The sequence below is a fragment of the Achromobacter sp. NPDC008082 genome (assembly GCF_042957345.1).
In the GTDB taxonomy this organism is placed as follows: domain Bacteria; phylum Pseudomonadota; class Gammaproteobacteria; order Burkholderiales; family Burkholderiaceae_B; genus Achromobacter; species Achromobacter kerstersii_A.
In genome coordinates this window covers 689,457-745,880 of record NZ_JBIBIB010000004.1, presented here as the reverse complement: position 1 = coordinate 745,880, position 56,424 = coordinate 689,457, and the positions used below count along the sequence as shown (strand labels likewise).

Genomic DNA, 56,424 nt, shown 5'->3' with positions numbered 1-56,424 from the left:
AACCGATCCATCGCCTACGGCATTGCGCGCGCCTGTCACCAGCAAGGCGCCGAACTGGCGTTCACCTATGTGGGCGACCGCTTCAAAGACCGTGTGAGCGAATTCGCCGCCGAATTCGGCAGCAAGATCGTGCTGCCCTGCGATGTGGCCGAAGACAGCCAGATCGAAGGCGCGTTCACCGAACTGGCCCAGCACTGGGACGGCCTAGACGGCTTGGTGCACTCCATCGGCTTCGCCCCGCGCGAAGCCATCGCCGGCAACTTCCTGGACGGCTTGTCGCGCGAAGGCTTCCGCATCGCCCACGACATCTCGGCCTACAGCTTCGCCGCCATGGCCAAGGCTGCACTGCCGCTGATGGAAGGCCGCAATGGCTCGGTACTGACGCTGACCTATCTGGGCGCCGAGCGCGTCGTCCCCAACTACAACACGATGGGCTTGGCCAAGGCGTCGCTGGAAGCCAGCGTGCGCTACCTGGCCACGGCGCTGGGCCCGCGCGGCATCCGCGCCAACGGCATTTCGGCCGGCCCTATCAAAACGCTGGCCGCCAGCGGCATCAAGGACTTCTCGGCCATCCTGAAGTTCGTGGAATCGCAAGCGCCGCTGCGCCGCAACGTCACGATTGACGATGTGGGCAACGTCGCCGCCTTCATGCTGTCGGATCTGGCCGCCGGCGTGACCGGTGAAATCACCCATGTGGACGCCGGTTTCTCGACCATCGTCCCCGGCATGGAAGACTGATCATCTGCCCAGGCGGGGCGCCAAGCGCACCGCCTGGGCATTCAATCCGGCCGCACGATCAGCGTGGATACCTGCACATCCACCGCCGTCATCAGTTTGTGGATCGGGCATTTCTCCGCAATTCCCAGCAGCTCGTCGATCTGCGCATCCGACAGCTCGCCATGCAGCGTCAGCTTGGCCGTCAGCCGGTAGATGCCCTTGCGTTCTTCGCTGGCGTCTCGCACCACCTCCACCCCCACCGATTCCAGCGGCAGCCCCTTGCGCTGCGCGTAGACCATCAGGGTCATCGCCTTGCAGCCGCCCAGCGCGGTGTCGAAATAATCATGCGGGTCAGGGCCTTCTCCCTGCGGCTGCGGCATCGCCAGCGGCAAGTCGTGGCCTTCGGCCGTCGCCGTGAATTGCAAGGTATTGGGCGCATTCTGACGGACGCGGATGCTCATGGGTCACTCTCCTTGGGTGGACGCCCGGCGCGGGCGCCCCAGCCGTCGTTGTAGCACTCGCCGACGGGTTTGCTTACTGACAGAAACCTGAACTTATCGCGATGATGGGTGTCGGATATCCCTATCCGCATTCATGCACACATAAAGAGGGACTCATGAGCGCCAGACAACTCCTTGATCAATTACTGCAATCGGGCCAAGGCCTGCTTTCCGACGCCACCAACCGCGTGCAAAGCGCAACTGGCGGTGCGGGCAATGGCGGCAAGGGTTCCTTTTTGACGGGCCTGGGCGGCGGCGCATTGGGCGCAGGCGCGCTGGGCCTGTTGATGGGCAGCAAGAAGGCCCGCAAGATCGGCGGCAAAGTCGCCATGTATGGCGGCATGGCCGCCCTCGGCGCGCTGGCGTATCGCGCCTACGGCGACTGGCAGCGCAATCAGGCGGGCGGCGCGCCGGCCACGGCGCCCCAGACGCTGGACCGCCTGCCCGCCCCCGAGGCCGAACAGCACAGCACCGCGGTGCTGACCGCGATGATCGGCGCGGCCAAGGCCGATGGACATATCGGCCCCGAAGAACGCGCCCTGTTGGAAACGGAATTGTCCAAACTGTCGTCCGACGCCCAGGACCAGCGTTGGCTGGAAACGGAACTGTCGCGTCCGCTGGACCCCGCCGCGGTAGCGAAGTCAGCCCGCACCCCGGAAATGGCGGCCGAGATGTACCTGGCCAGCCTGCTGGTGGTGGACGAGGAAAGCTATATGGAACGCGCCTACCTGGACGAACTGGCGCGCCAGCTCAAGCTGGAGCCCGGCCTGAAGGAAAAGCTGGAACAGCACGCCCAGAGGGCCGTGGCCTGACGGGCTTGGGTTTGAGGGGCCGGCCTGAAGTGTCCGGGACTTGCCCCTCGGCCTGCCGGCCGCGCCTGGCCGGCCGCACCTAGCCGGCCACTCCTGCCCCGCCCCCCCCCCCTCAATCCGTCCTCAATCCGCCCGCAATCCAATCGCGTCGGTCAACGCCGTATACCGGTCGATGTCGGCATTGATCATCGACTGGAATTCCCGCGGCGTGCTGCTGGCCGGCGTGAAGCCTTGCTCCCGCAAGGACGCCTGCACGTCCGGCCGACGCACGATTTTCGCCACGGCGGAATTCAGTTTTTCGACCACCGCAGGCGGCGTCGCGGCGGGCGCCAGCAGGCCATGCCACTGATCCAGCGCATATCCCGCAATCCCCTGCTCAGCGACGGTGGGCACAGTCGGCATCAGCGGCGAACGCGCAGGCGACGTCACTGCCAAGGCGCGCAGCTTGCCTGCGGCAATCAGCGGGGCGGCGCTTGATGCCGTCACGATGCCCATCCCCACCTGCCCCGCCGTCACATCGGTCAGCGCCGGCCCGCAGCCTTTGTACGGCACGTGCTGCAACATCGCGCCGCTGGATCTAGCCAACATCTCTCCCGCCAAATGCTGCGGCGTGCCGTTGCCGCAGGAGGCGAAGGGCAAAGGCTTGCCCGGCAGGGCCGCCGCCAGCGCATCATCCAGTTGCAACAGCGGCGACGCCGCAGGCACCACGAAAACAGAAGGCACGAACGCCACGTTGATGACCGCGGTGAAATCCCGCTTGGGTGAAAAGCCCAGGTTCCGGTACACGCCAGGGTTGATCGCAAACGAGCTGTTCACCATCAACAGCGTGTAGCCGTCGGGCGGCGCTTCCGCGACGATGCGCGCTCCGATGTTGCCGCTGGCGCCGGGGCGATTTTCCACCACCACGGGCTGGCCCAACTGCTCTTGCAGCGACGCGCCGATACGCCGCGCCAGCAGATCGGTGCCGCCGCCGGGCGGAAAGGTCACGACGATGGTGATCGGATGCGTGGGGTAAGACGCATCGGCAACCGCCTCACCCGACGGCGAATTGCCGCAAGCGGCCAGGAACAGTACCGGCAGTGCAAGAGACGATCGAAGCAGACGTTTCATGATGGTCAGGCATCCAGGCCGATATCGAGCACCTTGGCGCTGTGGGTCAGCCACCCCACGGCGATCTGATCCACGCCGGTAGCGGCGACAGCAGCGGCTGTGTCCGGCGTGATGCTGCCCGAGGCTTCGGTAATGGCGCGGCCGCGCGACATGGCGACGGCGCGGCGCAGATCGTCCAGGCTCATGTTGTCCAGCAGCACCACATCCACCCCCAGCGACAGCGCCACCTCAAGCTGCGCCAGCGTGTCCACTTCAAGCTCGATCTTGACCATATGGCCAACGCCCGCGCGCGCACGCTGCACGGCCGTGGCGACATCCCCCGCCAGCGCGATGTGGTTGTCCTTGATCAGCACCGCGTCGTCCAGGCCGTAGCGGTGATTGCTGCCGCCGCCCACGCGCACCGCGTACTTCTGCACGGCCCGCAGGCCCGGCATTGTCTTGCGGGTGCAGGTCACGCGCGCACCGTAGCTGGAGATCGCCCGCGCAATCGACGCCGTGGCGCTCGCCACGCCACTCAGGTGGCACAGGAAGTTCAGCGCCACGCGTTCGGCGGTCAGCATGGCGCGGGCGTTGCCGCGGATGCGCGCAATTTCCATCCCGGGCGCCAGGTCAGAGCCATCGCGCTGCAACACGATGAACTCCAGGCTCGGGTCCATCACACGAAACGCCAGCCGTGCCAGATCCAACCCGGCCAGCACGCCTTCCTGCCGCGATACGAGCCGCGTTTGCGCGACCGCGTCCGCGGGCACGATGGCGTCCGTCGTCAGGTCGCCCGCGCGCCCCAGGTCTTCCAGCAGGGCCGCGCGCACCAGCGGCTCCAGCATGACGTCGGGCAAGGGCGGAACAGGCAGACGGGAGGCGGTCAACGACGCTTCGGCTTTAATGCTCATTTTGAGTATTTGTGAGTTAAAAAAAGGCGCGCAAGGATTGCGCACCACTTATGCTAAAGACGAGCATAAGCACTGTCAAGCGTCAAAGCGCACGGGACAGGGGGAGTTTGCTGCCGGCAATGGCGCGCTCGGCCAGCACATCGCGCCGGAATCGAAACAGCTTGGCCGGACGGCCGGTGGTGCCAGTGGCCATCTCCCCCGTCTCTTCGACGAGCGCCTGCTGTTCAATCAAGCGGCGGAAATTCTGCTTGTGCAGGCCGCGCCCGGCCAGCGCCTCGACGGCCAGTTGCAACTGCAGCAAGGTGAATTCGGCCGGCATCAATTCAAACACCACGGGCCGGTATTTGATCTTGGCGCGCAAACGCGCAATGCCGGTTGCAAGAATGCGCCGATGATCATGGCGCATGGGCTCACCCGGAAGCACGGCTTTACCGCCGCCGCGCCGCGCGGCCTCGGGCACCAGGCCGGCCTCGAACAGCAGCTCGTAGCGTTGCAGCACCATGTCCTCGTTCCACGCGGCCCCTTCCAGGCCGAACGTGATTGCCGCGCGCTGATGACGGCGCGTGCGCACCGCCAGGTCGGCGCTGGCCTCGCACCACTGCGCCAACTGCGGCACGATCAGTTCTTCGACCAGCGCGGGCGTACCGGCGCGCCGGTCTTCCCAAGGGAAATAGCGATACCAGTCCTGCCACCCGACTTGCGCCACGCCGGTCTCGCCCGCCTCGCGCGTCAGGCCCAGGTAGCTGACTGACATGACGCGCCCGCCCGACTCATCGGAACGGTCGCCATCGGCAAACGTGTAAAGCTGCTCTACATAGCCCAGCGGATGATGCGTCTGCGTCTCTACCCAGGCGCGCAAGCCGGCCTGCAAAGACCGATGCGACAACTCGAAAGGCCCGGCCGGCAAGGCGCGCGCATCATCCGTCGTCAACACGCGCGGCTCGCCGTTGGTCACGGCGACCAACACGGCGACGAGTTCAGCATGGACGGAGCGTTCGACGGATTCGGTCAAAGTGGGCGAAGAAATAAGGTTGAACAAGCGCAGGGCGTGAAATTATAAGGTTCTGCCCTGCAACAGCCGCTTGCAAACGTGACAGCCGCAACGGCCGCGTCACACGGCGCAAGACCTAAGATAAAAGCGAATATCCAGGCGCGTCGCCATCCTGGGACGCCCGCAAGCGGAGCAAGCGCCATGTTGAAAACGACACCTGATCCCCAAGCCGTGGACAAACCCACGGAAGACAAAGCCCGCGCGCCCGTCGACCCGCGCAAAGGCACGGAAACGCTGCCAATGCCCGACCAAAGCAAAGAGGTGGCGGGCATGCCACGCGATGGACGCGCCATCGCACAACCCGGTGAGCCCGGCGTCATCACACCCGAGGACGATGTGCTGGACACCTCATACGAAAACCGCAAAGGCTAAGCCCGGCGCAAGGGCTTGATAATACTCGAGCCGCCCGCCGCGGCGCGCCAGGGGCGAGGCCGCAAGGCCCGCCCCCGACATTGGACCGGCAAGGTACTGGAAATAGGCCCACGCCTATATCAAGGCCACGAGCCCATCCCTACACTGCTACGCTTCTCAGGCCCATCGGGCCGCTGCCTTAGCGATCTCCAATGTTCAAGAATTCCTTTTTCCGCGGTCTCGCGGCGCTGCTGTTTGCCGCCCTCTTTCCCGTCAGCCAAGCGTATTCCATGGGCATTCAGCCCGAAACTTCCGTCGTGCTCGTGGACGAAGCATCCGGCGAAGGCACCATCGGCATCAAGAACACCGGCGATGAGCCCGTGCTGTTGGTGTCCATGATCGAACACATCCAGGAAGACCAGGACGAATGGGTCACGGTGTCTCCGCCGGCCGCCGTCCTTGCCCCGGGCAAGACGCAATTGGTCCGTTTCCTGTTGACGAACGACAAGCCCTTAAGCGCGCAACGCATGAAGCGCGCCATCTTCGAAGGCATTCCGCAATCGGGCGAGCAGGCCAACAAGCTGCGCCTGACCATACGCCAAGACCTGCCGCTCATCGCGTTGCCCAAGGGCATCGCCGCCGATAACGCCCCCTGGAAAAAGCTGGTCTGGGCCGCTCAAGACGGCAAGCTGACGGTGCGCAACCCCAGCCCCTACGTTGTCCGGATGGACCAGCAAGTTCACGTGCAGCCCTCCAACCAGGCGCTGATTCTGCCCAAGACCTACGTGTTGCCCGGCGAAACGCTGGAACTGCGCGCGGCAGGCGCCGGCATGCAAGGCGAAACGACCGTGCGCCTGTACCCCGCCAGCGTCTACGGCTATCAAGTCTCGTCTTTCGACGCACCGATCAAGCGCTGAAAATGCCACGCCCCCATTTGGGCGTGTCGAGCGTGATGATGGCTGCCTTGTTCCGTCTGCGCGCCCGCGCGGCTTGCAGCGGCGCGTTTGCCGCCGCAAGCCTGATGCTGTGCACGCATGATCCTGCAAGCGCACAGCCGGCGGGCGGCGGATTCGACCTCGAAATCCTGAAGAGCCGCGGCTTGAACCCCGCCATCGCCTCGCACTTTCAGAACGGCGCGCGATTCCTGCAAGGCATGCACACGGTAAGCATCACCGTGAACGGCCGCCCGATGGGCCGCGCTCAAGCCACGTTCGACACGCAAGGCAAACTCTGCCTGACCCACGATCTGCTGACGCTTGCTCAGTTGAAGACCCCCCAGGAACAAGGTGGCGACGCCGCCCCCTGCCCTGATGCGTTCTTGCGTGCGTGGCCCACGACAACCATCGACCTGCAACCCGAACGCATGGCGGTGGAAATCGTGGCCCCGCCCGGCGCGGTGGCCAAGCCCGCAAGCACCGTGTCCTATCAATCGGGCGGGCGCGCCGTCATCCTTAACTATGACGTGCTGTCCAGCCAGACCCGCCATCTGAGCGGCGCGAACCGCTATCTGCAGGCGTACACAGAATTCGGCCTGAACGCGAACGACTGGATTCTTCGCAGCAACAACACTTACTCGAGCGTGGGCGGAAAGTCGAGCTGGAACCATCTCGACGCCTATGCGCAGCGCACGTTCCACTCGAAGGAAACCACCTTTCAAGCGGGGCAAATCAACCTGCAGGGCGCGCTGTTTGGCGGCGTCCCCGTCAACGGCGTGCAGCTGTTCCCCGAATCCGCGCTGCAAAGCCGAACGCAGGAAGGCGCGCCTATTTCTGGCATCGCCCACACCCAGGCGCGAGTGGAAGTTTCGCAAAACGGTATCCCCCTGGCGTCGACCATCGTGCCGCCAGGCCCCTTCACGCTAAGCGATGTGCTGCCGCGTTCACTGACCCAAGATATCCGAGTCGTCATTCACGAAACCTCGGGCGAAGTCCGCGACTTCATCGTTCCTGCGGCGGCGCTGCAAGTCGACCGGCTGGGCGCGCCCGTCGGCTTTAGCGGCGGACTGGGTATGTTGCGCCAGACCGGCTGGTCCAATAGCGGCGCCACCCCTGTGGCCTCGGCCGAGTATGGCGTCTCGCTGGGGGCTCGGGCCAACCTGACCGCGGGCAGCATGCTCAGCCGCGATTACCGCGCGATTGGCGCGCGCGCCGACGTGCTTCTGCCCGCCAGCGCGCAGGCAGCGCTGCAAAGCCAGTGGTCCCACAACACCCATACGGGCCGCAGCGGCGCGCAATTTCTGTTGTCGGGCTCGGCCATGTTGCTGCCCAGCTTGTCCTCGAATGTCTCTTTATTGCGGCGCACGGACGGCTATAGCGATATCCAAAGCGCCAGTGAAACTCGCCCCCGGCCACACGACGATCCCCGGGCGCCACGCTATCTCGACGACCGCGTCAAACAGCAGCTCAGCACCGGACTGGGCTGGAGCCACCCCACGCTGGGCGGCTTCAGCGCGAATTACAGCGAATCGCGCAATACGCAAGGCCATGCATCGCGGCGCGCCATGTTGAACTGGGGAAAGACCTTTCATCGCACCAGCGTCTCTCTGTCGTTTGAGCGCGACGTGGGTTCCAGCCATCGCAATCAAGGCAGCTTCATGTACCTGAACCTTAGCTTTCCGTTGGGCAAGCAAAGCATCAGTGCGTCCATGCAGCGGCAGGACAACGGCGCCAGCTACGGGGTCAATACCAGCGCGGCCATCGATGACCGCGCCACCTATTCGCTCTCGGCCTCCTCCAGCGCCAACGGCCAGGCCAGCTACTCGGGCTCGCTCGGCGTTAACTCCGCCTTCACGCAGCTCAACCTTGCCGCCAGCAGCTTCAGCGGGGGATACAGTCATTCCACCCGCGTGCGCGGTGCGCTCGTCGGCCATGCGCAAGGGCTGAGCTTCTCGCCCTACCGCGTGCAGGACACGTTCGCCATTGCATCGGTCGGCGACTTGTCCGGCGTGCGCCTGCATACCCCCGCCGGCAGCGTCTGGACCGACCCGTGGGGCCGTGCCGTCATTCCGTCGCTGCCCGCGTACCGAAATGGACAAATCCAAGTCGCCACCGCAACGCTTGCGCGCAACGTGGACCTGATCAACGGCCGTTACGGCCTGGAGCCCGCACGTGGCTCCGTATCGGCCATCGATTTCGCGGTGGTGAAAGTACGTCGCACCTTGTTGACTGCGAGCTACGCGGGTGGCGAGGTCGTACCCAAGGGCGCCGCCGTTCTTAGCGCCACCGGTTCGTTCATCACGCTTGTCGGAGGCGGCGGTCAGATATTCCTGCCTGACGTTCAGGCGCTTGCCGCGCCGCTGACCGTGACGACGTCCGACGGCGCCACATGCGAACTGGTATTCGACCTGGCGGCGTCCCCTGACCTGGATGCGCTGTACGAACGCGCGCACGCCACCTGCGAACCCCAGACGAATGCCGGCGCCGCCCTACCCGCCACTGAGGAAAATGTATGACGCCCATTCGCTTGGCACTGTCCACCCCCCGCTTGGCCGGGTTGATCATGACGGCCTTGCTGCTGACAGCTAGCCAGGGGGCCGCGTCGCAACCTGCCCGCTTGTCGCCGGCCACGCCCGCGCCTGCACAAACTGGCTGTCAGATCAGCGTCGGCCAGAGCGTTGGCGACTACGGCAGTTTCACCGCAGGGCAACTGGCCTTGCGCGAGGGCCGCCGCTATGCGCTGCAACCGCGCACGGTGCCGCTGACGATTCACTGCCCCACGCCTCGCCCGCTCTCCTTGCGCATCACGGCGCCCACCCGCCATGATGGCGCAGCACGTTTTGCACAGGCGGGTGAGCTGCGGGTGGTGTTGAGTCATGCACGGATAGACGGCCAAGACACGCGCCTTATCAATCTGGATATGCCTCACCAGGGGCCGCAAACTCAGGTGGCCCTGCGCCCGGGCGATGTCGCCGTCATGGAACATGGCCGCAGCGCACGCACGTTCACGGCGCAGATCGATCTGGCGCCAGAAGTCAGCGACACCGACGTGCGCGTTTCTGACCAGACTGAATGGTCTACCACCCTGTCTGTCGAATTGCTGGATGCCGAGCGCGCCGCGGGGCGTTAAGCGGCGCGGCGCGCCCACAAGCCGCTACAGGATTCCGCGCAGCTTGAACAAGGCGTTGTCCGTCGTCACACCCAGCTTTCGATAGGCCGTGGCCTTCTGCGCGCTGATCGTTTTAGGGCTGCGTCCGAACTTGGCCGCAATCTCCGAAATGGTCATGCCTTCCAACAAGCAGCGGATCACTTCGCGCTCGCGTGCAGACAAGGACGCGCCATCGAACAAGTCGCATTCGGCCGGCTGTAGTTCTTGAGGTGCGGTGCTGGCGCCCGACAGCAGGTAAGTCATCTGGTCGCTGCAGTACGTGCCGCCCGCCGCCACCTTGCGCACGGCGCGCACGATTTCATCCGCGTCGCCCCCCTTGCCCACAAAACCATGTGCGCCCGAGCGCAGGGCAAGCGCCACCGTGGCGGGGTCATAAAGGGCAGAGAGCACCAGAATACGGGCCGCCGGAAACTTGATGCGCAACGTTTTGATCAACGAGATGCCATCCATCTCGGTCGGGCCCAGCGAGTAGTCGATCAGCAGCAAATCGGCCATCTGCGTGCTTGGCGCCAAGATCAGGTCACGGCTGGACTCGTACTCGCCCAAGACGACGATGTCGCGATTCTGCGACAGGTAGGCGGCCAATCCGGCCCGCACTACCGGGTGGTCATCAAGCAGTGCGATACGCAACGGATGCATGGGGGACGCTAACAATATGGAATTCCAAGATAAACCTAAGATTTTCCACGGCGGGTCGCTTGGCGCAAAACCAGCGTGGACAATAGTAGCGCAGCCATTCGCGCGCCCCCAGTAAAGATTAGGCGCACGCCTATATACCGGATGCCGGCCATTTCCTAGAGTGTGTGGTTTACCCCCCCTACATCTGAACTGGATGGCCATGAATCACTCAGCACGAACCCCGCACGCTCTGCGCTACCTCTTAGCCGCGAGCTTTCTGATTACTGCAACGGCCCAAGCGGCCACCTCTGCGGAACTGAAGGTCACCGGCCGCATCACGCCGCCATCATGTGACCTTGCGCTGGATGGCAATGGGCTTCTGGACTTTGGCGAGCGTGCTTTTAACACGCTCAATCTCGATGGCACCAAGTTGACTGAAAAGACCATCAACCTGCAAGTCACCTGCGATGGCGCTACCCGTATCGGGCTGCATGTTGTAGACAACCGCGCCAGCAGCAAGGTTCTCAAAGCCACGCTGAACGCCAACGCGTGGGGCAGCGCTAACGCGGTCATCACTGACGATTTCATCTACGGGCTGGGCTCCGCTACCGGCGCGGGCGACACCCAGGTTCCCATCGGCGGCTACATGTTCGGCTTCAAGGATGCCGACGTTACCGCCAATGGCTCCAAAGGTTACGTTGTCTACAGCGCTGACAAGCGAAACTGGAAATTCGACGTGCCGCAGCGTAATTACCTCAGCCCCAATTTCACGTACTCGTTCGTGATCGGTGCTCCCAGCGCAAGCAACTACACGCCCATCGCCATCAGCGCCCTCACGGGTTTGCTGACCGTCGTCCCAACGATCACCCGCTCTGGCGACTTGCCAACCAGCAGCGCCATTAATTTCGATGGAAGCGCCACCATTTCGCTGATCTACCTGTAAAGACAACGCGGACGGCGCTCTGTAGCGCCCTCCGCGCTAGCTCAGCGAAATCCGTGCGGTGGGTTCTGTGGAACCCGCCGCGGTCATCACCAAACCCCGAGCAGTCCGGCAAAGCGTCTTCCAAGAGCCGCCCGCGCCTCGTCCTGCTTCGCGCTCGCCACGGCCACATCGGATCGTTGCCGCCATGTCCCGACACGCCTGGCAATTAGGAACGTTCATGACAACCCATCTCAAACTCGGCATTGTGCTTGCCGCACTGACCGCTGCTTCCCCTGCGATCAGCAGCAACAATCTCACCATCGCGGGTAAGCTGACGCCGCCTGCGTGCAATGTCCATTTTGGAAGCGACTCAACGTTCGACTTCGGCGCCATTTCCTTTAACGCGCTGGACAGCAACGGCACGAAGCTTGACGGTAAGGACGCCGCGCTGCAGATCGAGTGCGGCAGCCCCACGCGTGTCAGCGTTGCCGCGCATGACAATCGCGCTGGGTCCGGCATCACCCTTCAGGAAGCTCCCGGCCTGAACTGGCCATACCAAAGCCCCGAGAACGGTCCCAAATATTCCTGGGGCCTGGGCTTTGCAGATGGCAATCACACCAAGACGGGCGCCCTGATCGTCCTGATCAGTCCGGCCACCAGCAGCGTCGACGGCACGCCTCTGACCCAGGCAGGCGTGCAAAAGATCCTCGCGCGGCCCTCGGGCAGCAGCAGCTGGTCAATCGCATCCTCGCACTACGCGATCAATCTCAGCCCCAACTATGAATACTCGTTCGGCACGGCGGGGGGGCCCCCCGGGCGCATTACGAACGCCAATGTGATGCTCGCCCTTGCCCCCATGATCGGGAAATCTTCAACCCTGCCTTCGACGGACGAGATCCACTTGGACGGCTCAATCACATTCACGTTGCGCTACCTGTAGCCTGAATCCGCACCTTCTAAAAAAAGGCGCTCAGCGCCTGCTCATATGATGAAAAATCTGCCTCACCTATGCGCCTGCCTCGCCCTGACTGCTGTCAGCGGCGCGCAGGCCAACACTACGCAAACCAGCCTTATCGTGGGTGGACAGATTACTCCGCCCGCTTGCAGCGTCGGCTTCGACGGTGCAAGCGGGGTCGATTTCGGCGCTATCCCGTTTCGAACCCTGGACCCAGACGGCACGCTGCTCGCTGAACAGCACCCGCGCCTGGAAATCGTCTGCGGCGGCCCGACGCTGGTAGCGTTCACCGCACAAGATAACCGCACGAACTCCGCCATTACGCACCAGGAAGCCATCGCAGCGGGCATGAAATGGCCTTATCAACACCCGTCAAACGCGGCGCCTCATGCGTGGGGGCTGGGCCGCATTGATGGCGTCAAGGTCGGCGCAGTGACGCTGCTGATCCGCCCCCAAGCCACGTTGGTCAACGGCAATCCGCTGGCCGGCAACATGCAGATTCTGGCCCGCGCCGCAGGCAGCTCCGCCGCGTGGCCGGTTCATTCGACTCAGGAAAGCATCAACCTGAATTTGGTGGATGAATATTCATTTGGCAGTCCGGCAGCCGCCGCCCCCATCACAACGGCCTCGGTCAGCCTGGGGGTGCTGCCGCTGCTGAACAAACCAGCCGCACTGCCCAGCGCCAAAGAAATTCCGATAGACGGCTCGGTCACCTTCACGCTGCGCTACCTCTGACTTTTCACCCTGGATGCTCATGAATTACCTGGCACGATCCCCGCACGCTCTGCGCTGCCTATTTGCCGCGAGCGTGCTGATGACCGCAACGACCCAAGCGGCCCCCTCGGCAGAACTCAGGCTTACTGGCCGCCTCACACCGCCCTCCTGCGACCTCACGCTGGACGGCAATGGCCGGCTGGATTTTGGCGAGCGCACCTTCAGCTCACTCAATACCGATGGCACCAAAGTGGGCGAAAAGGCGATCGGCCTGCAAGTCACGTGCGACGGCGAAGCTCGAATCGGGCTGCATGTCGTCGATAATCGCGCAAGCAGCAAGATCCTCAAGGCAGACCTGAACCCCAACGCCTGGGCTACCCCAAGTTTCGTCATCAACGACGATTTCATCTTCGGGCTCGGCACCGTTGCTGGCGCGGATGACGCCCAAGTCCCTATCGGCGGCTACATGTTCGGGTTCAAGGATGCCGACATCATGGCGAACGGGTCCAAAGCCTTCGTCATCTATAGCGCCACCCAACAATCCTGGCGCGCCGACGTTCCTTCGCGCAATTACCTCAGCCCCAATTTCACGTACTCATTCGTCATTGGCCCGCCTGGCGGCAACAACAACACCCCAGTCCCGATCACCTCTGTCAATGGTTCGCTGACCGTCGTCCCGACGATCAACCTCAGCAGCGAATTGCCCACTGGCACCGACATTGCTTTCGACGGCAGCGCCACAATTTCACTGATCTACCTGTAAAACCCGTAGCCACGTCCGCATTGGCGCGGCAAACAAAAAGGCCCCCGAATTCGATGAATTCGGGGGCCTTCATATTCTGGCGGACAGAGGGGGATTCGAACCCCCGATACGCTTTTGACGTATACACGCTTTCCAGGCGTGCGCCTTCAACCGCTCGGCCACCTGTCCTTGTCGCTTGCTGATGAACACAACATCAACACTTCACTATGCGTAAACCAGCATTGCGAAATTTGCGAATCCGCGATTCTAGCAGATTCCGGGTGGCGGACACAAGCGAGCCAAAGGGAAAAGAAAAAGGGACGCCACAAGGCGTCCCCACTTCCATCACCGGCCTTTACACCGACGCCGGCGCTTCCTGCTCACGGTAGGAACTGATCGTGCCGTCCGGCTCGGTCTCTTCCAACCTGACCTTGAAGCCCCACAGCCGCGCCAGATGCTTCATCACCTGTTCGGCGTCGTCACCCGCCAGCGGGCGGCCCCGGCTCTTTAAATGCCGCAAGACCAGCGAACGGTCGGAGTCGCGGTTAAAGCGCACCACCTGGATGTCCGGCACCTGATTGTCGCGATTGTGCTGCGCGGCCAGCAGACGGCGGATATCGCGGTAGCCCTCATCGTTATGAATGGCCGCGACTTCCAGCTTCGGATTCGATTGATGATCCGAAATGGCGAAGAAGCGGAATTCGCGGATCAGGCGCGGCGACAGGTACTGCGAGATAAAGGACTCGTCCTTGAAATTGCGCATGGCGAAGTCCAGCGTCTTCAGCCAATCGCCGCCCGCGATATCCGGGAACCAGCGGCGGTCTTCAGGCGTGGGCGCTTCGCAGATGCGGCGTATGTCCGACATCATCGCAAAGCCCAGCGCATAGGGATTGATGCCGCCATAGCCGCGCTCGTCAAAGCCGCGCTGGCTGACCACGTTGGTATGGCTTTGCAGAAACTCCATCATGAAGCCGTCGTTCACCAGACCCTTTTCGTGCAGGCGGTTCAGGATGGTGTAGTGCCAGAACGTGGCCCACCCTTCGTTCATGACCTTGGTCTGCGTTTGCGGATAGAAGTATTGGGCAATCTTGCGCACGATGCGCACCAGCTCCTTCTGCCACGGCGCCAGCTTGGGCGAGTACTTCTCAATGAAGTACAGCAGGTTTTCTTCCGGCTCCGGCGGGAAGACCGATGCATCCACGCGCGTGTCTTTGTCGGCTTCCAGACGCGGCAGCGTGCGCCACAAGTCGTTGTACTGCAGACGCGCGTGTTCCTTGCGTTCGGCCTGGCGCGCGGCCTCTTCCTTGAACGACATCGGCGCCGGCCGCTTGTAGCGGTCAACGCCGTGATGCGACAGCGCGTGGCAGGAATCCAGCAACGCTTCCACCGCATCAATGCCGTAGCGGTCTTCGCACGACATCACGTACTTGCGCGCGAACACCAGATAGTCCAGCACGCCGTCCGCGTCCGTCCATTGGCGGAACAGGTAATTGCCCTTGAAGAACGAGTTGTGCCCATAGCACGCGTGAGCAATCACCAGCGCCTGCATCGTCATGGAGTTCTCTTCCATGAGATACGAGATGCAGGGGTTGGAGTTGATCACGATCTCGTAGGCCAACCCTTGCATGCCGCGGCGATAGTATTGCTCGTTGCGGATGAATTCCTTGCCGTACGACCAGTGCGGATAGCCAATCGGCAAGCCCGCCGACGCGTAGGCGTCGAGCATTTGTTCCGAAGTAATGACTTCGATCTGGTTCGGATACGTGTCCAGCCCATATTCCGCCGCGACCTTGGAGATCGCGTCGTCATAGGACTGGATCAGTTCGAACGTCCATTCGGAACCTTGGGAAATCGGCCGAGCGCCGCCGGCCGATCCCGGCTCCACAAGAGCACCTACGATGGCATTCATGCGGTTTCCTTCTTGAACAGGTCATGGAACACGGGGAAGATTTCGCCGCGGTCGCAGATGCGCCGCATGACGAAATGCGGCTCCAACTTCTGTTCATACTCCGCCCACAAGCTGCTCTTGCGAGCCTCTTGCGAGTCGGGAATTTCGATGTAGGCGAAATACCGTGTCGACGGCAACAGGTGCTCCGCCAGAAAGCGCGCGCTCTTGCCCGCGTCGGCGCCAAATGAATCGCCGTCGCTGGCTTGCGCCGCATACACGTTCCACGCCGAGGGCGGATAGCGCTTTTCCAGAATTTCGCGCATCAGCTCCAGCGCGGACAGCACAATCGTGCCGCCGCTCTTGGGGTCGTAGAAGAACGTCTGCTCGTCCACTTCTTCGGCGTTGTCCGTGTGCCGGATGAAGACCAGGTCCACGTGTTCGTACTTGCGCGACAAGAACAGATAGAGCAGCGTGAAGAAGCGCTTGGCCAGGTCCTTCTTGCCTTCGTCCATGGACCCGGAGACGTCCATCAGGCAGAACATGACCGCGCGCGCCATCGGAATGGCGACCGACACGCGGTTGCGGTAGCGCAGGTCCAGGTCGTCCAGGAACGGCACGCGGGCAAGGCGCTCGCGGCAGTCCTCGACGTCTTGTTCCAGCGTGCGGATCTCGGCGGCGGGCGCACCCGCCGCGCGAGCCTTGGCCAGCGCTTCCTCGGCATCTTCAAGATCGGCGCGCGCCTTCACGTTCAGCGACACCCGCCGCGCCAGCGAAGACTTCAGCGTGCGGCTGATGCTCAACATGCTGGGCGAACCGGTGGTGGTGTAGCCCGCGCGCTGCCATTTCTTCTGGCTGACTTCGCCCAGCTGGTTGCGCGCCAGATGAGGCAGTTCCAGATCCTCGAAGAACAGGTTGAGGAATTCGGCCCGGGACAGGCTGAAGGTGAATTGATCTACCGCTTCACCCTCGCCCGGCTCCGAGCCGCCTTCCCCCTGCCCGCCCTGCGGCCGGTCGATGGTGTCGCCCTTGGCGAATTCACGATTGCCAGGGTGCACCATCTCGCGGTCGCCGCCCGATCCGTGCCGGAAAGTCGGCTCGGAAATATCCCGGGCGGGCAGGTTGATCTCTCCGCCTTGATCCATATCCTGAATCGAGCGGTCACGGATCATCCCGTGCACCGCCTTGCGGATCTGGTCCTTGTAGCGCCGCAAAAAACGCTCGCGGTTGACGGCGCTTTTATTGCGCCCGTTAAGACGGCGATCGATCAGTGAATTCATGATTCACCTCGCTCAGGAAGACTTCCTCACGCGGAGGTACCACTCGCACAGCAGCCTGACCTGCTTTTCCGTGTAGCCCTTTTCCACCATGCGATCCACGAAACTCTGGTGTTTCGACTTGTCCTCGGCCGAAGCCTTGGCGTTGAACGAAATCACCGGCAGCAGATCTTCCGTGTTCGAGAACATCTTCTTCTCGATCACTTCGCGCAGCTTTTCATAGCTGGTCCAGGTCGGGTTACGGCCGTTGTTGTTGGCGCGCGCCCGCAGCACGAAGTTCACGATCTCGTTGCGGAAGTCCTTCGGATTCGCAATACCCGCTGGCTTTTCAATCTTTTCCAGCTCGTCGTTCAACGCGCTGCGATCGAAGCTTTCACCGGTTTCAGGGTCGCGGAATTCCTCGTCCTGAATCCAGCAATCGGCAAACGTCACGTAGCGGTCGAAGATGTTCTGGCCATACTCGGAATACGACTCCAGGTAAGCCGTCTGGATTTCCTTGCCGATGAATTCCGCGTAACGCGGCGCCAGGAAGCCTTTGATGAACTCCAGGTAGCGGCGGCGGATTTCTTCGGGGTAGTCCTCGCGGCCGATCCGTTGCTCAAGCACATACATCAGATGCACGGGGTTGGCGGCCACTTCCGTCTGGTCGTAGTTGAAGACGCTGGACAGGATCTTGTACGCAAAACGCGTCGACACCCCATTCATGCCTTCGTCCGTACCGGCGTAGTCCTTGTATTCCTGCAAGGCCTTGGCCTTCGGGTCCACGTCCTTCAGGCTTTCGCCGTCGTACACGCGCAGCTTGGAATAGATGCTGGAGTTCTCGGGTTCCTTCAGGCGGGTCAGCACCGAAAATTGCGCCATCATGTCCAGCGTTCCCGGCGCGCACGGCGCCTTGGACAGCGAGCTGTGATGCAGCAGCTTTTCGTAGATGCGGACCTCTTCCGACACCTGCAAGCAATACGGCACCTTGACGATATAGATACGATCAAGGAACGCTTCGTTGTGCTTGTTGTTGCGGAAGGTCTGCCATTCGGACTCGTTCGAGTGAGCCAGGATCGCGCCGTTGAACGGAATTGCGGAGAAGCCCTCCGTACCCTTGAAGTTGCCTTCCTGGGTGGCCGTCAACAGCGGATGCAGCATCTTGATCGGGGCCTTGAACATCTCCACGAACTCAAGCAAGCCTTGGTTGGCCAGGCACAGGCCGCCGGAATAGCTGTAGGCGTCCGGATCGTCTTGTGAATGGCGGTCGAGTTTGCGGATGTCGACCTTACCCACCAGCGAAGAGATGTCCTGATTGTTCTCGTCGCCCGGCTCGGTCTTGGCGATGGCGATCTGACGCAGCACCGACGGGTTCAAGCGCACGACACGGAACTGCGAGATGTCGCCGTCAAACTCCTTCAGACGCTTGACCGCCCACGGCGACATGATGCCCGTGAGGTAGCGCCGCGGGATGCCATATTCCTTTTCAAGCGTGTCGCCGAAGCGTTCCGGATGGAACAGACCCAACGGCGATTCGTTGACCGGCGATCCCTTCAAGGCATAGATGGGATAGCTTTCCATCAGCGCCTTCAGCCGTTCCGCGATAGACGACTTACCGCCGCCGACAGGGCCCAACAGATAGAGGATTTGTTTGCGCTCTTCCAGCCCCTGAGCGGCATGTTTGAAGAACGCGACGATCTGACCGATCACGTCCTCCATGCCGTAGAACTCCTGGAACGCGGGATAGCGCCGGATGGTCCGGTTGGAAAACAAGCGGGAAAGACGTGGGTCGTTGCGCGTATCCACGGTTTCGGGTTCGCCGATCGCCGCCAGCATGCGCTCAGCGGGGCTGGCGTACGCCATGGGATCGCGTTTGGCGAGGTTCAGATATTCCTCAAGGGAAAGCTCTGACTCCTGCTCTCTTGCATACTGCGACTTGAAGCCTTCGACGATGTTTTGCACGGAAACCTCCTACAACACGCGAAAAATTCAGCACATCCCTACGTGTCCCCATTGTGCCTCAGTGCTTGCGCTTTACTAGACAAACTCGCGATAAGCATTGTCGGCCAGGTGTTATGTTGCTTTCGCCACACATCATCCATGAAGCACGTTGGGGCCTTTTCCATTTAGGCTGCATCCGGCGGACACAAGTTCCGTCAGGGAATGCAACTTACGTGAATAAGTTAACTCGCACATCTTCAGCTTATTGCTATGGCGCGCACGCATGATGCGGCCGCACATGAAATGGTCAGCAATGAATTGAAGGGATGAGCGATATCCCGGTGGATTCTTATGATTCGGGCGTAAACCCGATGCGCCCGCTATGCGATGGCAGCGGACGGTCTGAACGGCCCCTTGGGATTGCGTTCAGCAGCGTGCCGGTTCGGTTGTGAAATAGCGCCGATATCGCGGCACGGGAATCCGTGGTGACGAGGGCGCGTGGCACTGTGCGGTGATGGCCGTAAGCACGTATCGCCAAGTCATAGCGCTATGCTAAAGCCAATTGACCGTTTTGTGGCAATTCATTTAGCACATCACCCAAAATAGTGATACGGGTTTTCATCATGAAAATTCGCGCGTGTGAATCGCTCGCAAACTTGATGCAATTGCCACGTCGAATACGACACGAAACCTACACAACGCGACATGCAATTGCTGAATTAGCAGCCGAGCAAGCAGAGTGCTAGCATCTCTCGCTTTCCGACTTCACACCGTGATTCGCAGCGCCATGTTGCTTCGTTTGTGGCACGCCTTCGGCTTGACCAGAACCCGCGCATTACCTGCGGACAGACTCTGCGCCGCCGCCGCTTTCGCCATGATTCTGATCGCGCTGACCGCTTGCGGAAAGCCTCTACCAGACCTGCCGAACGATGCGTATGTATGGCAACGAAGCTGGACGCCAGCGGTGCAGGAAGCGCTGACGTCCAGCGCAGACGCCGTGCGAACCTGGCGCGTGCTGATCGCCGAGATGAGCGCTGGCGGCAAGTGGATCGATGCCCGCCCCGACGCGCGTGCGCTGGCTGCATCACGAAAACCGGCCGTGATGGTGTTGCGTTTGGACGGACGCGTAGACGCGCTGAACGTTGACGAAACGGTGGCGCGAATCGCCACAACCACCCTCGCCTGGCGCGCAGCCGGCGTGCCGCTGGCCGGTGTTGAAATCGATTACGACTGCGCAACATCGAAGCTTGCGGCCTATCGCGGCTTTCTGATGGCTTTGAAAACCCGCCTGGAACCCGGCACGCCGCTATCAATTACCGCCTTGCCAACATGGTTAAACAGCCCCGATCTCGACGCCTTGCTGAAGGTGCCCGCTGAGTCGGTGTTGCAGGTTCACGCCGTGCTCAACCCCACACAGGGCTTGTTTGACGCCAAGCGCGCGCATGCGTGGACAAGCGCTTTTACCGGCCGCACGCAGCGCCCTTGGCGCATTGCATTGCCAACGTATGGCAGCCGTGTCTCGTGGGATGACGACGGCAACATCATCGCAATCGAAAGCGAACGGCCCACGTTGACCACCGCAAGCCGCGCCAGCGAACTCGTCGCCGCGCCGGCAGCCATGGCGGCTTTTGCCGAACAGATCCGCCAGGATCGGCCCGCGGGATTGGCCGGCATCGTCTGGTTTCGGCTGCCCACGGCACATGACGAACGCGCTTGGAGCCTTGCAACGTGGCGCGCGGTATTGATGCGCCAAGCCTTGCAGCCGGAGCTTCACGTCTACGCACAACGTACGCCAAGCGCCAGCACGCTCGACTTGATACTGTCCAACACCGGCAATGCCGATGGGACGCTCCCCTTCACCATCCGTTGGGACGGCGCATGCCGCGCCGCTGACGGCATCAATGGTTACACGCTTGAGCAAGACAATGCCGGCTGGTATCTGCGCCGTGCGCGCGACGGCCTGCTGCGCGCCGGCAGCCTGCGCCATATCGGCTGGATACGCTGCGACACGCCACCCACCACCTTCCATGCAAAACCGTAAAACCATCGCCCGAATTGCCCTGTTGACCTGCGCCATCGGCGCTGGAATCGTCGTCGCGTGCGGGCCTGACTTTCCCGCGCAGTTGCTGGACGACCGCGCGGGCACGCTGCGCAGCACGCCTGCGAATTCTTTCAGTTATGAAGCATCGCGCTTGGTCGTGCCGGCTGACGCATTACGCGCCCAGGAATTACGAACGCTGCCTGGCGGCGACGAAAAGCAGGACGCCATTCCCGAAGATTTCGATCCCGCGTTAAGCCCCGCGCAGCGCGCCACGGTGCGCGCCATGCGGCAATTGCCGGATGGCGATCAGGCTTATGCGGCGGGCGCCGCGCTGCCAGAGGCCGTGCGTTTATATACCGCCGCCGCCGTCGATATCCACGCAGCCGCGAATGAAGAGACCGACGTCGCCGTATCGCGCGCCAGAGCACGCCTGCTCGCGATTCTTGCGCTGCCGGGCAATGAAAGCGCTGCGCGCAGCGTCTGGGCCGCTTACATGCTGGCCGAGCTGGAAAATGGGGCGTCAGCCGCCATGCCCGTCGACGCCACGCCGACGGGGTCGGCTTCTGCCGCTTCCGCCGCTTATGCCCGCGTCCGCCAATTGGCGCGAAATGGCGCGCCTGACCCGTGGGGACTCGCCATCGCCAGCTTTGGCCAAGAGGCACGGGGCTTGCTGAGGGGTTCGCAAGGCGACTGCACGTACGAGGATTTTCTGTCGGCCACCTCGTGCGCGGATGCCATTCCTGCCGCCGCATTGAAGCAGGCTATCCGGCTGTATGCCGAGCAGGCCGCGCGGGGTTCCGGCAGCGGGCAGGCATCGTTGCGCCTGATTGCGGGCTGGGCGTTGAACGCGCCCGCGCGCGCCGTCCGGCTGATCGACGACCCGGTCGCGCAACGCTTGCTTGTGGCCTATGCGCTGGCGCGCGTGGGCGACATCGTCGACGGCAACCCCGACAGCGCCTATGACATTTTCGCCACGTATGAAGTGAACGGCCAACGGGGTTATGCCGATGCCGCCGCGTCGGCAGACAGGGGAAATGTGACGCCCAACCCGGCGTTGCAGGTCCTGGCCACCGCGCTGGCCAAGCAGGATGTGAGCAAGATTCAGAACGCAGATCGCGTGGCCGCGTTAGCGTATCGCGTCGGGCGGTATGACTTGGCGCAACCGCTGGCCGAGCGCCTGGACACCCCGCTCGCCTGGTGGATTCGCGCCAAGCTAGCGATCCGCCGGGGAGACATGGCAGGCGCGGCAGAAGCCTATGCGCGCGCCGCAAGCAGCTTTCCAAACACCGAAGCGCACAGCATCGACGCCCCCGGCATCGCCCGGCTCAAGGCCGAGCGTGGCGTATTGGCGCTGTCGCGCGGCCAATATGTTGAAGCGCTGGATTTGCTGTTGCACGCCAACGACTCGGCAGCCAACGCGGATTTCACACAAGAAGGCTGGCCGCAATCCCCCTACTGGAACGACGCCGCATACGTCGCCGAGCGGGTGCTGACCTTGGACGAACTGAAGAACTACGTGGACCAGCGCGTACCCGCTTCCGACGCACCGCCCACCCCACCCGGCTTTCTTCAGTTCGACTACCAGCATTATTACGAGTGGGCCGTGAAGCATCCCATTCCCGATGGCGACCGCTTGCGCCTGCTGCTGGCGCGCCGCCTGATGCGCGAGGGCCGCATGGATCAGGCCTTGGCGTACTTCCCTTCGGACGCCGACGCACGCTTCGCCACGCTGGCCTATACCGACCCCGCCGCCTGGCGCGTGGAGCCGTCCAGCAGCCGCCAGAAGGCGGCGGAGTACGGCGCGGCCATTCAGCGGGCCGGCAACGCGTGGGGCCGGACGACACGGGCCGAAGCCTGGTTTACCGCGGCGCGGCTCGCGCGGCGCAATGGCCTGGAGATCATGGGTTACGAGCAAGACCCCGATTTTGCGGTCTATGACGGCAACTACACCTATGGCGCGGGCCGCAGTCCGGAGCCCTGGCGCCAGACGGCGGACGCCGACGCCGGCCAAACGGCAGCCACGCCCGCCCAACGCGCCGAGGCGGCGTTGCCGGGTCCGCTCGTGACGCCAGACGAACGGCAACGCTTCGCCGCGACCGAAGCGCGCCCCTATGCGCGCTTCCACTATCGTCAGATCGCCGCCGACCACGCGCTGCAAGCGGCCGGTCAATTGCCGAACCGTTCCCAAGCGTTCGCCGCCGTGCTTTGCCAAGGCGCTCGTTACATCATCGACGACTCGCCCGACCGCGCCTCGGCAATCTACCTGCGGTATGTGAATCAAGGCGCCCAGGTGCCGTTTAGCGGCACCTTCGGCCGCGAGTGCGCCGAGCCTGATTTCCGGGCGGCCGCGTGGTTTCACTACACGCAAGCCTGGAAAGCATGGGAACGCTTACGGCGCGATCATGCCGGTTTGCTGCTGGCGGCAGCCGTGTTGGTGATGGCTGCGGGCGCAGGATGCGTATTTGCCTGGCGCACGCCCAAACGCCGGCATGAGAAAAAGCAGGCCTAGGGTGGCGCCGGTAACGCCACGCGCTGCATGAGTTGCTGCCAGGTGCTCTCGACCCTGGCACGCAGGCGCAGGTCCGCCCCCACGCGCGCCGTATCGATGAATTCGTATCGGCGCGCCGCGTCCAGATGCTCAAGCATCGGCAGCCGCACCATGCCGGCGGCATCGCCCAGCAACACCGGCGCCAGATACAGCAGCAGCTCATCCACGCATCCCGAGGCCACCAGCGCGCCACTCAAACCCGCGCCGGCCTCGACATGCACCTCGTTGAACTGCTCTTGCGCGAACCAGCGCATCATGCCGGGCAAGTCCACGCGGCCAGGCTCCTGGCCCGGTAAAACGATGACCCGCGCGTTCTTGCCGGCCAGCCGCGCGGCTTTGGCGGCATCTTCACGGGCCGTAAACAAGAAGACTTCGGCGCCGTCGAACAGGCGAGCGTCCTCGGGAATCTCGAAGCGGCCATCCACGACCGCTTTGCGCGGTTGGCGCGGCGTGTCCACCCCCCGCACGTTGAGTTGCGGATCGTCTTTCAGGACGGTGCCCATGCCGGTCAGCACCACGCAGCTGCGCGCACGCCAGCGGTGGCCGTCCACGCGGGCCTCGGGGCCGGTAATCCACTGGGACATCCCGTTATGCAAGGCGCTGCGGCCATCAAGCGACGCCGCCATCTTCATCCACACCCAGGGCAAGCCGCGGCTCATCCGAGAAATGAAGCCGGCATTGATGGCCAAGGCCTCTTCGGCGCACACACCGGTTGTCACCTCGATGCCGGCGGCGCGCAAGCGGGCCAGCCCCTGCCCGTTGACCAACGGATTCGGGTCGCCAATGGCCACGACGACTCGCGCGGGTTTGGCGGCCAGCACCGCATCCACGCACGGCGGCGTGCGGCCAAAATGGCTGCACGGTTCCAGGGTGACGTACATCGTGGCGCCCAGAACCGATTCCTGGCGGGCCTGAGCGTCCCGCAGGGCGCAAACTTCGGCGTGCGGCCCGCCGGGGGGCTGCGTCGCCCCCTCGCCCAGCACGCGCCCGTCGCGCACGATGACGCATCCCACACGGGGATTGGGCGCGGTGGTGTAGAGCACGCTTTCGGCCAGCGCCAAGGCGCGTCGCATCCAGAAGATATCGTCGGGTTCGCTTGGGGTCGTCATGGCAGGCATTGTATGTCCGCGTCTGGGTGGCGTGGGGCAACCGCGCGTTGCCGGAAGGGGTATGCTCAGCGAATGTCCGTTTTGGGCCGCCAGGTGGCTTGGGACGATCTCGCGCGGGCGGGACTTCCGTTTCAGAATAGCGCTACACCCGTTGATATCCCAGGCCAGGAGGCCGGAACATGAAACAAGCACTGATCGTCATCGACGTACAAGATTCCTTCCGGCAACGTCCGTTTTGGGATGAAACCGAATATCCGGCGTTTGTGGAACAGATCCAGGGGCTGATTGATTCGGCAACGGCCCAAGGCATTCCGGTGCTTCAGGTGTTCCACATCAGCCCATCCTCGGACCCCGCCAACCCGTTCTCGCTGGCTTCAGGCCACGTCAAGACGCTTGAAGAAGTGCGCATTGCGCCCGCCGCCGTGTTCCACAAAACGGTGCATTCGTCGCTGTACGCCAAAGACGCCAACGGCGCGACGTTGCATGACTGGCTGCGCGAACACGGCATCGAAGGCATCATCGTCAGCGGCATACGCACCGAACAGTGCTGCGAAACCACGTCGCGGCACGCCAGCGACGCCGGCTTCAAGGTGGTGTTTCCCACCGACGCCACGCTGACCTTCGCCATGCAAAGCCCGTCGGGCAAGCACTACACGCCGGCCGAAATCCGCGACCACACGGAACTGGTGCTGCAAGGCCGCTTTGCGCGCGTCGTGCGCGCGGCCGACGCGCTGGCTGCGTAACCGTACCGGAAGGCCACATGATTCCCGTGTACTTCGTGCTGCCGCGGGGCATCGTTCTGCTGGACCTTGCTGGCCCGGCAGAGGCTTTCCGGGTCGCCAACAAACTGTGCCCCGGCACATTCGAGCAGCATTTCTGTGGCCCGTCGAAAGAGGTGGAAAGCGGCATTCCCGGGCTGCATCTGGCGCACATTCAGCCGCTGCCTGCGGCCTTGCCGCCGCAGGCGCTTGTCATCATTTCAGGCGTAGTGGGCAAGCACACCCGGCTGGACGACCCCGACGCCCATGCCATCATCGACTGGCTGGGCAAGCGCCATCCCGCAGACGCATTCACGCTGATGACGGTCTGCGCGGGCGCGCTGTTCGCGGCATCGGCCGGGCTGACGCGGCAACGCGACTGCACCACGCACCATTCCTGTCTGGAACAATTGGCCAGCATCGACCCCACCGCCCGTGTGCATGACAACCGCATCTTTGTTGAAGACGGCAACCTGGTCAGCAGCGCCGGCATCACGGCCGGCATTGATCTGGCGCTGCATATGGTGTCGCGCCATTGCGGGCCGCGCGTGGCCAGTGAGGTGGCGCGCGACATGGTGGTCTACCAGCGCCGCGCAGGCACGGATTCCACGTTGTCGCCCTGGCTCGAACACCGCAGCCACATGCACCCCGGCGTGCACCGGGTGCAGGATGCCGTGGTGCGCAACCCGGCCGCGCCGTGGTCCGCGCAATCGCTGGCGGACCAGGCTCACACCAGCGCCCGCCACCTGACGCGGCTGTTTCGCGAACACGCCGGCTGCACGCCGATGGATTACCTGTATCAAATACGCGTGGCGCTGGCGCGTGACCTGCTGCGCGAAACCCGCCTGGATCTGGAACGCGTGGCGGAAAAGTCCGGCTTTGGCTCGGCGCAGCACATGCGCCGCGTGTGGCGCAAATTCCAGCCGCTTACGCCCAGCCTGGCGCGGTCGACGCCGGTGCAATAACGGCGCACAGCGCCGGCACCATGGCGAACAACAGCGCCGCGGCGCCAGAGCCAGAACGAATACGGACACCGCAGCGCCCGTGCCAAAACGAATAACGGCGCGCAGCGCCGTTGGGTTCCTGCCACATGCCCTGCCGGGGCTTTTATTCCTTGCGCAGCTTGCCCGGCAACAACGGCCCCTGCATTTCGCGGATGGCTTCAACGAATTCGCCGATGTCCTCGAAGCTCTTGTAAACGGAAGCGAAACGCACGTACGCCACCTTGTCGAGCTTGCGCAGCTCATTCATGACGAGCTCGCCGATGTGTTCGGACGGCACCTCGCGCAGCCCGCTTGCCAGCAACTGTTCTTCGATGCGCGCCACAGCGGCATCCACGTCTTCGGTGCTGACGGGGCGCTTGCGCAGCGCCAGACTCAAGCTGGCGCGCAGTTTCGTCGGGTCGTAATCGCTGCGGCTGCCATTGCGCTTGACGATGGAAGGCATGGCAAGTTCCACGCGCTCATACGTGGTGAATCGCTTGTCGCAGGATAGGCAGCGGCGACGGCGACGGATGGCGTCGCCCTCTTCCGAGACCCGGCTGTCGACAACCTGCGTTTCGGCATTGCCGCAAAATGGACACCGCATGTGTGTTCCCTAAAGGCACGGATTGCAAAAATCAAGCATATTGTAACGATGCGCCGCTCGGGAAGCGCCAATACGGGCTAATTCGTCCCCAATATCCAGGACGGAATCGGTCGAGGATAGCCGCTGCCGCCACGAAAGCAAAGGGACGGCGCCTGACGGGGCCGTCCCTTTGGTCTGGCCCGGGCGGGGGATACCCCGCCGGGCCGATATCAAAACCGCTTACTTGGCGCCGTAAACCGGCAGGCGCGACGTCAATTCATTGACGCGAGCGCGCACGGCGGCGATGTTGGCTTCGTCGCGCGGGTTGTCCAGCACGTCGGCGATCAGGTTGGCGGTGAGCTCGGCGTCGGCTTCCGTGAAACCACGCGTGGTCATGGCCGGCGTGCCCAGACGGATGCCGCTGGTCACGAAGGGCTTTTCCGGATCGTTCGGGATGGCGTTCTTGTTGACCGTGATGTGAGCCTGGCCCAGCACGGCTTCCGCTTCCTTGCCCGTGATGCCCTTGGCGCGCAGGTCAACCAGCATGACGTGGCTTTCGGTACGGCCGGAGACGATGCGCAGGCCACGCTTGACCAGCGTGTCGGCCAGCACCTTGGCGTTCTTGACCACTTGTTGCGCGTAGTCCTTGAAGCTGGGTTCCAGCGCTTCCTTGAACGCCACGGCTTTGCCGGCGATGACGTGCATCAGCGGGCCGCCTTGAATGCCGGGGAAGATTGCCGAGTTGATGATCTTCTCGTGCTCGGCCTTCATCATGATGACGCCGCCGCGCGGGCCGCGCAGCGACTTGTGCGTGGTCGACGTGACGAAGTCAGCGTGCGGGACCGGGTTGGGGTAAGCGCCGCCAGCCACCAAGCCGGCGTAGTGGGCGATATCGACCATGAACAGCGCGCCGTTTTCACGGGCGATACGGGCCATGCGTTCGAAATCAATGTGCAGGGCGTAGGCCGATGCACCTGCCACGATCAGCTTGGGCTTGTGTTCTTTGGCCAGCTGTTCGACTTGCGCGTAGTTCAGGACTTCGTTTTCGTCCAGGCCGTACGAGATGAAGTTGTACAGCTTGCCCGAAGCGTTGACCGACGCGCCGTGCGTCAGGTGGCCGCCTTCAGCCAGGCTCATGCCCAGCACGGTGTCGCCCGGCTTCAGCACGGCCATGTACACGCCCTGGTTGGCCTGCGAACCGGAGTTCGGCTGCACGTTGGCGGCTTCAGCGCCGAAGATCTGCTTCAGGCGGTCAATGGCCAGTTGCTCGACCACGTCCACGTACTCGCAACCACCGTAATAGCGCTTGCCCGGGTAGCCTTCGGCGTACTTGTTCGTGAGCTGCGTGCCCTGGGCTTCCATGACGGCCGGGCTGGCGTAGTTCTCCGAAGCGATCAGCTCGATGTGCTGCTCTTGGCGAACGTCTTCCTTCTGGATGGCGGCCCAAACGTCCGGGTCAGCCTTGGACAAGGTGAGGTTGCGGTCAAACATGACGGGGGATTCCTGAGGCGGTAAGAGAGGAGAAAGCAGTGTCGGGGGTAAACCCGAAGAATTCTTGTAGTTTACCCCGTCACGCGGAATCAATTGCCGCCAAAATGCGCCGAAGGCGAGCAAATTACGGCGGACGGGCGCGAAAACCACGCCATCGCGCGACGCCGGAAAACCGCTCTCAACCCGACTTGAGAAACTTTCATGCAAAGCGCCACACTCATAAGCTACTCGCCAGTAGGGGCGCCTTGACCGTTTGGCGGTTTGACCGTTGGCCCGTTGGCCCGTTGGCTCGTTGGCTCGTTGGCTCGTTGGCCGGTTGAGGCCAGCGAAAGCCGGAAATAAAAAAAGGCCGCAACGATATTGCGGCCTTTTTGGTCGGGCGGTGCAGATTACGCCGAGGTCGCCCCGATCTGCTTGGGAGCAAGCTTCGGGTTGAGGGTGTAGGTTCCCGTGACCGAAGCCTGCGCCAGCACGTGCTTTTGCATGGCGCGCAACGCGTCTTCGCCAGTGAAAGAGCCGTTCAGATTCAAGCTGGGCACATCCAGCGCGTATAGCGTGAAGATGTAGCGGTGCAAGATGGAATCGTTCCAGGGCGGGCACGGGCCGTCGTAGCCGAAGTAGTCGCCGCTCATGTCGTGATCATTGGCGAACCATGACGAATACGAGTTGATGCCCTGACGCGCGTCCATCGGCGCCAGCGGACCGCCCTTGCCACGCGGGGTGATGCCGTTGGAAAAGGCGCCTTCGTCGATCTCGCGCAGGTCGGCGGGCAGATCGACCAGCACCCAGTGGAAGAAATCCACACGGGGCAAGTCGGCCGGCACTTCGCGGCCTTCCTGGTTGACGTCATCGGGGCGCGACGGCACGTCGGGGTCATGGCAGATCAACGCAAACGACTGCGTTCCCGGCGGGACATCGTCCCAGGAAAACTGCGGGTTGTTGTTGTCTGCCAGCGCGACGTGCGATTGCGCATCGATTTTGCCGAACGCGTAGCGTTCCGAAATCGACTCGTGATCGGAAAAAGACAAACTCGAAAGTTTCATGTCGTGCTCCTTGAAGTGCCGAGAGAGGCGTCCCTGCCTCTGTCTATACCTTCAGCGTATCAAAACTTCGCAATCATGGGTTCAAGTTAACACGCGCAAACTTGCGCTTGCCCACCTGCACGACGTAAGTCCCAGCGGGCAATTGCAACGATTTATCTTCCACGCGATCACCGTTGACGCGAACGCCGCCCTGCTCCACATTGCGCTGCGCTTCCGAGCCGGATGCCACCAGACCCGCTTCGCGCAGCAGCTTCAGGATGCCCACCGGCGCGCCGCCGATGTTCACTTCGGGCATGTCTTCCGGGATGGCGCCATCGCGGAAACGGGCTTCGAAGGAAGCCAGCGCCTCGTCGGCGGCCTTGGCGGAATGGAAGCGCGTGATGATTTCCTGAGCCAGCATGACTTTCGCATCACGCGGGTTGCGTCCGCCATCCGTCTCTTGCTTGAGAGCCGCGATGTCTTCCAGCGAACGGAACGACAGCAGCTCGAAATAGCGCCACATCAACGTGTCGGAAATCGACATGAGCTTGCCGAACATCGAATCGGGCGACTCCGAAATGCCGATGTAGTTGCCCTTGGACTTGGACATTTTCTCGACACCGTCCGTACCCACCAGCAGCGGCATCGTCAGGATGCACTGGGGCTCCTGGCCATACTCCTTTTGCAGCTCGCGCCCCACCAGCAGGTTGAACTTCTGATCGGTGCCCCCCAGCTCCAGATCGGACTTCAGCGCCACCGAGTCATAGCCCTGCATCAGCGGATACAGGAATTCATGCACCGAAATCGGGATGCCGCCCTTGAAGCGCTTGGTGAAGTCCTCGCGCTCCATCATGCGGGCCACCGTGTAACGCGAGGCCAGCTGGATCATGCCGCGGGCGCCCAACGGATCGCACCATTCGGAGTTGTAACGGATCTCGGTACGGGTCGGGTCCAGCACCAGGCTGGCCTGCGCGTAATAGGTCTTGGCGTTCGACTCGATCTGCTCGCGCGTGAGCGGCGGGCGGGTGCTGTTGCGGCCGCTGGGGTCGCCAATGGTCGACGTGAAATCGCCAATCAGGAAGATGACGTTGTGGCCCAAGTCCTGCAGCTGGCGCATCTTGTTCAGCACCACGGTGTGGCCCAAGTGGATGTCCGGCGCGGTGGGGTCCAGCCCCAGCTTGATGCGTAGCGGCACGCCGGTGGCGCGGCTCTTGGCCAGCTTGCGGGCGAATTCAGATTCAACCAACAGTTCATCGCAGCCGCGCTTGGCTATACGCAGATCAGCTTCAACTTCAGGAGTGATAGGGGCTTCAGAGGGAGACATGGCAGGGGGACCAAAGCGGCTTCAGCCGACAAAAAGGTGTAAAAAGTGACGAAAACTATCGAAAATTCTAGCCGAATCAGCTAGGATACCGCCCAATCATACGCAAATGCCATATATACGCAGTTGCGGTTCGGCCTACCACCCGTTGTTCACAAGATGCGCCCCGCGCCAGCCCTTGCCCCGGATTTCGTGGCGCGCGGGGGCCGTTCGTGTCACGCACCCTGCGAGCTCAAGCCACCTGAGAGGGTATCTTCACGATGAATCGTGGCCTCCACGAACTGGCGAGTAGCATCAAGCGCAAAGTTGCTGCCCTGTTTGCGCCCGTTGAGCCCAAGCCCCATCGCTCGGGACTTTTCCGTCGCACTCTTCTCGTCTCCGCTATTGGTCTGTTTGCTGGCGCCGCCGCCCTGGGCATGGTGCAGCAACCCGACCGCACCGAACTCCCCCCGTCCCGCATCATCCAAAGCGTTCTGCCCCTGACTGCAGAGCAAGTCGAAGTCAGCACGCCCAGCGCCGCGCCGTATATCAGCGAAACCCGCATCCGTGCGGGCGACACGCTGGCCGCCGTGCTGCAGCGCCTGGAGCTGGACGCCCCCAATTTGCAGACCTTCCTGACGCACGACGCCAGCGCCCGCAGCATTTATAAGCTGTACCCGGGCCGCTCGGTGCAAGCCGCCACGGACGAACAGGGCAACCTGATCTGGCTGCGTTACATCCACACCCCGGGCAATGAAACCGACGGCCAGGTCGTGACGCGCATGCTGCATGTGGCCCCCGCCGGTGACAGCTACAAGGCCGAGGAAGTCACCGAAAGCACCGAACGCCAGACCCGCGTCGCCGTGGGCACGATCAAGTCGTCGCTGTTCGGCGCGACGGACTCCGCCGGCATCCCGGACTCGGTCACCATGCAGATGGCCGACATCCTCAGCGCCAAGATCGACTTCCTGCGTGATCTGCGCCAGGGCGACCAATTCCGCGTGGTGTACGAAGTGCGTTCGCACGACGGCCGCTACGCCGGCGCCGGCCGCGTGCTGGCCCTGGAATTCATCAACGGCGGCAAGACCTACAGCGCCGTCTGGTTCAGCCCCGACGAAAAGAGCGGTTCGTACTACGACTTCGACGGCACCAGCCTGCGCGGCGCGTTCCTGCGCACCGCCCTGAAGTTCAGCCGCATCAGCTCGACGTTCGGCATGCGCATGCACCCTATCCACAAGACCTGGACGGGCCACAAGGGCGTGGACTACGCCGCGCCGTCGGGCACGCCGATCCACTCCACTGCGGATGGCACGGTTGAATTCTCGGGCTGGCAGAACGGCTACGGCAACGTCGTGATCGTGAAGCACCATGGCAAGTATTCGACGCTGTACGCGCACCAAAGCCGTATCGCCGAAGGCATCACCAAGGGCTCCAAGATCTCGCAAGGCCAACTGCTGGGCTACGTCGGTTCCACCGGCTGGGCTACCGGGCCGCACTTGCACTATGAGTTCCGCGTCGACAATCAGCCGATCGACCCGCTGTCGGTGGACCTGCCCGTCGCCCGCGCCCTGGAACCTGCGGAAGTCCGCGCGTTCAACCAGGCCGTGGCGCCGTATAAGCAGCAGATCCAACTGCTGACCGAATTCCAGCAGACCCTGCCCGATGCACTGACCAACGTGGCCAGCCGCTAACCGGCTTCGTCAGGTATCGTCCTAAAAAGGCGGCCCGCGCACCTATGCCGGCCGCCTTTCTTCTTTTTGAGGCCGACTGTGAACGCTACACAAACCACCCCGCACGGTAATGCAACGCTTTACATCGGCCTGATGTCCGGCACCAGCGTGGACGGCGTGGACGGCGTGCTGGTGCGCCTGGACGCCGATCAGCCGCCGCATGTGCTGGCCAGCGCCAGCCTGGACATGCCCGAGAACCTGCGCCGCGAATTGCTGGCTTTGAACGTGTCAGGCGACGACGAGCTCGCGCGCGCCGCGTTGGCCGCCAATGCGCTGGCCCGGCTGTACGCTGATGCCGTCGCCGCCCTGCTTCGGAAGGCGGGCGTTCAACCCGGCGACGTGAAGGCAATCGGTGCGCACGGCCAAACCGTCCGTCACCGCCCAGACAGCGGCTACACCATTCAACTGAATGCGCCCGCGCTGCTGGCGGAGCTGAGCGGCATCGATGTGATCGCGGATTTCCGCAGCCGCGATGTGGCGGCCGGTGGCCAGGGCGCGCCGCTGGTGCCGCCCTTCCATGCCGCGATCTTCGGCGCGCAACATGGCCGCGCTGTGCTGAACCTGGGCGGCATCGCCAACGTCACCCTGCTGTCGCCGGGCCAGCCAGTGCGGGGTTTCGACACCGGCCCGGCCAATGTTTTTCTGGACGGCTGGTGCCAGCGCCATTTGGGCCAGCCCTATGATGCTGACGGCCGCTGGGCCGCTACGGGCAAGGTGTCGGCGCCGCTGCTTGAGCAACTGATCGCCAGCGAACCGTGGTTCGCCCTGCCTCCGCCCAAGTCCACCGGACGCGATCTATTCAACATGCAATGGCTGGATGAGCGGCTGCGCGCATTTGACGGCCCCAAGCCGGCCCCTCAAGACGTGCAGGCGACGCTGCAACGACTGACCGCCAGAACGGTCGCCAACGCCATCGATGCGGCCGCTGCGGCCACGCAAGAGGTGTTTGTGTGTGGCGGTGGCGCTCGCAATGCGGGGCTTATGCGCGAACTCGCCTATTGCCTGCAACGCCCCGTTCAGCCCACTGATGCGCTGGGCGTGCCCGCCCAGCAAGTCGAGGCTTTGGCCTTCGCCTGGCTCGCGCAGGCGTTCGTTGAACGCCGGCCTGCGGGGTTGCCTGCGGTGACAGGCGCGCGCGGGGCTCGCATCCTGGGTGCGCTGTATCCGGCTTGAAGTCGCTGATGTGAAGCCGCGGAAGGCTTACTTCCTTTCAGCACCAAGCAAAAAGCCCTTCGGCATGCCGAAGGGCTTTTGTTTTCCTGCTCGGGTGATTACACCGAGAATGAGGAACCGCAGCCGCAGGTGGTGCTGGCGTTGGGATTGCGGATGACGAACTGGGCGCCTTCCAGGTCTTCCTTGTAGTCGATCTCGGCGCCGACCAGATATTGGAAGCTCATGGGGTCAACCAGCAGTTGGACACCCGCCTTGTCCAGCACGGTGTCGTCTTCGTTGACGACTTCGTCAAACGTGAAGCCGTACTGGAAGCCCGAACAGCCGCCACCTTGGACAAACACGCGCAGCTTCAGATCAGGGTTGCCTTCTTCGGCCAACAAGTCCTTCACTTTGGCGGCAGCCGAGTCGGTAAATACCAAGGGCACAGGCGGGGCGGCCTGGAGATCGACGGTTTCGGTTACTGCATTCATGGTTCACTCCTGGCCGGATCGGCCATATTTCGGTGAGCGGCAACGGCGCTCGCATAGCGTCACTATAGCGCAGGGCTTGACTAGACTCAAAGTTCCAGTTTCACGCTGCGGGATGCTCGGACGGTTTCCCCCTCGAGCACGCTGACGGTGACGCTTTCGGGGACAAATCCCTCAGGCACTGCCAGGATGCCCTGACTGCGCTGATACTGGTCGAATTGCAGGGCCAATGACGCCGCCGATGTGGATTCTCCGGTGGCGGTCACCGGGCCCACTTCCGCCTTGACCTGCATGGGCGCCAAATCGACTGTTACGGTTTCGCCCTTGAGCACGCCCGTGGCCTGAAAGCGCAAAGCGCCCGCGAACGGCGTTCCGCCATTGCGGCCACTGCGCATCAGCAGCACCTTGTAGCGCAGGCCGCCACCTTCACGGTCGATCTGGACGCCGCGGATATCGACGGAGCCTTCCGGCCCGGCGGGCAGCAACTGCTCATAAAAAGCCAGCTGATCGCGCACGCGGCCGACCTCGGCCTGCGCCGCACGCAACTGGGTTTCGAGTTCCTCGCGGGCGGCGCGCTCGATGACGAGTTCGCCATCCGCCGTGTCCAACTGGCTTTGGGTGTAGCGCAACTGCGTGGCTTGCTGGCGCATGGCATCCGCCTGCGCCTCAGCTTGCTGCGTACTGATTACTACCGCGTCCTGCGGGCGGGCTTCGCGCATGGCATGGAAATATCCCGCCGCGCCACCAAGCAATATGCCCACCATCACCCCCGCGATCACACGCAACCACCCGCCTGCGGGGCGGGGTTGCGATGGGACGGGAGCGTCAGTGGGCATAAAGCGCGCAGGGCGAGCGGTGCGTGGCCCCTCACCCTTACGAGGCATCAGGGCAGAATCGCCACCTGATCCAGACCCGTCGATTCGGCAATGCCGAACATCAGGTTCATGTTCTGCACAGCTTGGCCGGCAGCGCCCTTGACCAGATTGTCTTGCACGACCATGACGATCAGCTGGTCACCATTGCCCGGACGGCTGAGGGCGATGCGCAGATTGTTCGACGCACGCACCGAACGCGTTTCGGGCAGGCTGCCGGCAGGCATCACGTCAACGAAGGGCTCGTCGGCGTACCGCTGTTCGAAAAGGGCCTGGAAGTCGATGTCGCGCGCTTCGGGCAGGATGCGCGCGTAGATCGTGGAGAACATGCCACGGATCATCGGCACCAGATGCGGCACGAACGTCAGGCCAACCTTGCCGCCCGAGATCTTTTCCAGTTGCGCCACGATTTCAGGATGATGGCGGTGACCAGACACGCCATAGGCCTTGAAGTTGTCGGACGCTTCCGAGAACAGCGAACCCACTTCCGCCTTGCGGCCAGCGCCCGACACGCCCGACTTGCAGTCGGCGATCAGCGTTTGCGCATCGACCAGCGACTTGCCGCCTTCCAGCAGCGGAGCCAGGCCCAGCAGCACGGTGGTGGGATAGCAGCCGGGGTTGCCAATGACACGCGCCTTGGCAATGGCTTCGCGGTTCAGTTCCACCAGGCCGTACTGGGACTCTGCAAGGATGTCCGGGCAAGTGTGGGGGATCTTGTACCAACGTTCAAAGGTGGGGATGTCTTGCAGGCGGAAATCAGCGGCCAGGTCGATGACGCGGGTGCCTGCGTTGATCAGTTCCTGGGCTTGCGCCATCGCCACCCCGTGGGGCGTGGCGAAGAACACCACGTCGCAATCCGTCAGCGTGGCCTTTTCCGGCGCGGAAAAAGCCAGCTTCACGCGGCCGCGCAGGTTCGGATACATATCAGCAACCGGCAGCCCGTCTTCCTTGCGGGACGTGATGGCGGTCAATTCCACATTGGGATGCTGCGACAGCAAACGCAGCAGCTCGACGCCGGTATAACCGGTGCCGCCGACGATACCAACCTTGATACGGGTGTTCGATGCTTGGGCCATGATGATGTGCTCTTCGTAGAACGAGGCTAGATTGTATCGCTCGAAAAAGGGGTCATGCGGCAGCGTGCCAAATTTGGCGCACTAACCCCGTTGTCCGACCTGACGAGGATGCGCAGAGTTCCGCGCAAGGCGTCGCGCGCCGTCGCACGCGAAACGCCCAAAAACAAAAAACCCGCCGAAGCGGGTTTTTTGCAGCAACATTAACGCTTGCTGAACTGCTTGCGACGACGTGCCTTGCGGAAGCCGACCTTCTTACGTTCGACTTCACGGGCATCGCGGGTCACAAAGCCAGCTTGCGACAGTGCGGGCTTCAGGGTCGCGTCGTAGTCGATCAGGGCACGCGTGATGCCGTGACGGACTGCGCCGGCCTGGCCGGTTTCACCGCCGCCGTGGACGTTGACTTTGATGTCGAACGATTCCAGGTGGCCGGTCAATTCCAGCGGCTGGCGCACGATCATGCGACCAGTTTCGCGGGCGAAGAAATCGTCAACGGGCTTGCCGTTGACAACGATCTTACCCGTGCCCTTCTTGATGAAAACGCGAGCCACCGAAGTTTTGCGACGGCCGGTTCCGTAATTCCAGTTACCGATCATGGCGTTTCCTTAGATATCCAGCGTCTTGGGCTGCTGGGCGGTGTGCGGGTGCTCGGCACCAGCATAGACCTTCAGCTTCTTGATCATGGCGTAGCCCAGAGGACCCTTGGGCAGCATGCCCTTGACGGCCTTCTGAATGGCGCGACCGGGAAAACGCTCTTGCATTTTCTCGAAGTTCGTTTCGCGGATACCGCCCGGGTACGTGGTGTGGCGGAAGTACTTCTTGTCCTTCGCCTTGGTACCGGTAACGACGATATCGGAAGCGTTGATGATGACGATGTAATCGCCCGTATCAACGTGCGGCGTGAATTCAGGTTTGTGCTTGCCACGCAGACGACGTGCGACTTCGCTGGCCACACGACCGAGGACTTTGCCCTTGGCGTCGATCACAAACCAGTCACGTTGGACTTCATGCGGCTTGGCCACAAAGGTCTTCATGATGGTTCCTAAGAATAAAAAGTTCTTGCTGGCCAGAACATCTAGCCAGTGTTCTTTCCCCAACTAGACCCGAAATTCCAGGTAAACCCTTGAAGGAAAACCTTGAAGTTTCAAGCCCTTATCGACGTCCCGCCTAAGCGTTATTACCCGCCCGTGCAATGGTCAAAATGAGGGAAAGCCTGAAATTCTAACACGGTTGCTCAAAAAATGGGCAAGCGGAAAGACGTCAGGCGGTGGCTGGCCGCAAGCCATGTTGCAGCCAGCGCACATGCGATTCGGGGACAAAACCCCCGAGGCAAGGGCGCGCTCAGGCGCCCAGATACGCTTCCAGCACCCGCGGGTGGCCCAGCAGTTCGCGGCCCGTGCCCGTCAGCGCCATGGCGCCGTTTTCCAGCACATAGCCGCTTTGCGCGATCTTCAGCGCCTGGCGCACGTTCTGCTCCACCAGGAAAAGCGTCAGGCCGTCGGCGTTGATGGCGCGCAAGGAACGGAAAATTTCCTGCACGACGATCGGGGCCAAGCCCATCGACGGCTCGTCCAGCAGCAGCAGGCGCGGCTTGGCCATCAAGGCCCGGCCGATGGCCAGCATCTGCTGTTCGCCGCCGGACAGGTTGCCGGCGATACCCGTGACCCGCTCTTTCAGGCGCGGGAACAGGTTGAACACGTATTCCAGATCGGAACCCACGTTCTTCAGGCCACGGCGGTAAGCGCCGAGTTCCAGGTTTTCCAGCACCGTCATCGTGGTGAGGATGGCCCGGCCTTCCGGCACCTGCACGATGCCACGCGCCACCAGCTGGTGGGGCGCCAGGTTGGTGATGTCTTCGCCTTCGAACAGAATGCGGCCGCGCGCCTTGGGCAGCAGGCCCGACAGCGCCAGCAGCGTGGTCGATTTGCCGGCGCCGTTGGCGCCGACAAGGGCAGTGATTTCTTTGGCGTTCAGGTCCAGGTCGATGCCGCGAACGGCTTCGATATGGCCGTAGTTGACCTCGAGTCCGCGGACTTCCAGCATCGCGCTCATCGTGCAGCCTCCGCTTGTTCGGTGTCTTCGTCGTCTTCGCGGCCCAGATAGGCTTCGATGACTTGCTCGTTGTTGCGGATCTCGTCGGGACCGCCGCAAGCGATGATCTTGCCGAAGTTCAGCACCGCGATGCGTTCGCACAGGCCCATGACGAAGCGCATGTCGTGTTCGATCATCAGGATGGTGTAGCCGCGATCGCGGATCGCCAGGATCTCGCGCATGAGTTCGGCGCGTTCGCCGGTGTTCATGCCTGCGACCGGCTCGTCCAGCAGCAGCAGCTTGGGCTCGGTGGCCAGCGCGCGCGCCAGCTCCAGGCGGCGCTGTTCGCCGTAGGACAGGTTATCGGCCAGGTCATTGGCCTTGTGATCCAGACGCATCCACGTCAGCAGTTCGTGCGCGCGTTCGCGGGCGCGCTTTTCGTGCTCGCGGTAACCCGGCAGACCCAGCAGCAGGCTGGGGAAACCGTAGTTCATGTGGCGATAAGCGCCCACCACCACGTTTTCCAGCAACGTCATCTCTTTGAAGAGACGGATGTTCTGGAACGTGCGGGCGATGCCCATGCGCGTGATGCTGTGCGGCTTCTTGGCCAGCACACTTTCGCCGTTGAACGTAATGGTGCCGCCGCTGGGCGGCAACAGGCCGGTGATCAGGTTGAACACCGTGGTCTTGCCGGCGCCGTTGGGGCCGATGAGACCGAAGATAGAACCTTCGGGCACGGACAGGCTGACGTCATGCAGCACATGCAGGCCGCCAAAGCTCTTGGAGACGGATGAAAGTTCAAGCATGGCGCTTGCCTCCCTGGCCGCCTTGGCCTTGACGCATCCAGCGCTTGAAGCGCGCCGGGTCCCAGATGCCTTGCGGCAGGAACAACACAATCACCACCAAAATCACTCCATTGGCGACCAGGCGCAAATCCGCAAAGCCGCGCAGCAGTTCGGGCAGGATCGTAATGATGAAGCTGCCGAGCACGGGGCCCGCCAGGCCGCCGATACCGCCCAGGATGGCCATGGTCAAAATTTCAACGCCACGGTCGAAACCGTATTCATTGGGACCGATGAAGAAGGTCAGGTGCGCGTTCAAGGCGCCCGCCAAACCCGCAATCATCGCGCCGGCCACAAACGCCAGCATCTTGTTGGCTCGCACGTCGATGCCCATCAGCCCAGCCGCCGTTTCGTCGCCACGGATGGCGTCAAACGATCGGCCGATCTTGGACGCACGAACGCGCCACAACACGAACAGCACAATGACGACCGCCAGCACCACATGCCACCACTGCGTCAGTTGCGGAATGCCGTTCAAGCCCAGCGCGCCGCCGGTGATCGATTCGGTGTTCAGGATGGTCACGCGCACCACTTCGCCGAAGCCCAGCGTGGCCATGGCCAGATAGACCCCTGACAATCGCAAAGTCGGCAAGCCGATCAGCGCCGCCACCAGCGCGGGCGCAGCCATGCCCCCGGCAAGCGCGACCGTGAACGGGGCGTCGTAGTTCATGGTGAGCAGCGCGGCGGTGTACGCCCCGATGCCCATGAAGGCGGCGTTGGCCATGGCCAGCATGCCGCAGGCCAGGGTCAGCCAGATGGAGAGGGCCAGCAAGGCGTTGGTGCCCAGCGTGAGCACCAGGTTGCCGTAGATGGCCCAGAAGTTTTCGAATCCGCTCATTCTTTAAGCCTTGCGTTGAACCACTTTGCCGAACAGACCTTGCGGGCGCACCAGCAGGATCAGGAACAGCAGGCCGAAAGCCACCGCGTCGCGCATGGTGGAGCCGATGTAAGCCACCGACAGCACCTCGGCGAAGCCCAGGAAGAGACCGCCCAGCATGGCGCCACGGATGTCGCCCATGCCCCCCAGGATGATGACCGCGATGCCCTTGTGCAGCATCGGCTGGCCCATCAGCGGGAACAGCGCATTCGAGTACAGCCCGATCAGTACGCCCGCCACACCACCCAGCGCAGCGGCGGCGAACGAGGTCGTGACGAACAGCTTCTCGACGTTGATGCCCAGCAGCCAGGCCGCCTTGGGCGATTCGGCGATGGCGCGCAGCGCGCGGCCAAATTGGGTGCGGCGCATGACGTACATCAGCACGGCCATCAGCGCGAACGACAGGAAGATGATGCCCAGTTCGATCACGGTGAGGTGCAGGCCGGCGACTTCGATGACTTCCTCAGGCACGGTGCCGTGCGGAAAGCGCAGGTTGCTGGCGCCGAAGATGCTCTGGGCGCCGTTGTTCAGGATGATGCCCACGCCAATCGTGGCGATCATGGGGATCAAGTGGGGCGCGTTGCGCTTGCGCAGCGGCTTGAGCACCAGGTAGTCAATGATGACGCCGGTGAAACCTGCCACGAAGAACGCGACCATCAGCGCCGCCCACAGGGGCAGGCCGAATTGCTGAACGACGAACAGTGCCGCGTAGGCGCCAACCATGAAGACGGCGCCGTGCGCCAGGTTGATCACCCCGAGCACGCCGAAGATCAGCGTGAAGCCCAGCGCGAACAGTGCATACACACAGCCCAGCGACAAGGCATTGACGAATTGTTGTTCGAACATGATGGGACTTTCCAAATCAAAAGCGCCTTGCGAACGGCGGCGGCGCCGTCCGCAAGGCGCATCCCCCCGCGCGGGGATGTGTACTGCTTACTTCTCGATGACGTACTTGCCGTCCTTGGTCACGCTGACGATCGGCGCCTGGTCGGCGTCGTAGCCGGCGGGCTTGCCAGCGCGGTCGTTGGCTTGACGGAACTTGAACGCGCCAGTTGCGCCCGTCCAGGTGACGGACGGCAGGGCGTCGCGCAGGGCTGCACGGTCCTTGGGCAGATCGCCGGAGATCTTGGTGTTCTTCAGCGCCTGGGCCACGATGTACATGGCGTCATACGACTGCGCGGCGAACTGGTCGGGCGAACCGTTGAACTTGGCCTTGTAGGCGTCGATGAACTTGACGTTCTCGGGGGCCTTGTTCTCGATCGACCACGGGCTGCCGATCCACAGATTGTTCGATGCGCCGCCAGGGGCCAGGTCGAAAATCTTGACCGAGTTCATGCCGTTGCCGCCGATGACCGGCACGTTCAGGCCCAGTTGGCGGGCCTGCACCATGATCGGGGCGCCTTCGGCCAGCAGTGCGGACAGCACGATGGCGTCGGGGTTGGTGCCCTTGATCTTGGTCAGCTGGGCCTTGAAGTCCACGTCGCCCTTGGCGAACGTTTCGGTCGTGGTGACCGGAATCTTCTGGTCTTCCAGGGCCTTCTTGAAGTTGTCGTAGCCGCTCTTGGTGAAGACGTCGTCGTTACCGTAGAGCACCGCCACGTTCTTCAGGCCGGTCTTGGCCTTGACGGTGGAGATGGTGGCCGGCAGCACGTCGGCTTCGGTGACCGAGTTGCGGAACACGTAGTTGCCGATGGACGTGATGCCGTCGGCGGTGTTGGACGTGCCAAAGGCGACCGTCTTGGCGGCTTGGGCGATCGGGTCGGCGGCTTGGGCCGAGTTCGACAGCGTGGGGCCGAAGACCATCAGGACGTTGTCCTTGAAGATCAGTTTCTTGAAGACGTTGATGGCTTCTTCTTTCTTGCCTTGTTCGTCCTCGACCACCAGCACGAGCTTGTTGCCATTGATACCGCCCGCGGCATTGATTTCATCAGCGGCAAGCTGGAAACCATTGCGGATCGAGACGCCGTACTGAGCGGCGCCGCCGGACAGGGCTTCCGCCACACCCAGCTTGATGTCAGCCGCGTGCGCAGCCGGGACGATACCGGCGGCGATCAGCGCGGCCAGCAGCTTCTTGGTCTTGGATTGCATGGTTGATACCACCCTAAAGTCTGTCTCGGAATATTGGTAATCCGGGCTGGTGTAATTCCGCCGGATTGACGTCTTATGCCGCCTAAAGGCGCCATGTTTGCGCGTCAAGACCCGGGATATTACTCCTTTGTATCAGGCCGAAACTCGAATGTGGTTCGAGAAAAGCCCAAAAACCGCCCATTTTTTTGTAAAAAACGCGGTATTACTAGCAAAAACCCTACTCCCCGCCGAATGCCATTCGGCCTGCGGCGGACCTCCTTGCTACCTGCCCGACAGCGCCACGCCCAGGTACTGGCCGTAAGCGCTTTCGGTCAGGCGGAACCACGGCATCTCGCTGTCGCGAAAGCCCATGCAACTGTCGTGTATCGCCTTGAACTTTGGGTCTTTGGCGGCCAAATCCTTGTAGACCTGCTGGGTGGTTTCGAACGCCACGTCCATGATGGCGCGCGGAAATGTGCGAATTTGCGCGCCATTTGCCGTCAATTGCGCCAACGCGGCCGGGTTGCGCGCGTCGTAGCGCGCGGTCAGTGACACGTGCGCCGCCAGCGACGCCGCCTGCACCACCGCCTGGTAGTGCTTGGGCAACTTGTTCCAGGCTTCGTCATTGATGTAGAGCGACAACTGTTCGCCCGCCGCCCACCAGCCGGGTGCGTAGTAATACTTAGCTACTTTATTCAGGCCGCGCTTTTCGTCGTCGTAGGCCCCTGCCCCGGCCACGGCTTGCAGACCGTCTTTCTCGAACGCTTCCGCCAAGGGCTTGGCGGGGTCCGCCGGCTGGGGTGACACGCCCATGCGCGCCAGCACTTCAGCCGCCAGCCCGTCCACCCGCATCTTCAGGTCTTTCAAGTCGCCCAGCCGCTTGATTTCTTTCGTGTACCAGCCGCCCATCTGCGCGCCGGTGTTGCCCAGCGGGAAGTTGATGATCTTCTCGGGTTTGAAGAGTTCGCGGGTCAGGCGCAGGCCATCGCCTTCGCTCATCCAGGCGTTCATCTGGCGCGCGTTCAGGCCGAAGGGCACAACGGCGTCAAAGCTGAAAGCGGGATTCTTGGCGTAGAACAGCCGCGATGAACCGTGGCCGCATTCCACCTTGTTGGTGGAGACGGCTTCAAGCAGGTCAGCGGCGGCGGCGATTTCGCCTTCGGGGAAATGGCGGATGTTGAACTTGCCGCCCGTGGCTTCAGAGACGAATTTGCAGAAGTGTTCGCCCGCGCCGATGCGCAAATCCAGTGCGGCGGGAAACGCAGAGGCCAGGCGCCAGCTCAACGACGGCATATCCTGCGCGAACGCGGGCGCGCTGACGGCCGCCCCCGTTGCGACGGCGCCGAGTCCGGCGTGCTTCAAGAATGAACGTCGTTGCATCTCTTGGCTCCTCACCAGCAACCTCAAGGGCATCGAGCACCTTAAGGACTTCGAGCAATACCCGCCGGATATTACACGTTGATGGGGGTCGGAATCGCTAGAGGAATTCCCCAGCGGGTCAGGAATTGCAAAGCCAAAGGCGTAGCGGGAATGCGGCGGCGGCCGATGGCCAGCGCCGCGCCCGGTGCGGGATCAGGTCCCGGCGATGGCCATTTGCTCGATCAGGATCGAGCCGGTGGTCTTCGTGCCGCGCGAGATGGTGTCGGCGCCAATTCCCACGATCTGCTGGAACATGTCAGCCAGATTGCCGGCGATGGTGACTTCCTGCACCGCGTGCTGGATCTTGCCGTTTTCCACCCAGTAGCCGAATGCGCCACGCGAGTAATCGCCGGTGACGTAATTGACACCCTGGCCAATCAGTTCGGTGACGAGAAAGCCCGTGCCCATCTTCTTCAGCATGGCTTCGAAGTCGTCGCCGCGTTGGGTCAGCGTGGAGCTGAACACCAGGTTGTGCGAACCGCCCGCGTTGCCGGTGGTCGTCATGCCGAGCTTGCGCGCGGTATAGGACGACAGGAAGTAGCCTTCCAGCACGCCGGCCGACACCACGTTGCGGCGGCGCGTGCGCACGCCTTCATCGTCGAACGGCGAGCTGCCCATCCCGCCCGCGATGTGCGGGTCTTCGGTCAGGTTGATGTGCTTGGGGAAGATCGGCTTGCCCAGAGAATCGATCAGGAAGCTGGCCTTGCGATACAAAGCGCCGCCATTGACGGCTTGCGTCAGCGCGCCGACCAAGCCTAGCGCCAGCGGCGCTTCGAACAGCACCGGGAACTTGCCGGTGCGGATGCGGCGGGCCGACAGGCGCGACAGCGTGCGTTCGGCGGCGTAGTGGCCGATGGCCTCGGGCGAGGCCAGCTTGGCCGGGTCGCGTTCCGACGTGTACCAGTAGTCGCGCTGCATACCGTTGCCGCGGCCGGCGATGGGGGCCACGGACAGGCTGTGGCGCGAATACGGGTAGCCGCCCAGAAAGCCACGGGTGTTGCCCATGACGAACTGGCCTTCATAGGTGCCCACGGTGGCGCCATCGGTGTTGGTGATGCGGGGGTCCACGTCGCGGGCGGCGCGCTCGGCGCGCAACGCGAGTTCGGCGGCTTCCTCGGTGGACACCGTCCAGGCGTGGTGCAGGTCCAGGTCGGGGAATTCGGTGGCCAGTTGATCGGCGTCGGGCAGGCCGGCGGCCGGGTCAGCGGCGGTGTGGCGCGCGATGTGCCAGGCGGCTTCAACCGTTTGGCGCAGGGCGGCTTCGGAAAAGTCGGAGGTCGAGGCGGAGCCGCGGCTCTGGCCGGCGTAGACCGTCAGGTCCAGCGAGCGATCGCGCGTCTGCTCAACGGTTTCGATGTCGTTCTTACGCACGGAGACCGACAGCCCCAGGCTTTCCGAGACTTCCGCCGCCGCGTCCGAGGCGCCAATTTGGCGCGCGTAGGCGAGGGTTTGTTCGACGAGTTCGGAAAAACGCGCGTGATTCGCCGCCAGCGGCAGGGAGGAGGAGGATTTAACCATTGCTGTCCAATTTGCAGAGACGGTTATCATAGCCAAGTCTGTCATTGCGCAGTTTTCCATGAATTCCCATACTGAAGAAGAATCCGTCGACGACGGTTACGACGAGAACGGCTACGACCGTCCCAGCAAGTCCCAGATCAAGCGTGACATGCACGCGTTGCTGGACCTGGGCAAGCAGCTGATCGAACTGTCCCCCGAACGCCTCAAGCAATTGCCGCTGGCCGAACGCCTCTATGAGGCAATCCGCATGGCGCAGCGCACGACCGGCCGCGAAGGCCGCCGCCGTCAGGTGCACTTTGTGGGCAAGCTGATGCGCGATGCGCCTGCCGACGAGATCCGCGCCCAGCTCGACGTCTGGGAAAACGGCTCGCGCGAAGAAACCGCCGCCATGCACCGGCTGGAATCGCTGCGCGACCGCCTGCTGGACGACGACGACCTGCTGACCAAGCTGCTGGCGAATAATCCGCAAGCCGATGCGCAGCAATTGCGCACGCTGATTCGCGCCGCGCGTAAGGAAAAGCTGGGCAACGCCTCGCTGCTGCAAGGCCAGGAGCCGCAAAAGAAGCACTACCGCGCGCTGTTCCAGGCCTTGAAGACCCTGACGCTCTGATCCCCCTTTCCTGAAATTACCGCCGGCCGTCCATGAACGCACCTACCGACCTGCTCGATTGCATCGAGATCGAAACCGCCCCCAACCCCACGCACGCCGTCATCTGGCTGCATGGCTTGGGCGCCGATGGCAACGACTTCGCGCCCATTGTGCCGGAGCTGGACCTGCCCGCAGGCTTGGGCGTGCGCTTCGTGTTCCCGAACGCGCCCGTGCAGCGCGTGACGATCAACAACGGCATGTCGATGCGTTCCTGGTACGACATCCTGGTGATGGACCTGGTGCGCGTGGAAGACGCCAAGGGCATCCGCGCATCCGAAGCCGCCATCCACAAGCTGATTGCGCGTGAAAACGCGCGTGGCATCCCCACGTCGAACATCGTGCTGGCGGGCTTCTCGCAAGGCAGCGCAATGACCTTGCACACGGGCCTGCGCTTGCCGGAAAAGCTGGCGGGGATGATGGCGCTGTCGGGCTATCTGCCGCTGGTGGATACGGCCGAAGCCGAGCGCAATAGCGCCAACAACGCCACCCCGATCTTCATGGCCCACGGCCAGTACGATCCGGTGGTGTCGCTGGCGCGCGCCGAGGCGTCGCTGGCGGAGTTGAAGCGTCTGGGTTACGACGTGCGCTGGCACACGTACCCGATGCCGCATTCGGTGTGCGCCGAAGAAGTGCGCGACATCTCTGCGTTTTTGAATGGCGTGTTGAAGTGATATTGGTTGGTTGATGTGGGTAGCGCGCGGTGACTTGCCACGCGCCAACCCCATCCTTCCAACCCCTTTCAACGCACTCTTTCTGCCCTGCCGCTGCAAGCTCCCCCGCGCGGCCAAAACCCATTTCTGTATACCAAGTGGTATTCAAGCCCTGAATTTTCCGGGCTGCGTTGGCGCTCGTCCATAGAGAAAAACGCCAATCGCAAAATGCTTGCCGCCCATTTGTGTTGAATATAGTATTCGATCCATGCCTTATCGGCCCGGGCAGCAGGCGTTCGGGCTTCCCTGTTGTTGTTGTCGATTCCATCCCTTTGGCCTTGCTGCGCCGGGTTTCGGCGTGCCATACAAGACGCAGGAGAAAGTCCCGTGAAATCCTTGCCACTGCCCCGCTTGGCGGGCGTAGCGCTGCTTGCGCTGCTTGCTCCGCTGGCCGCCCAGGCCGAAGCCCTGAATCCCCCCGTGAAGGTCCGCTACGAAGAAGTCGTGCGTTCCGTTCTTTACGTGCCGAAATACGTGGCCCTGTCGCAGGGCTACTTCAAGGACGCCGGGCTGGACGTGTCCATGAAAACGTCCCAAGGCACCGACAAGGGCATGACCGCCCTGCTGTCGGGCAGCGCCGACATCGTGCTGATCGGCCCCGAGGCGTCCATCTATGTGCAGAACAGCGAATCGCCCGTCAAGCCGAAGATCTTTGCCGGGCTGACCGCAACCGACGGCTTCTTCCTGCTGGCGCGCAAACCCATCGACAAGTTTGACTGGTCCATGCTCAAGGGCAAGGAAGTCATCGGCTTTCGCCCCGGGTCCAACCCGATCGTGTTCCTGGAAACCGCGCTGCGCAAGCACGGCCTGGACCCGCAAAAAGACGTCAAGCTGCTGAACAACATCGGCATTCCAGCGCGCGCCGGCGCGTGGATGGCCGGCCAGGGTGAATACGGCATCTTCCTGGAACCCGAAGCCGGTGAACTGGTGCGCAACGGCAAAGGCTACATCGTGGCCTCGGTGGGCCATGAAGTCGGCCAGGTGGACTACACCGTCTTCACCGCCACCGACAAATACATTCGCGACAACCCCAAGGTGATTCAGGCCTGGACCGATGTGGTGGCCCGCGCCGAGAAATACGTGAAAGACACGCCGGCCGCCACGCTTGCCCCGCAGATCATGACCTTCTTTCCCGGCATGGACCAGGGCGCGGTCACGGAAGCCATCGACCGCTACAAGCAATATCAAATCTGGAAGACGTCGCCGCTGGTCACCGCCGAAGCCATGAACAAGCTGCAAGACATGCTGATCGCCAGCGCCGTCATGAAGGACTCCGCCCGCGTGAAGTATGAAGACGTGGTGGTGGCTGATTTCGCGAAGAAGGTGCAGTAATGGGCGCCGCCATCCATAACCTGAAGCCGGCCGCCGCCACGGCGAAGATCGAGCTGCGCGACGTGTGCCTGTCGTACTTCACAACCGAAGGCGAAACCGAGGCGCTGTCGAACGTGTCGTTCACGCTGGCGGCGGGCGAATTCGTCAGCCTGATCGGCCAAAGCGGCTGTGGCAAGAGCACCTTGCTGTCGCTGATTGCGGGGCTGATTCCGCCTACGTCAGGCGCGGTGATGATCGACGGCCAGGGCGTGTCAAAACCTAACCCGCGCATCGGCTACATGTTGCAGCAGGATTATCTTTTCGAATGGCGCACCATCCTGGACAACGTGATGCTGGGCGCCGAAATCCAGGGCCGGCGCGATGCGCGCAGCGAGGCGCGCGCCGTGCACCTGCTGGAAAAATGCGGGTTGGGCGCCTTCCTGACGCACACGCCGCGCCAGTTGTCGGGCGGCATGCGGCAGCGCGCGGCGCTGGCGCGCACGCTGGTGACCGAGCCCGATGTGATTCTGCTGGACGAGCCCTTCTCGGCGCTGGATTCGCAGACGCGGCTGGCGATCTCGGATGAAGTGGTGGACATTCTGCGCCGCGAAGGCAAGACCGTGGTGCTGGTCACGCACGACATCGGCGAAGCCATCGCCATGACCGACCGCGTCATTGTGCTGTCGCGCCGGCCGGGGCGGCTGAAAAGCCAGTACCGCATCCACTATGGCGACGGCCCGCGGCCCACGCCCTTTCAGGCGCGCTCGCGTCCGGAATTCAATACCTACTTCAAACAGCTGTGGGACGAGCTGGACGTCCACGTGGAGGGTTGACCCATGAATGCGCCCATCGCCAACACCGTTCCCTTGCGCGCCGTGCGCGCGCCCAGTGAAAAATACCTGGACTATCTGCGCCGCGACCGTGCGCGCAAACGCAACATCCGCTTGTCGCAGGCGCTGCTGCTGGTGGTCTTTCTATGCGCGTGGGAAATCCTGCCGCGCATGCACATCCTGAACCCGCTGCTAACCAGCTACCCCAGCGCGCTGTGGCCCACTTTCATCGAACTGTGGAATAACGGCAACCTGGCCAAGCACATCATGACGACGCTGTCGGCCACGCTGGTCGGCTTCACGCTGAGCATGGCGATCGGCATCGTGGTGGCGGCCGCGTTGTGGTGGTCGGACTTTCTGTACAAGGTGCTGGACCCCTTCCTGGTGGTCGCCAACGCCATGCCCAAGATCGCCTTCGTGCCGATTTTCTACCTGTGGCTGGGTTCGGACTACGCGGTGTACGGCATGGCGGTCGCCATCGCGGTGTTCGTCACGATCATGGTGGTGTACGCGGGCTTTCGGGGTATCGACCTGAACAAGGTGAAACTTGCCCACACCTTTGGCGCCAGCCGCTGGCAGGTGCTGACCAAAGTGGTGCTGCCCGGCAGCGTGCCTACGCTGATTGCGGCGGTGAAGATGAACATTGGCCTGGCGCTGGTGGGCGTGATCGTGGGCGAATTCCAGTCGGCGGATTCCGGCCTGGGCTTTTTGATTATGAACGGCAGCCAGGTGTTCAAGCTGAACATCGTCATGACGGCCATCGCCATGCTGGCGCTGATCTCCAGCGTGATGTACCTGATCATCTACCGCATCGAAGCCGCCGTGGCGCGGCGCTACGGATAAGGAACCGACATGCAATTTCCGCAATGGGTACAAGACCGCGTGGTGGCCCGGCAGGGCTGCCTGCATCCGTACGATGAACTGCCCGCGGCTCGCACGGCGGTGGTCGTGGTGGACATGCAGCAGTACTTCACGCTGCCGGGCTACCAGGGGGAATGCGCGCCGGCCCGCGAGATCATTGCGCCGGTGAACCGCCTGTGCGATGCCGTGCGCGCAGCCGGTGGCGTGGTCGTCTGGATACAGACGGCGTCGGACAACGCCGATGCGTTCTGGTCGCATCACCATGGCGTGATGCTGACGCCGGAGCGCAGCGCGCGCCGGCTGGAAACGCTGCGCCGCGATTCCCCGGGCTTTCAACTGCATCCCGACCTGCATGCGCAGGAATCCGACTTGCGTGTGGTGAAGCGCTTCTACAGCGCGATGGCGCCGGGCTCATCCGAGCTGGAACCGCTGCTGCGCGGGCTGGGCGTAGACACGCTGCTGATTGCCGGCACCGTCACCAACGTCTGCTGCGAATCCACCGCGCGCGATGCAATGATGCGCGACTTCCGCACCATCATGGTCGACGACGCGCTGGCCGCCGTCACCCCGGCCGAGCACGAGCATTCCCTGCACGGCTGGATGCTGTTCTTTGGCGACGTGCTGTCGGTGGATGAGGTTACGTCGCGACTGACGCCCGCCCAGGCGGCAAGGAAAACCGCCTAGCGCGGACGCGATCTGGCCTGGCCGTATCGCCGTGCTAGGCCAGATTCAACCAGACCCGGCGCATCGTCGGGTCTTCCGGATCGGCGTCGTTGGTGAAGCCCAGACGCGTCATCAGCGACAGCATGGGCCGGTTGGTCGACAGCACCAGGCCGTCGATATATTCCAGCCCCTGCTCGCGCGCCGCGTCGATCAGCGCCGTCATCAGCTGATGGCCCAAGCCGCGCCGCTGCCAGTCGTCGCCAATCACCAGCGCGTACTCGGCGCCACGCCCGTCGGGGTTACGCAGGTAGTGCGCAAACCCCACGATGACCTCGCGCGGATGCCCGCGGTTGGCCGGGTTGGGCACCTGCGTGGCCGCCACCAGCGCCAGCTCGCGGTGATAGTCCACCTGCGTGTAGCGCGACACCATGCGCGGCGTCAGCTCGCGCATCATCGACACGAAGCGCATGTAGCGCGACCGTTCCGACAAGCCACGAATGAATTCCTGCAAGGCCTCGCCGTCTTCAGGGCGAATCGGGCGCAGCACCCACGGGATGCCATCATTGAAGCGGCGCACCTGCACCAGACGCGTGGGGTACGGGTGGATCGCCATGTGCGGATAGCCCGACGTCTGCGGCGTTTCACAGCCCGGCGTTTCGGTCAGCGTCATGCGCAGGCCACCCGCGCGCAGATGCGCCTCACCCGCGTAGAGCGGGTCGATGTCCAGCGATTCGATGTCGGGCAATTCCGACACCATTTCCGACACCAGCACCATCGCCTGTTGCAGCGATTCGGCCGCCATGTGGCCGACGCGCGGCGCCAGCACGCGGCGCCACAGCCGGCTGCGTTCAATCAGCTGGCGGGCCAGGAAGCCATTAAGCGGCGGCAGGTCCATGCCGCGATCCGCCACGGATAGCACGGCATCGGGGCCACCCGCGCCAAAACGCACGACCGGCCCGAACTGCGGATCACGCCGCACGCGGATCGCCATGGGACGGGATTCGGGTTCCACCGACGCCACCTCCACCGGCATGTCGCGCAGCGGCACGTAGAACAGGCTCAGCAAGGTCCGGATTTCTGATGTGTTGAGCTCGCGCCGGCAGTCCGCGCGCACGCGTGCGATCAGCTCGCGGGCGGCGGCCAGGTCGGGCACATGCGTGGGCGGCTCTTGCGGCTGCGTCTGCAACAGCAGTTGCTGGTTGTAATGGTGCGAGGCCAACACGCCGAACGCATCCGCGGCGGACTCCGGCGTGCGAAACGCAGAGGTGCCCGCGTCGTCCAGCATGCGCCGCAAGGGCCGCATGCCGGCGTCGCCCATGAAGCAGCTGACGACGGGTTTCTTCGCCTTAGGCGCAATCTGCGCCAGTTCGCGCGCAACGGCCGGCATGTCAGACAGCGCATCGGGCGCCAGCAGCACCAGCACGCCGTCCACGCCGGTGTCATCCAATACGGCTTCAAGAATGGCGCGGATGCGTTCCGGCGTCAGCGGCGTATACGTGATGACCGGGTTGGCGACGGCGGCGTCCGGCTCCAGCATGGCTTCCAGCGCGCGCCGCGTGGCGGGCGCGAGTTCGGCGCGCTGCACGGCGGCGTCGGGGCCGATCAAGTCCATGGCCAATTGCGGCGGCCCGCTGCCGTTGGAGATCAGCGCCACGCGCTGGCCCTTGGGGCGCCGCGTGTAGCCCAGCACCTTCACCGCCGAGAACAGCTGCACGAAGTAACGCACGCGCACCGCGCCCGCGCGCCGCAACGCGGCGTCGAAGATGGCGTCGGCGCCGTCGGCGTCTGACCGTCCCGCCTTCAGCACAATGACGGGTTTGACGCTGGCCGCGGCGCGCAGCGTGCTCATGAATTCGCGCGCCGGGCCCACGTCTTCCAGATACAGCACGATGCTGTCGGTGCGCGGGTCGCTGGCCAGGTAGTCCAGCACTTTGGACAAGCCCACCACCGCCTCGTCGCCCAGCGACACCGCGGTAGAGAAGCCGATATGCACGTCTTCGGCCCAGTCCATGACCGCGGCCATGATGGAACGCGATTGCGCCAGCAAGGCCACGCGGCCCGCGCGCGCCAGCACCGGATGCTGGCTGAAGTTCAAGCCCGCATGCGGGCGCTGCGCGCCAAACGAGCGCGGCCCCAGCAGTTCGCAGCGGTTCTCTTCGGCCCAGGCGCGGCACAGCGCAAGCGTGCCTCGCGGATAGGGGTCGGGCAGCGGATGGGGCAGCAGGATGACCGATCTTGGCGCCAGCGCCGCCAGCCGGCGCAGCGTTTCCGGCAACACGGCGGGCGACACGCAAACCAGGGCCAGATCAGGCCGGGCGCCCGCCGCCAGGCCTTCCAATGTGGCAGGCAGCTCCGGCGCGACGCCGACTTCGCAGTCCACGATGGTGGTTTTCGCCTTCAACGCGGGCGATAGCGACCCCGTCGCCGGCAGAGGCCGGTCGGCAACGATCACCAGCGAGCTGGGTTCGAACATCGGGGCAAGCGCGTGTCGCAGCATAGGGGGTGCGCCCTAATCTAAAATACCGTTCATCGTAACAAGACAAGCCCGCCGTCCGCTTGATGTGGACCCTGCCCGACGCCGCTTTGTGGCGCCGCAGCCGCTATCATTGCCACCTATGACCTCCAACGCCACTTCCCCCATTCGTACCCGTTTCGCGCCTTCGCCCACGGGTTTCCTGCACTTGGGCGGCGCGCGCACCGCGCTGTTCTCCTGGGCCTTCGCGCGCCACCATCAAGGCACGTTCGTGTTGCGCATTGAAGACACGGACGTCGAACGCTCCACGCCGGAAGCGGTGCAGGCCATTCTGGACAGCATGGAATGGCTGGGCATGCAGCCCGACGAAGGCCCCTTCTATCAGATGCAGCGCATGGACCGCTACCGCGAAGTGGTTGCGCAGATGCTGGCCGCCGGCACCGCCTACCACTGCTACAGCTCGCCTGAAGAAGTGGAAGCCATGCGTGAAGCCGCCCGCGCCCGTGGCGACAAGCCGCGTTATGACGGCACCTGGCGCCCGGAAGCCGGCAAGACGCTGCCCGCCATCCCCGAAGGCCGCAAGCCCGTCGTGCGTTTCAAGAATCCGCAAGAAGGCGCCACGTCCTGGAACGACATGGTCAAGGGCACGATCAGCTTCGACAACACCGAACTTGACGACCTGATCATCGCGCGCCCGGACGGCACGCCCACGTACAACTTCTGCGTCGTGGTCGACGACTGGGACATGGGCATCACGCACGTTCTGCGCGGCGATGACCACGTCAACAACACCCCGCGCCAGATCAACATCCTGCGCGCGCTGGGCGCGACGCTGCCCGAATATGGCCACGTGCCGATGATTCTGGGCCCGGATGGCGAAAAGCTGTCCAAGCGCCACGGCGCGGTCAACGTCATGGAGTACGACAACGAGGGCTATCTGCCCGAGGCCATGATCAACTACCTGGCCCGCCTGGGCTGGAGCCACGGCGACGACGAACTCTTCTCGCGCGAACAGCTGGTGTCCTGGTTTGATACCAAGCACCTGTCGAAGTCGGCGTCGCAGTGGGACCCGAAGAAGCTGAACTGGGTCAACGCCCACTACATCAAGCAGATGGACAACGCCGAACTCGCGGAACGCGTGGCTCCCCGCGTGGCGAACCGTGGCGGTCATCCGGAAAAGATTGATCTGCCGGGCGTGATGGGCTTGTTGAAAGACCGCGCTGAAACGCTTGAGCAACTGGCCGACGGCGCGATGCTGTTCTGCGCCCCGTTCACGCCCGCCGCGCCGGAACTGATCGAGCAGCACCTGACCGCCCCGGCCCGCGAAGCGCTGGCCGATTTTGCCCAGCGCGCAGAAGGCACGGAGTGGACCCGCGAAGCGCTGTCGGCGCTGATCAAGGCAGTGCTGGCTGACCGCGGGTTGAAGATGCCGCAACTGGCCATTCCGCTGCGCGTGGCCGTCACCGGCCAAACGCAAACCCCGGCGGTTGACGCCGTGCTGGCCTTGCTGGGCAAACAGACGGTGCTGGCGCGCCTGGCGGCGATCTAAGATCCAAGCGCGCTCAAGCTCAAGCTCATAGCCCAAAGCCCATAGCCCATAGCCCGCGGGCCTTGTTCATCGATGGATGAACAAGGCCCGCGGTGTTTTTGGCGCGCATGCAAGGCGCCAGATTCTGCGTTCAGGCTTGCTGGATGGCCGCCCGCACCTTCAACGCCCGGGCAAAGAATGCGCCCAGCAGCGGCAGCAACACGGCAGACCCGCCAAACAACGCCGCCGCCCCAATCTCGTCCACCACCGCCCCCGCCAACGCCACGCCGGCCGCCTGCCCCATGAAAAGGCACGACGCGAACCAAGCCACGGCCGTGCCGCGCGCAGACGGCACCATCTGCGTGGCGTTCGTCTGCAAGGTTGCGTGCAGCAGGTAATAGCCAAAGCCCGCCAGCACGCTGGCAAGCAAGCTCCACATCCAGACCGGCCCCAGCAAGTACGACAGGAACGCCACGCTTAGCACCAGGCCACCCGCGATGGCCAGGCCGCGTTCACCCAGGCGCTTCAAGATGCGGCCGGCGACCACCGTGTAGATCAGGCCGCCCACGGCATACACGGCCACGAGCGCGCCGGCAGCCGTCAGTGAAATGTCGAACCGTTCGTGCAGGTATGACGGCGCGAACGCCAACGCGCCGAACACCAGCAGGCCTTCGGCAAACACCGTCGCCAGTACGATGCGCGCCCACGGCGTGCCAAGCACCAGCCGCGCCTGCGCAACAAAACCCTTCGTGGCCGCACCGGCTTCCACCCGGCCAAAGTCCGACACGCGCTGGCGCCGCACTTCGAAATGCAGCAACACGCCCACGGTCAGATAGCCCACGACCAGCGCGGCAAAGGCCCAGCGCCAGCCGATGGTGTCCGCGAACAGCCCGCCCGCCAATTGGCCGGCCGACATGCCCAGGATGGTGCCGGTCAGAAAGCGCGCCAAGGTCGCCTGGCGTCGTTCATACGGAACGTTGTCGCCGATCCAGGCCATGGACAGCGGCACGATGCCCGCCCCCGCCGCGCCCGACAGCGCGCGGCAGAACACCAGCACATCCAGGGATTCCGCCATGACAGCGCCCGCGCTGCCCAGCGCACACGCCACGGTCGCCACGCTGACGACCCGGAACTTGCCGTAGCGGTCGCCCACCGGCCCGAAGAACATTTGCAGCACGCCATAGGCCACCGCAAACGCCGTCACCGCGCGCGCAGCCTGGCCGGTGGTCGTGCCGAATTCCGCCGCCAGTTGCGGCAACATGGGATCGCAGATACGGAAGGCGCTGGCGCTGACGAAAGCAGCCAGGGCAAGCAGCGCAATGGCGCGTGCTTCTGAGGACATGGCGGGCATGGGGAACCGGCGGCGAGGAAAAAGTCGAAGCCCGCACCTTACCGCAGCCCAGCCATCTTGGTGTAGAGGCCGGGCGGAGTGTCCGCCCGGCGCAACGGTCAACGCATCGACGGGCCAACCGGCACACAGGTCAGCCGAGCGAATCGCCCGCCTGTCAGCCCGCGGTTAGCCTGCCTGCGAGTCAGCCTGCCTGCGAGTCAACCCGCCTGCGAGTCAACCCGCCTGTTAATAAGGCAACCGGTAACCCGAGGGCATGCGGCGCGCGGTCACGACCTGGCCGCCGCTTTTCAGTTCGCGCAGCGTCAGCTTGGCCTGCTCGACCTTTTCAACGCGGTAGCGATTTTTGTAGATGGGGTCGTTGGCGTCGACGGGCTCGCCGGCGGATTTCGTGGTCTGCATCGTATAGATGCCGTCCGCCACGGTCCAACAGCCGGTCTCGCGCAACGCGGGGCGCGTCTTGCGGCCAATCTTCAACAACGACTCGAAGGCCATCGTGCCATCGGCGGACAACACGGTCAGCGATTGCAAGTCACCGCTGACGTCGCGCGGCTTTGTGTTCGACAACCAGGTGCCGATCATGGGATCGCCGCTTTTGGCGGGCACGCAAGCCACCGGCTTGGGCGGTTCCGCGGGCTGGGCCTCGGTGATGACGGCGGGCTTTCTGGCGACGCAACCGGCCAGGATAAGAACGGCGCAGGCGATGCCGGCCGAACGCAAATACACACTGCTCATGACTTCCTCAACACGTCTGTCGACGCGCCGCGCCGATCACACCGGCACGTCCTCCGCGCAGCAAACATGACGCACTCTAAAGAGCCGCCAGGGAAGAATCAACGACGATCCGCGCGGTGTGCAATTGCGCAACAGTCGGGCCCTGAAAGCCCCTGTTTTAGGCGCGGAACACGCACGAATGCGTTGGTTTCAAACGACACTGCGTCCGCCGCGAACCGCCTTCGCGCGCAGCATTTCTTCCATGCGCGCCGCGGCCGGCGACAGGCTGCGTCCGGCCAGCCGCGTGATGCCCAATTCGCGTTCGATGCGAGGCCGCGCCAAAGGCACGAACGCCAGACCCGGCGAGTCCGGCGGCACTCCCAAGCGCGCCAGCACGGTGACGCCCACACCGCGTTCCAGCATCGCCAGCAGCGACATCATGTTGGACACGAACACTTGCCGGTCCATCATGAACGCCGCTTGCGGGTAGCCCGCCAATTGGCGATGGGCAACGGTGCCCACCAAGGGCAAGTCGGCGATCTCGCGCCACGTCACCGACTTGCGTCCCGCCAGCGGATGGCCGCGATGGCAGACCAGTCCAAATGCATCACGCAGCAGCGGCTCGAACGTCAGCCGGCGGTCCTGTAGCACCGGGCTGCAAACACCAAGTTCCACTTCGCCCGCCAGCACCATGCGCTCGACCCCTTCGGAGTTGTCGTCGAACAAACGCAGCGCCACGGCCGGATAGCGTTCACGGTAAACCGCCACCAGCTCCGGCAGCCAGTGCGTGGCCACCGTAGCCACCGACGCCATCGTCAACGTGCCAGCGCCGTTACTGGCCAAGCCGGATAACGCGCCCGCAACG

52 protein-coding genes and 1 tRNA gene (2 of these 53 running past the window's edge) are annotated in these 56,424 nt (G+C 63.4%); 23 read left to right on the top strand and 30 right to left on the bottom strand.

The window, feature by feature from the left end; genetic code table 11:
* A protein-coding gene (fabI, locus tag ACFZAI_RS19445) for an enoyl-ACP reductase FabI (RefSeq protein WP_175171643.1) crosses the window boundary here: on the top strand, positions 1-738 show its 3' portion. 48 nt of this gene lie to the left of the window's left edge; only the last 738 of its 786 coding nucleotides appear in the window; its start codon lies off the left edge, out of view; the stop codon is at positions 736-738.
* A 41-nt stretch (positions 739-779) separates the two neighbouring features.
* Here the strand turns inward: fabI and ACFZAI_RS19440 are convergent, their stop codons facing one another.
* Positions 780-1,178 (bottom strand): OsmC family protein, encoded by a 399-nt coding sequence (locus tag ACFZAI_RS19440; RefSeq protein ID WP_391568476.1) that lies wholly within the window; start codon positions 1,176-1,178, stop codon positions 780-782.
* 155 nt (positions 1,179-1,333) lie between these two features.
* On the opposite strand from ACFZAI_RS19440, the gene ACFZAI_RS19435 reads away from it, so the two are divergent.
* The gene (locus tag ACFZAI_RS19435; RefSeq protein WP_391568475.1) at positions 1,334-2,029 is read left to right on the top strand and encodes a tellurite resistance TerB family protein; all 696 of its coding nucleotides are present in this window, start codon (positions 1,334-1,336) and stop codon (positions 2,027-2,029) included.
* 123 nt (positions 2,030-2,152) lie between these two features.
* Here ACFZAI_RS19435 and ACFZAI_RS19430 read toward each other — a convergent pair whose 3' ends face one another.
* From ACFZAI_RS19430 to ACFZAI_RS19420, 3 genes are all read right to left on the bottom strand, one after another.
* Entirely contained in the window at positions 2,153-3,139 is a 987-nt protein-coding gene (locus ACFZAI_RS19430; protein ID WP_391568474.1) for a tripartite tricarboxylate transporter substrate-binding protein, read from the bottom strand.
* Positions 3,140-3,144: 5 nt separating this feature from the next.
* Entirely contained in the window at positions 3,145-4,029 is an 885-nt protein-coding gene (gene nadC / locus ACFZAI_RS19425; RefSeq protein ID WP_391568473.1) for a carboxylating nicotinate-nucleotide diphosphorylase, read from the bottom strand.
* Positions 4,030-4,111: 82 nt separating this feature from the next.
* A complete protein-coding gene (locus ACFZAI_RS19420) occupies positions 4,112-5,041 on the bottom strand; it encodes a hypothetical protein (protein ID WP_391568540.1) in 930 nt (309 codons plus the stop codon).
* Positions 5,042-5,221: 180 nt separating this feature from the next.
* On the opposite strand from ACFZAI_RS19420, the gene ACFZAI_RS19415 reads away from it, so the two are divergent.
* The 4 genes from ACFZAI_RS19415 (at position 5,222) to ACFZAI_RS19400 (ending at position 9,496) form a co-directional block, all read left to right on the top strand.
* On the top strand, positions 5,222-5,452 hold the full coding sequence (locus tag ACFZAI_RS19415; protein WP_391568472.1) for a hypothetical protein: 231 nt from the start codon (positions 5,222-5,224) through the stop codon (positions 5,450-5,452).
* A 191-nt stretch (positions 5,453-5,643) separates the two neighbouring features.
* A complete protein-coding gene (locus tag ACFZAI_RS19410) occupies positions 5,644-6,348 on the top strand; it encodes a fimbria/pilus chaperone family protein (protein ID WP_391568471.1) in 705 nt (234 codons plus the stop codon).
* Positions 6,349-6,350: 2 nt separating this feature from the next.
* On the top strand, positions 6,351-8,882 hold the full coding sequence (locus tag ACFZAI_RS19405) for a fimbria/pilus outer membrane usher protein (protein ID WP_391568470.1): 2,532 nt from the start codon (positions 6,351-6,353) through the stop codon (positions 8,880-8,882).
* On the top strand, positions 8,879-9,496 hold the full coding sequence (locus ACFZAI_RS19400) for a hypothetical protein (RefSeq protein ID WP_391568469.1): 618 nt from the start codon (positions 8,879-8,881) through the stop codon (positions 9,494-9,496). The genes ACFZAI_RS19405 and ACFZAI_RS19400 overlap by 4 nt, the downstream gene beginning before the upstream one ends.
* A gap of 24 nt (positions 9,497-9,520) precedes the next feature.
* On the opposite strand, the gene ACFZAI_RS19395 is transcribed toward ACFZAI_RS19400, so the two are convergent.
* A complete protein-coding gene (locus ACFZAI_RS19395; protein ID WP_391568468.1) occupies positions 9,521-10,174 on the bottom strand; it encodes a response regulator in 654 nt (217 codons plus the stop codon).
* A gap of 199 nt (positions 10,175-10,373) precedes the next feature.
* Here ACFZAI_RS19395 and ACFZAI_RS19390 point away from each other — a divergent pair, with 199 nt between their 5' ends.
* The 4 genes from ACFZAI_RS19390 (at position 10,374) to ACFZAI_RS19375 (ending at position 13,507) form a co-directional block, all read left to right on the top strand.
* Positions 10,374-11,096, top strand: coding sequence for a DUF1120 domain-containing protein (locus tag ACFZAI_RS19390; protein WP_391568467.1), 723 nt, complete (start codon positions 10,374-10,376; stop codon positions 11,094-11,096).
* A gap of 217 nt (positions 11,097-11,313) precedes the next feature.
* On the top strand, positions 11,314-12,015 hold the full coding sequence (locus ACFZAI_RS19385; protein ID WP_391568466.1) for a DUF1120 domain-containing protein: 702 nt from the start codon (positions 11,314-11,316) through the stop codon (positions 12,013-12,015).
* A gap of 48 nt (positions 12,016-12,063) precedes the next feature.
* Positions 12,064-12,765, top strand: coding sequence for a DUF1120 domain-containing protein (locus tag ACFZAI_RS19380; RefSeq protein WP_391568465.1), 702 nt, complete (start codon positions 12,064-12,066; stop codon positions 12,763-12,765).
* A gap of 19 nt (positions 12,766-12,784) precedes the next feature.
* Positions 12,785-13,507 carry a DUF1120 domain-containing protein gene (locus ACFZAI_RS19375; protein ID WP_391568464.1) on the top strand — a complete coding sequence of 241 codons (723 nt, stop codon included), beginning with the start codon at positions 12,785-12,787 and terminating at the stop codon, positions 13,505-13,507.
* Between the two features lie 77 nt (positions 13,508-13,584).
* On the opposite strand, the gene ACFZAI_RS19370 is transcribed toward ACFZAI_RS19375, so the two are convergent.
* The 4 genes from ACFZAI_RS19370 to ACFZAI_RS19355 all read right to left on the bottom strand — a co-directional run bounded on the left by ACFZAI_RS19370 (position 13,585) and on the right by ACFZAI_RS19355 (position 18,580).
* Positions 13,585-13,675, bottom strand: a tRNA-Ser gene (locus tag ACFZAI_RS19370).
* Positions 13,676-13,841: 166 nt separating this feature from the next.
* Positions 13,842-15,395, bottom strand: coding sequence for a SpoVR family protein (locus ACFZAI_RS19365; protein ID WP_391568463.1), 1,554 nt, complete (start codon positions 15,393-15,395; stop codon positions 13,842-13,844).
* On the bottom strand, positions 15,392-16,651 hold the full coding sequence (locus ACFZAI_RS19360; RefSeq protein ID WP_054427296.1) for a YeaH/YhbH family protein: 1,260 nt from the start codon (positions 16,649-16,651) through the stop codon (positions 15,392-15,394). The genes ACFZAI_RS19365 and ACFZAI_RS19360 overlap by 4 nt, the downstream gene beginning before the upstream one ends.
* Before the next feature lie 12 nt (positions 16,652-16,663).
* The gene (locus ACFZAI_RS19355; RefSeq protein WP_391568539.1) at positions 16,664-18,580 is read right to left on the bottom strand and encodes a PrkA family serine protein kinase; all 1,917 of its coding nucleotides are present in this window, start codon (positions 18,578-18,580) and stop codon (positions 16,664-16,666) included.
* Between the two features lie 862 nt (positions 18,581-19,442).
* On the opposite strand from ACFZAI_RS19355, the gene ACFZAI_RS19350 reads away from it, so the two are divergent.
* Entirely contained in the window at positions 19,443-20,609 is a 1,167-nt protein-coding gene (locus ACFZAI_RS19350) for a DUF3142 domain-containing protein (protein WP_391568462.1), read from the top strand.
* The gene (locus tag ACFZAI_RS19345) at positions 20,596-23,118 is read left to right on the top strand and encodes a hypothetical protein (protein WP_391568461.1); all 2,523 of its coding nucleotides are present in this window, start codon (positions 20,596-20,598) and stop codon (positions 23,116-23,118) included. The genes ACFZAI_RS19350 and ACFZAI_RS19345 overlap by 14 nt, the downstream gene beginning before the upstream one ends.
* Here the strand turns inward: ACFZAI_RS19345 and ribD are convergent.
* Entirely contained in the window at positions 23,115-24,230 is a 1,116-nt protein-coding gene (ribD, locus tag ACFZAI_RS19340) for a bifunctional diaminohydroxyphosphoribosylaminopyrimidine deaminase/5-amino-6-(5-phosphoribosylamino)uracil reductase RibD (RefSeq protein WP_391568538.1), read from the bottom strand. The genes ACFZAI_RS19345 and ribD overlap by 4 nt on opposite strands.
* 215 nt (positions 24,231-24,445) lie before the next feature.
* On the opposite strand from ribD, the gene ACFZAI_RS19335 reads away from it, so the two are divergent.
* Positions 24,446-25,009 (top strand): cysteine hydrolase family protein, encoded by a 564-nt coding sequence (locus ACFZAI_RS19335; protein ID WP_391568460.1) that lies wholly within the window; start codon positions 24,446-24,448, stop codon positions 25,007-25,009.
* A gap of 17 nt (positions 25,010-25,026) precedes the next feature.
* Positions 25,027-25,989 carry a GlxA family transcriptional regulator gene (locus tag ACFZAI_RS19330; protein WP_391568459.1) on the top strand — a complete coding sequence of 321 codons (963 nt, stop codon included), beginning with the start codon at positions 25,027-25,029 and terminating at the stop codon, positions 25,987-25,989.
* 142 nt (positions 25,990-26,131) lie between these two features.
* On the opposite strand, the gene nrdR is transcribed toward ACFZAI_RS19330, so the two are convergent.
* From nrdR to tyrS, 4 genes are all read right to left on the bottom strand, one after another.
* Entirely contained in the window at positions 26,132-26,611 is a 480-nt protein-coding gene (gene nrdR / locus ACFZAI_RS19325) for a transcriptional regulator NrdR (RefSeq protein WP_391568458.1), read from the bottom strand.
* A gap of 219 nt (positions 26,612-26,830) precedes the next feature.
* Complete coding sequence (gene glyA / locus ACFZAI_RS19320; RefSeq protein WP_391568457.1) at positions 26,831-28,081, bottom strand: serine hydroxymethyltransferase; 1,251 nt, start codon at positions 28,079-28,081, stop codon at positions 26,831-26,833.
* 389 nt (positions 28,082-28,470) lie between these two features.
* A complete protein-coding gene (locus tag ACFZAI_RS19315) occupies positions 28,471-29,124 on the bottom strand; it encodes a YbhB/YbcL family Raf kinase inhibitor-like protein (RefSeq protein ID WP_391568456.1) in 654 nt (217 codons plus the stop codon).
* 73 nt (positions 29,125-29,197) lie between these two features.
* The gene (tyrS, locus tag ACFZAI_RS19310) at positions 29,198-30,427 is read right to left on the bottom strand and encodes a tyrosine--tRNA ligase (protein ID WP_391568455.1); all 1,230 of its coding nucleotides are present in this window, start codon (positions 30,425-30,427) and stop codon (positions 29,198-29,200) included.
* Positions 30,428-30,684: 257 nt separating this feature from the next.
* Between tyrS and ACFZAI_RS19305 the strand changes: the two genes are divergently transcribed.
* Together ACFZAI_RS19305 and ACFZAI_RS19300 are read left to right on the top strand one after the other, a co-directional pair.
* Entirely contained in the window at positions 30,685-32,094 is a 1,410-nt protein-coding gene (locus tag ACFZAI_RS19305; protein ID WP_054427285.1) for a peptidoglycan DD-metalloendopeptidase family protein, read from the top strand.
* A gap of 78 nt (positions 32,095-32,172) precedes the next feature.
* Complete coding sequence (locus ACFZAI_RS19300; RefSeq protein WP_391568454.1) at positions 32,173-33,306, top strand: anhydro-N-acetylmuramic acid kinase; 1,134 nt, start codon at positions 32,173-32,175, stop codon at positions 33,304-33,306.
* 98 nt (positions 33,307-33,404) lie between these two features.
* On the opposite strand, the gene erpA is transcribed toward ACFZAI_RS19300, so the two are convergent.
* The 12 genes from erpA to pmbA form a co-directional block, all read right to left on the bottom strand.
* Positions 33,405-33,776 carry an iron-sulfur cluster insertion protein ErpA gene (gene erpA, locus ACFZAI_RS19295; protein WP_006217313.1) on the bottom strand — a complete coding sequence of 124 codons (372 nt, stop codon included), beginning with the start codon at positions 33,774-33,776 and terminating at the stop codon, positions 33,405-33,407.
* Positions 33,777-33,862: 86 nt separating this feature from the next.
* Positions 33,863-34,609, bottom strand: coding sequence for a DUF6776 family protein (locus ACFZAI_RS19290; protein WP_391568453.1), 747 nt, complete (start codon positions 34,607-34,609; stop codon positions 33,863-33,865).
* A 47-nt stretch (positions 34,610-34,656) separates the two neighbouring features.
* Positions 34,657-35,721 (bottom strand): N-acetyl-gamma-glutamyl-phosphate reductase, encoded by a 1,065-nt coding sequence (gene argC, locus ACFZAI_RS19285; protein ID WP_391568452.1) that lies wholly within the window; start codon positions 35,719-35,721, stop codon positions 34,657-34,659.
* Positions 35,722-35,921: 200 nt separating this feature from the next.
* A complete protein-coding gene (rpsI, locus tag ACFZAI_RS19280) occupies positions 35,922-36,314 on the bottom strand; it encodes a 30S ribosomal protein S9 (protein ID WP_006217310.1) in 393 nt (130 codons plus the stop codon).
* 9 nt (positions 36,315-36,323) lie between these two features.
* Positions 36,324-36,752, bottom strand: coding sequence for a 50S ribosomal protein L13 (rplM, locus tag ACFZAI_RS19275; RefSeq protein WP_006217309.1), 429 nt, complete (start codon positions 36,750-36,752; stop codon positions 36,324-36,326).
* 307 nt (positions 36,753-37,059) lie between these two features.
* The gene (locus tag ACFZAI_RS19270) at positions 37,060-37,770 is read right to left on the bottom strand and encodes an ABC transporter ATP-binding protein (RefSeq protein ID WP_391568451.1); all 711 of its coding nucleotides are present in this window, start codon (positions 37,768-37,770) and stop codon (positions 37,060-37,062) included.
* Complete coding sequence (locus ACFZAI_RS19265) at positions 37,767-38,555, bottom strand: ABC transporter ATP-binding protein (protein ID WP_391568450.1); 789 nt, start codon at positions 38,553-38,555, stop codon at positions 37,767-37,769. The genes ACFZAI_RS19270 and ACFZAI_RS19265 overlap by 4 nt, the downstream gene beginning before the upstream one ends.
* A complete protein-coding gene (locus ACFZAI_RS19260; RefSeq protein ID WP_391568449.1) occupies positions 38,548-39,429 on the bottom strand; it encodes a branched-chain amino acid ABC transporter permease in 882 nt (293 codons plus the stop codon). Before ACFZAI_RS19260 ends, ACFZAI_RS19265 begins: the two co-directional genes overlap by 8 nt.
* Positions 39,430-39,432: 3 nt before the next feature.
* Positions 39,433-40,314 (bottom strand): branched-chain amino acid ABC transporter permease, encoded by an 882-nt coding sequence (locus tag ACFZAI_RS19255; protein WP_046806103.1) that lies wholly within the window; start codon positions 40,312-40,314, stop codon positions 39,433-39,435.
* 87 nt (positions 40,315-40,401) lie between these two features.
* The gene (locus ACFZAI_RS19250) at positions 40,402-41,556 is read right to left on the bottom strand and encodes an ABC transporter substrate-binding protein (protein ID WP_391568448.1); all 1,155 of its coding nucleotides are present in this window, start codon (positions 41,554-41,556) and stop codon (positions 40,402-40,404) included.
* A 261-nt stretch (positions 41,557-41,817) separates the two neighbouring features.
* On the bottom strand, positions 41,818-42,915 hold the full coding sequence (locus ACFZAI_RS19245; protein WP_391568447.1) for a TRAP transporter substrate-binding protein: 1,098 nt from the start codon (positions 42,913-42,915) through the stop codon (positions 41,818-41,820).
* Positions 42,916-43,107: 192 nt separating this feature from the next.
* The gene (gene pmbA, locus ACFZAI_RS19240) at positions 43,108-44,472 is read right to left on the bottom strand and encodes a metalloprotease PmbA (protein ID WP_391568446.1); all 1,365 of its coding nucleotides are present in this window, start codon (positions 44,470-44,472) and stop codon (positions 43,108-43,110) included.
* Positions 44,473-44,530: 58 nt separating this feature from the next.
* Between pmbA and yjgA the strand changes: the two genes are divergently transcribed.
* The 6 genes from yjgA (at position 44,531) to ACFZAI_RS19210 (ending at position 49,517) form a co-directional block, all read left to right on the top strand.
* A complete protein-coding gene (yjgA, locus tag ACFZAI_RS19235; RefSeq protein ID WP_391568445.1) occupies positions 44,531-45,082 on the top strand; it encodes a ribosome biogenesis factor YjgA in 552 nt (183 codons plus the stop codon).
* A gap of 32 nt (positions 45,083-45,114) precedes the next feature.
* The gene (locus ACFZAI_RS19230; RefSeq protein WP_391568444.1) at positions 45,115-45,792 is read left to right on the top strand and encodes an alpha/beta hydrolase; all 678 of its coding nucleotides are present in this window, start codon (positions 45,115-45,117) and stop codon (positions 45,790-45,792) included.
* A 366-nt stretch (positions 45,793-46,158) separates the two neighbouring features.
* Complete coding sequence (locus ACFZAI_RS19225) at positions 46,159-47,163, top strand: ABC transporter substrate-binding protein (protein WP_391568443.1); 1,005 nt, start codon at positions 46,159-46,161, stop codon at positions 47,161-47,163.
* Positions 47,163-47,975 (top strand): ABC transporter ATP-binding protein, encoded by an 813-nt coding sequence (locus ACFZAI_RS19220; RefSeq protein WP_391568442.1) that lies wholly within the window; start codon positions 47,163-47,165, stop codon positions 47,973-47,975. Before ACFZAI_RS19225 ends, ACFZAI_RS19220 begins: the two co-directional genes overlap by 1 nt.
* Before the next feature lie 3 nt (positions 47,976-47,978).
* On the top strand, positions 47,979-48,815 hold the full coding sequence (locus ACFZAI_RS19215) for an ABC transporter permease (protein WP_391568441.1): 837 nt from the start codon (positions 47,979-47,981) through the stop codon (positions 48,813-48,815).
* Between the two features lie 9 nt (positions 48,816-48,824).
* Positions 48,825-49,517, top strand: a complete 693-nt coding sequence (locus ACFZAI_RS19210) for an isochorismatase family cysteine hydrolase (protein ID WP_342067317.1) — start codon at positions 48,825-48,827, stop codon at positions 49,515-49,517.
* 34 nt (positions 49,518-49,551) lie between these two features.
* Here ACFZAI_RS19210 and ACFZAI_RS19205 read toward each other — a convergent pair whose 3' ends face one another.
* Positions 49,552-51,993: a GNAT family N-acetyltransferase gene (locus ACFZAI_RS19205; RefSeq protein ID WP_391568440.1), complete on the bottom strand. Its 2,442-nt coding sequence runs from the start codon at positions 51,991-51,993 to the stop codon at positions 49,552-49,554.
* A gap of 118 nt (positions 51,994-52,111) precedes the next feature.
* Between ACFZAI_RS19205 and gltX the strand changes: the two genes are divergently transcribed.
* Positions 52,112-53,518: a glutamate--tRNA ligase gene (gltX, locus tag ACFZAI_RS19200; protein ID WP_391568439.1), complete on the top strand. Its 1,407-nt coding sequence runs from the start codon at positions 52,112-52,114 to the stop codon at positions 53,516-53,518.
* A 130-nt stretch (positions 53,519-53,648) separates the two neighbouring features.
* Here the strand turns inward: gltX and ACFZAI_RS19195 are convergent, their stop codons facing one another.
* The 3 genes from ACFZAI_RS19195 to ACFZAI_RS19185 all read right to left on the bottom strand — a co-directional run.
* Positions 53,649-54,848, bottom strand: coding sequence for an MFS transporter (locus ACFZAI_RS19195; RefSeq protein WP_391568438.1), 1,200 nt, complete (start codon positions 54,846-54,848; stop codon positions 53,649-53,651).
* A gap of 225 nt (positions 54,849-55,073) precedes the next feature.
* Positions 55,074-55,580 carry a hypothetical protein gene (locus tag ACFZAI_RS19190; RefSeq protein WP_391568437.1) on the bottom strand — a complete coding sequence of 169 codons (507 nt, stop codon included), beginning with the start codon at positions 55,578-55,580 and terminating at the stop codon, positions 55,074-55,076.
* Positions 55,581-55,769: 189 nt separating this feature from the next.
* Positions 55,770-56,424 carry the 3' portion of a LysR substrate-binding domain-containing protein gene (locus ACFZAI_RS19185; RefSeq protein ID WP_391568436.1) on the bottom strand. It continues 245 nt past the right edge of the window, so 655 of the gene's 900 nt are visible here — the last part of the coding sequence; its start codon lies off the right edge, out of view — the gene reads right to left on this strand; its stop codon occupies positions 55,770-55,772.

What these genes read in the sequence shown, in the direction of transcription:
- ribD (WP_391568538.1), bottom strand. Translation starts at nt 24,230, where the DNA reads ATGCGACGCGCCTTGGCGCTGGCCGAAAGCGTGCTCTACACCACCGCG.
- ACFZAI_RS19335 (WP_391568460.1), top strand. Translation starts at nt 24,446, where the DNA reads ATGAAACAAGCACTGATCGTCATCGACGTACAAGATTCCTTCCGGCAA.
- ACFZAI_RS19195 (WP_391568438.1), bottom strand. Translation starts at nt 54,848, where the DNA reads ATGCCCGCCATGTCCTCAGAAGCACGCGCCATTGCGCTGCTTGCCCTG.
- ACFZAI_RS19205 (WP_391568440.1), bottom strand. Translation starts at nt 51,993, where the DNA reads ATGCTGCGACACGCGCTTGCCCCGATGTTCGAACCCAGCTCGCTGGTG.
- ACFZAI_RS19405 (WP_391568470.1), top strand. Translation starts at nt 6,351, where the DNA reads ATGCCACGCCCCCATTTGGGCGTGTCGAGCGTGATGATGGCTGCCTTG.
- ACFZAI_RS19265 (WP_391568450.1), bottom strand. Translation starts at nt 38,555, where the DNA reads ATGCTTGAACTTTCATCCGTCTCCAAGAGCTTTGGCGGCCTGCATGTG.
- glyA (WP_391568457.1), bottom strand. Translation starts at nt 28,081, where the DNA reads ATGTTTGACCGCAACCTCACCTTGTCCAAGGCTGACCCGGACGTTTGG.
- tyrS (WP_391568455.1), bottom strand. Translation starts at nt 30,427, where the DNA reads ATGTCTCCCTCTGAAGCCCCTATCACTCCTGAAGTTGAAGCTGATCTG.
- ACFZAI_RS19250 (WP_391568448.1), bottom strand. Translation starts at nt 41,556, where the DNA reads ATGCAATCCAAGACCAAGAAGCTGCTGGCCGCGCTGATCGCCGCCGGT.
- ACFZAI_RS19215 (WP_391568441.1), top strand. Translation starts at nt 47,979, where the DNA reads ATGAATGCGCCCATCGCCAACACCGTTCCCTTGCGCGCCGTGCGCGCG.
- ACFZAI_RS19385 (WP_391568466.1), top strand. Translation starts at nt 11,314, where the DNA reads ATGACAACCCATCTCAAACTCGGCATTGTGCTTGCCGCACTGACCGCT.
- ACFZAI_RS19350 (WP_391568462.1), top strand. Translation starts at nt 19,443, where the DNA reads ATGATTCTGATCGCGCTGACCGCTTGCGGAAAGCCTCTACCAGACCTG.
- ACFZAI_RS19255 (WP_046806103.1), bottom strand. Translation starts at nt 40,314, where the DNA reads ATGTTCGAACAACAATTCGTCAATGCCTTGTCGCTGGGCTGTGTGTAT.
- rpsI (WP_006217310.1), bottom strand. Translation starts at nt 36,314, where the DNA reads ATGATCGGTAACTGGAATTACGGAACCGGCCGTCGCAAAACTTCGGTG.
- ACFZAI_RS19430 (WP_391568474.1), bottom strand. Translation starts at nt 3,139, where the DNA reads ATGAAACGTCTGCTTCGATCGTCTCTTGCACTGCCGGTACTGTTCCTG.
- ACFZAI_RS19345 (WP_391568461.1), top strand. Translation starts at nt 20,596, where the DNA reads ATGCAAAACCGTAAAACCATCGCCCGAATTGCCCTGTTGACCTGCGCC.
- ACFZAI_RS19260 (WP_391568449.1), bottom strand. Translation starts at nt 39,429, where the DNA reads ATGAGCGGATTCGAAAACTTCTGGGCCATCTACGGCAACCTGGTGCTC.
- ACFZAI_RS19365 (WP_391568463.1), bottom strand. Translation starts at nt 15,395, where the DNA reads ATGAATGCCATCGTAGGTGCTCTTGTGGAGCCGGGATCGGCCGGCGGC.
- erpA (WP_006217313.1), bottom strand. Translation starts at nt 33,776, where the DNA reads ATGAATGCAGTAACCGAAACCGTCGATCTCCAGGCCGCCCCGCCTGTG.
- ACFZAI_RS19400 (WP_391568469.1), top strand. Translation starts at nt 8,879, where the DNA reads ATGACGCCCATTCGCTTGGCACTGTCCACCCCCCGCTTGGCCGGGTTG.
- ACFZAI_RS19245 (WP_391568447.1), bottom strand. Translation starts at nt 42,915, where the DNA reads ATGCAACGACGTTCATTCTTGAAGCACGCCGGACTCGGCGCCGTCGCA.
- pmbA (WP_391568446.1), bottom strand. Translation starts at nt 44,472, where the DNA reads ATGGTTAAATCCTCCTCCTCCCTGCCGCTGGCGGCGAATCACGCGCGT.
- ACFZAI_RS19305 (WP_054427285.1), top strand. Translation starts at nt 30,685, where the DNA reads ATGAATCGTGGCCTCCACGAACTGGCGAGTAGCATCAAGCGCAAAGTT.
- gltX (WP_391568439.1), top strand. Translation starts at nt 52,112, where the DNA reads ATGACCTCCAACGCCACTTCCCCCATTCGTACCCGTTTCGCGCCTTCG.
- ACFZAI_RS19410 (WP_391568471.1), top strand. Translation starts at nt 5,644, where the DNA reads ATGTTCAAGAATTCCTTTTTCCGCGGTCTCGCGGCGCTGCTGTTTGCC.
- ACFZAI_RS19435 (WP_391568475.1), top strand. Translation starts at nt 1,334, where the DNA reads ATGAGCGCCAGACAACTCCTTGATCAATTACTGCAATCGGGCCAAGGC.
- ACFZAI_RS19190 (WP_391568437.1), bottom strand. Translation starts at nt 55,580, where the DNA reads ATGAGCAGTGTGTATTTGCGTTCGGCCGGCATCGCCTGCGCCGTTCTT.
- ACFZAI_RS19230 (WP_391568444.1), top strand. Translation starts at nt 45,115, where the DNA reads ATGAACGCACCTACCGACCTGCTCGATTGCATCGAGATCGAAACCGCC.
- ACFZAI_RS19315 (WP_391568456.1), bottom strand. Translation starts at nt 29,124, where the DNA reads ATGAAACTTTCGAGTTTGTCTTTTTCCGATCACGAGTCGATTTCGGAA.
- ACFZAI_RS19375 (WP_391568464.1), top strand. Translation starts at nt 12,785, where the DNA reads ATGAATTACCTGGCACGATCCCCGCACGCTCTGCGCTGCCTATTTGCC.
- argC (WP_391568452.1), bottom strand. Translation starts at nt 35,721, where the DNA reads ATGGCCCAAGCATCGAACACCCGTATCAAGGTTGGTATCGTCGGCGGC.
- ACFZAI_RS19210 (WP_342067317.1), top strand. Translation starts at nt 48,825, where the DNA reads ATGCAATTTCCGCAATGGGTACAAGACCGCGTGGTGGCCCGGCAGGGC.
- ACFZAI_RS19440 (WP_391568476.1), bottom strand. Translation starts at nt 1,178, where the DNA reads ATGAGCATCCGCGTCCGTCAGAATGCGCCCAATACCTTGCAATTCACG.
- ACFZAI_RS19395 (WP_391568468.1), bottom strand. Translation starts at nt 10,174, where the DNA reads ATGCATCCGTTGCGTATCGCACTGCTTGATGACCACCCGGTAGTGCGG.
- nrdR (WP_391568458.1), bottom strand. Translation starts at nt 26,611, where the DNA reads ATGCGGTGTCCATTTTGCGGCAATGCCGAAACGCAGGTTGTCGACAGC.
- ACFZAI_RS19380 (WP_391568465.1), top strand. Translation starts at nt 12,064, where the DNA reads ATGAAAAATCTGCCTCACCTATGCGCCTGCCTCGCCCTGACTGCTGTC.
- nadC (WP_391568473.1), bottom strand. Translation starts at nt 4,029, where the DNA reads ATGAGCATTAAAGCCGAAGCGTCGTTGACCGCCTCCCGTCTGCCTGTT.
- ACFZAI_RS19390 (WP_391568467.1), top strand. Translation starts at nt 10,374, where the DNA reads ATGAATCACTCAGCACGAACCCCGCACGCTCTGCGCTACCTCTTAGCC.
- ACFZAI_RS19220 (WP_391568442.1), top strand. Translation starts at nt 47,163, where the DNA reads ATGGGCGCCGCCATCCATAACCTGAAGCCGGCCGCCGCCACGGCGAAG.
- ACFZAI_RS19270 (WP_391568451.1), bottom strand. Translation starts at nt 37,770, where the DNA reads ATGAGCGCGATGCTGGAAGTCCGCGGACTCGAGGTCAACTACGGCCAT.
- rplM (WP_006217309.1), bottom strand. Translation starts at nt 36,752, where the DNA reads ATGAAGACCTTTGTGGCCAAGCCGCATGAAGTCCAACGTGACTGGTTT.
- ACFZAI_RS19360 (WP_054427296.1), bottom strand. Translation starts at nt 16,651, where the DNA reads ATGAATTCACTGATCGATCGCCGTCTTAACGGGCGCAATAAAAGCGCC.
- yjgA (WP_391568445.1), top strand. Translation starts at nt 44,531, where the DNA reads ATGAATTCCCATACTGAAGAAGAATCCGTCGACGACGGTTACGACGAG.
- ACFZAI_RS19290 (WP_391568453.1), bottom strand. Translation starts at nt 34,609, where the DNA reads ATGCCCACTGACGCTCCCGTCCCATCGCAACCCCGCCCCGCAGGCGGG.
- ACFZAI_RS19415 (WP_391568472.1), top strand. Translation starts at nt 5,222, where the DNA reads ATGTTGAAAACGACACCTGATCCCCAAGCCGTGGACAAACCCACGGAA.
- ACFZAI_RS19330 (WP_391568459.1), top strand. Translation starts at nt 25,027, where the DNA reads ATGATTCCCGTGTACTTCGTGCTGCCGCGGGGCATCGTTCTGCTGGAC.